Source organism: Hoylesella nanceiensis DSM 19126 = JCM 15639, from assembly GCF_000379965.1.
In the GTDB taxonomy this organism is placed as follows: domain Bacteria; phylum Bacteroidota; class Bacteroidia; order Bacteroidales; family Bacteroidaceae; genus Prevotella; species Prevotella nanceiensis.
The window spans coordinates 57,672-115,342 of the sequence record NZ_KB904331.1 but is presented as its reverse complement, the minus strand read 5'-3'; the positions used below and the strand labels follow the sequence as shown (position 1 = coordinate 115,342).

The window sequence follows — 57,671 nt, the reverse complement described above, 5'->3', positions numbered from 1 at the left end:
CTGTATATAAAGACAGTACACTACAGTTTGTTCCACTTCAAGAAGCCGTCACTCCACAAGGTAATTTATTAAATAAACCATCTTTTTTTCTGCCTAAGCCTACTCTTTGATTAAGCGAGCAAGTGCCGGGTTGCTTTTTATCCGTTCTATTTCTGAAGCCACAAGAGTTAATACCTCTTGCTTGACCCGCTTATAGTTGGCTTCGATAGTCTCTTTGAGATTGTCGGAGTCATTTTCATTTGTAAAATCTGCAATTGTAGGGATTGGTTGGTAGGCTTTCATCTCAGCAGAAATCTTTGCACTATTCACTACTATCTCTGCATGGAAAATCTTTTGATCGATTCGCTCATCAAAGTTGTCGGATACGGCACCCACAAACATACCCTGTGTTAGGTTGCTGATTTTGGATGCTGGGATAAGACTGTCCATCTGTGTGGAGATAGAGGTGGACTTGTCGTTTCGATTGATGGTCATCGATTGTCGTTGTTGCAAGACCTTGCCGAACCGCTCAGAGAGCGTCTTGGCCGTTTCGCCAACGACTTGCCCGGCAAAGACATTGCCCACAGTGTTCTGTATCACTTTACTTTCTTTGTCCCCATAATCGCGAGTGAGCTGTGAGAAGTCCTGAAAGCCCAAACATACTGCAACCTTGTTGCTTCGGGCTGTGGCAATAAGGTTATCCAGTCCACGAAAATATATGGTCGGCAACTCGTCGATTATCACCGAAGATTTGAGCTGTTTCTTTTTGTTGATGAGTTTCACAATACGGCTGTTATATAGTCCAAGAGCAGCTGAGTAGATATTCTGGCGATCGGGATTGTTACCTACAACAAGTACTTTCGGCTCATTAGGGTTATTGATGTCAAGTGAGAAATCATCGCCTGTCATCACCCAATAAAGAGCAGGTGAAATCATTCGTGAAAGTGGTATTTTGGCACTGGCTATCTGCCCCTGCAACTGGTCCTGTGCTCCGCCTTCCCAAGCATCCATAAAGGGTGAAAGGTAGTTGGCAAGCTCATCGTAGGAGGTGAGTATCGGGAATATTTGTGCGTAGGGACGGTTGAGAAATTCGATGGCATGAGGGAAGGTGCAATACTTTCCGTTCTCATAGATTTTCAGAAACCATATAATAGCTGCCAATAGGATAATCGGTGACTCGACAAAGAAATCTCCCTGCTTCTGTATCCATGAGCGGTTAAGGTTGAGCATGATGGTATAGGCACTCTCGTAGGCATCCGATATATCTGTCATAAAGGCAGGATTGATAGGATTGCACCGATGCGACTTTCTCGGATCATCGAAATTTATCACGAAAAACTGCGGTTTTACCTTGTAGGCATCCAAGTGATTAAGTAGGTGATTATAAGCAATCTCGGAAAGGTCGGGAAACTTATAATCGTAGATATACATCGCAAAGCCTTTCTCTATCTGCTGCTTGATGTAGTTGTTCACAATGGCGTAGGACTTACCCGAACCAGGTGTACCGAGCACCATTGAGGCACGGAACGGATTGACTACGTTAATCCAACCATTGTTCCACTTCTTCTTATAGTAGAAGCGTGTAGGAAGATTGACGGAGTATTCATTTTCCATCAACCGTGTTTCCTGCATGAAACTCTCGTTTTCTGTGTTGAATACATCGTCCATCAGGTTGTTTTTGAGTAGTCGGCTCATCCATACGCCACCCATCAGCAGACAGATATAGCCAACGGATAGCGTAAATATATAGAGGGAAGCTACTCCGATCTTGCCGATGGGCAATACCAGTAGCCACCAGTTGAGAAAGAAAAAGACAAAGCCTGAGAAAAGCACCGTCCAAATCCTTTTCCATGTGATTTTCTCTTCTTTCACTCCTTTTGTCCCCAAGCAAGAAAGGGCAAGGAATACCACACAAAAGAGTTTTGTCCAGAGGATGGACGAGAACAAGCCTGTGGTACGTTGGAAGTTTATTAGTATCTTGTTGATGATACCGAGCGTGAAGTGCCACTCGTGAAACGCTTCGTAGCTGAACCAATAACAGTTGATAAGGAGAAATATCACTGATATACCCCGCATAAAGTCCATGACCTTACCCAATGCTCTTAAATCATCTTCTTGTGCCATAATTATATTGTTTTAAAGCCTCCCCCAACCCCTCCGAAGGGAGGGGAGATAGAAATGCTCGTTTATTTAATGTTTTCTTCGTCTAATATTTACCTTACTTTGTTTTCGGAGCTTACGCTGCCATGCAGCTTCTTTCCAATCATCGTTGCCCGTAGATAGGAAAGAGCCATCTGCCATATCCTCGATAAGTTCATCGACAAGGTTGTCGCTTTCCTCCGTATTTAGCTGCGAAGGGTGAACGGTTGCAGATTGATCCAAACGGGCAGACAGACTGCCATACTGCGTTTCATCTAAGAACGGATTATGTGTTGGATTGGAGAAATAACCATTGAATACGTTAGCGGCATATCCCTTACCCAATCGGGAGCCATTAAGCGCAATGCCCTCCTTGTCGTCAATGAACGTGATGCCATAGATGTGCCCGCTTTCGTTCTTTCGGATAAACACACGCAAGCCTTGTTCCTCCAATCGTTGCCGAAGTTCTTCCTCTGTCTTTGGAGAGGTACGCATAGCTTGTAACACTTTGTTCCTGACGGTTGGTATCAGTGGTTTGATGGCTTGTTTCGACTTCTGCATCCTGTTCTGTACGGCTGTATAGCCCACACCACGTCCAATGTCCGAGGCGTGGATAGGGCTACTTACCTTGTCTCCCTTATTATCTGTTGGGACATAGACAAGTCCTTCATATTTCTTTCCCCGAAACTCTGTCTTAACTTCCTCCACTGCAAGATTGTATATGGAGAGGATGGCATTCAATTCTCCAAGTGAGCAGAACTCATAATACTTTAGGACAGAGAGAAGCATTTCGGCTACTTGTTCCTTGATATTCCCTTTGGTGGTATCAATTTTAGATACTTCCTTCATTTCCCTATCAGTTACTTTTGAACTTGGAATAAGGCTATATTTCCTTTCCAAGGCATCGGTAATCTGCTTGCTCCTTCGCTTTTCAAACTTGTCGTTGATTTTCTTTCCCTTACCATCTATCCGAAGCGATACGATGTGTATATGCTCACGGGTAATGTCGTTGTGTTTGAAGACGATATAGGGCTGTTTGCCATAACCGAGTGTCTCCATATACTCCTTGGCAATCTGCGTGAGTGTTTCATCGGAGAGCTTCTCGTCCGGGTGCGGATTGAGGGAGCAATGGAATACCGTTTTCTTCGTCCTGCATTTCTTGGGTATCAATGCCTCCATGTCGGCAAGCACTTCCTCCATCGTATAACGTCCCTCCCTGTCCTGATACAACTCAGCGGCAAGAAGAATACTCGCTTGCCCTTTCTCTACCTTTTTGAAGTTATAGCCGAGTGCTCCTCCGAGGTTTTCCGTACTTGAAATCTTTGCTATCATCTTTTGCGATAGTCAATGGTAAGATTGATAGCTTGCTCCTGCAAGGCAATGATTTGAGCCGACAATTTCTCCAACTTCTCAAGCAGAATCTGTGCGGTTTTTACGCTGTGGTAGCTGTTGATGGCCCGCACGGTCTGGTTATACAGCACGCCAATCTTCTGGATTTGTGCCGTCAATTCTGAGAGCTTCCGGTAATATTCCACTGCGGATTTATCCACCGTAATCACCTTGAAACTCTCTCCAAGAATACGTCCACGCACGAAATCCGACTTTGTTTTTGCCCCCGAACGCTGAAACAATTCTATCGCCCGTTGCTGGTCTTTGGGGTTAGGCAACCGTACATGCCAGTTGTCCCAACGTGGCTTTTCTACTTGTTTTCGTTCTGAACCATGTTCCTTGTCCTTATCCATATCCTTTCTGTTTTCTTAATTACGACTTTGGAGTAATTCATCTCCCCTTCGGGGCAAGGATCTTTGTGGTACAAACGTCGGTTTGTGTTACAAAGACACACCTTGCCAATATCAAGAGTTGATACGATTGAAGTATCCACCCTTTTGGGGTGTCTGCTTCGGGACGTTACCTCCATGTATTATTCTCGCCTGCAAAGTTACGGCAGATTTTCAAATATCTCATTATCAATGATATTCACTCTTTTTCCTTTCATTTCCTTGTACTTCTATCGCATAGAAATATCTATCGAAAAAGCTTTTATTTTGCAGATAAAACGAACGGAATATCGTTCGATAGAACTATTTAAATAACGATATGACGAACTCTATTTCAATCGTTCAAGATATCGTCAGATAGAACTATCGAGATGTCGACAAATCGACAAATAAAACGATAGATACTTCGGTATTTCGACAGATAAAAGAATTAATAATTCGCTCTGACGATTACTCTAACGAGCTACCAATCAAATTATAGTTCAAACGATAAAAATATCTATAGTATGGAACAGATACAAACATCGCCCATATTTCTGGGCTTCTCCTCTCAAAAGGGAGGTGTTGGCAAAAGTACTTTGGCTGAGATTGTCAGCAGCATTCTTTACTACGAAAGAAATATCCATCTTTTTGTAGTAGACTGTGACTTGTCTCAGGACTCATTCTATAAACTCCGTGAAAGGGAAAAGGCTTGCATTGAAAGTGATCCACAGCTTTCCAAGCAGATGAAGCAACATTTCTCCTCTTTGAAGCGTACAGCCTATCGCATTCTCAAGGCAGACCCTAAGGAGGCAATAGAAAAAGCTAACGAGTATATCCGTAAACATCCGTCTGAGAATTTTGATTTAGTCATCTTCGACTTTCCTGGTCATGCTGGTACAAGTGACCTTTTGCAGCTATCGCTGGAGATGGACTATATCCTTTCACCTTTAGAGCCTGATGTTCAGTCGATGGTTGCCTGTCTTACCTATATCAAGGCAGTAAACGACTTGGGTGTATCTATGTCAAGTGTCCGTATCAAGGAAGTCATTCTGCTATGGAACAAGGTTGACCGAAGAGTTAAGAACACGCTCATAGAATACTATAGTAGGTATATCAAGAACGAAGATTACACGCTACTTAATCAGCATGTCTATGCTGCTCACCGCTTCGGCCATGAACTGGAGCAATATGGATTCCGTGGAGTATTCCGTTCCACTTACCTACCTCCCAATAAGGCTTTACGAATCGGGACCGGCATTGAAGAGCTGATAGAGGAATTGCTTACCCATATTCAACTTAAATAAGACAGCACTATGGCAAAGATACAGGAACAGCGGCAGAAATTGGAAGCCAAGCTCAAGGAAATGGCAGAAGACGGGGTGATGAAGACACCACCTAAGGAAACGGTGGCTTTTGACCCACCTGAAGAGGAAGAGGATATGAAAATAGTAGTCAGTACCAACCAAAAGGAAAATCAGCATCCGGTAAAGGAGCTTATGCCTACCTCGGACGATAAGCAGGACAAGACCTTGTGTAAAAGCCACGAGAAAGGAAATGATACACCTCGGACTTCTTTAGAGGACTACCGAACACGCTATTTACAATCCGTCCGCCTTCGAGAGCGAACCAATTTTACAATGAGTGCTGATACACTCCAAGTGCTAAGAAACATTTTACAGGATTTGGGTGAGCGGGTATCGATGGCTTGTTATATTGACAATATTCTCCGTGAACACCTTAAAGAACATAAGGAACTGCTCAATAATGCCACTGCAAAGCATCGACGCAAGGTGGCAATAGACTTTTGAACATAGAATAAATGACAAACAAACATCACCATTATGCAAACAATACTATTCAACATTCTTCTGATTTTGACAGTGATATGGTTACTCGTTGGGATACTCTTTCTTTGGCAACAGTTAAACATTGTGCGCCAAAAAGTGGAAGAAGAAAGTAAAAAGAAAAACAAGCAGGAACAAAAGCAGAGTGTTTCTTCTGTTACGCAAGACCAGATTGAGCAGGCACGGAAAATACTTGTTGGTAAAAGTAAGTCATATAGGGAACGCTATGACGAAATCTCAAAAGAGATTACGACAAATTCTCAAAAAATCCCTGATGTTCCCGATACTTCATCAAAAGAAAAACCAGCTGATAATCCTAATACCTTTGCAGGGAAAAACTCATCTGTGTCCGAAGAAATAAAAGAAGCGGAAAGTACAGAAGAAGATAATGAAATGCAGATTGACTACACAATGGACGAGCCTGACGAAGCCACTATAATTCGTGAGGAACTGCAAATCGCTGATGCAGTGATGCCCGAAGTCTCACCGTCCGCCATTCTTACAAGGGACTTGTCCCGTATAAACGGTTGGCACAGGAATGACGATGCACTCGATGAGGAAAGCGAAACCGAAGTGCAGGATACGCTGCAAAGCATACGGGGCACACAGCTCATGGACTATATCAAAGAGGCAACGCTTAAGCAGGAGAAAGACCATCAAAAGCTACTTGCTGCCATTCGCAAGGCGGAAGAAGCGGAATTGGAGGAAAATAATATAAACTCTTCTTCAAACTTTGAAACGAACTTAAACGTAGAGAGCAGCAATAGCGATACATCGGAAGATGACGAGCGTCCACTTTCATACTATTTGTAAAACTTAGTGTTTTTGTTCATATTGTACGGTGTTCGAGGGGTGGCTCAAAAGTAAAACAATCAACCAATATCAGTCATACAATAAAACCGAGCCACCCCTTACCAACTCTACCCAAAAGAAAACAATTCATTTAACAACTTAAAATAAAAAGAACAATGAACAACAAAAAGAAAATCACAATGCTACTCCTGACGGCTACCACCATAGGAGCATACGCACAAGGCAATGGTATTGCCGGTATCAATGAAGCTACAAAAATGGTAACCTCCTACTTCGATCCCGGCACGAAACTCATTTATGCCGTAGGGGCGGTAGTGGGGTTGATAGGAGGAATAAAAGTGTATAACAAGTTCTCAAGTGGTGACCCCGATACGAGTAAGACCGCAGCCTCTTGGTTCGGTGCGTGTATCTTCCTCATCGTGGCTGCCACTATCTTGAGAAGTTTCTTCTTGTAAGGCGATGGCTGCATTTGAAATCAACAAAGGTGTAGGTAGGACGGTAGAGTTCAAGGGCTTGAAGGCGCAGTACCTCTTCCTCTTTGCAGGAGGGCTGCTGGCTGTCTTCATTCTTGTGGTCATCCTCTATCTCTGTGGAGTCAGCCAAATTACCTGTCTTGTCATAGGTGTAGTGGGTGCCAGCCTTGTGGTATGGCAAACGTTCACCATGAATAGAAAGTATGGGCAATATGGGCTGATGAAAAAAGGAGCAGTGCGTATGCACCCACGCTACCTTGTGAACCGCCGTACGGTCTGCCACCTTATCCGTAATCTTCAACCAAAGAAAGCAAAAAAATGAGAAATAAAAGCAAGATAACCACCTTGGAGTCGAAGTTTCCACTGCTCTCCGTAGAGCAGGGCTGCATGGTGAGCAAAGATGCTGACATCACTGTGGCTTTCCGTGTGGAACTGCCCGAACTCTTTACCGTCACCTCTACAGAATACGAAGCAATGCACTCTGCCTGGCATAAGGCAATCAAGGTGCTACCCAATTATAGCATCGTACACAAGCAGGACTGGTTCATTAAGGAAGACTATCAAGGAAAGCTCTCCGATGGCGGATTGAGTTTCCTTGCCCGTTCCTCTGAACGGCACTTCAACGAGCGTCCGTATCTCCACCACTCGGTCTATCTCTTCCTTACCAAGACGAACAAGCAGCGTATGGCGCAGCAAAGTAATTTCTCTTCGCTCTGCCGTGGACATCTGCTACCAAAAGAGATTACCAACAAGGATGAAGTGATGAAGTTTATGGAAGCAGTGGACCAGTTCGAGCGTATCATCAACGATACCGAGCAGCTAAGGATTGTCCGCATGACTGAAGAAGAGTTGGTTGGCACAAATGAAAAAGGCGGACTCTTGGACCGTTATTTCTCCCTCTCGGAAGAAGGACACGCGTCTTTGGAGGACATCCGTCTGGGCGCAGACCTTGTACGTGTGGGCGATAATATGCTTTGTCTGCATACACTCTCCGATACGGACGACCTGCCTACAACAGTAAGCACGGACAGCCGATACGAGCGATTATCAACCGACCGAAGCGACTGCCGCCTTTCTTTTGCCTCTCCCGTGGGGCTGATGTTACCCTGCAACCATATCTATAACCAGTACCTCTTCATCGAGGACAGCGATGCCAACTTGGAACGCTTCGAGAAGCAGGCTAGGAATATGCACTCGCTAGCACGCTACAGCCGTAGCAACCAAATCAACGAGGAATGGATACAGGAGTATCTCAATATTGCCCATTCACAGGGACTAACCTCCATCCGTGCCCACTTCAACGTACTGGCATGGAGTAGCGATAAAGAAGAACTTCGCCAAATCAAGAATGACGTAGGCTCTGCACTTGCTCTTATGGAATGCCACCCTCGCCACAACACCATTGATGCGGCAACGCTCTACTGGGCAGGCATTCCCGGTAATGCGGCAGACTTTCCCGCAGAAGAGTCATTCTATACTTTCATCGAGCCTGCCCTCTGTTTCTTTACGGCAGAGACGAACTACAAGGATTCGCTCTCTCCCTTCGGTATCAAGATGGCAGACCGCCTTTCAGGAAAACCCGTCCACTTAGACATATCGGATTTGCCGATGAAAAAAGGAGTCATCACCAACCGCAACAAGTTCATCTTGGGTCCTTCGGGTAGCGGCAAGTCTTTCTTTACCAACCACATGGTACGTCAGTATTATGAGCAGGGAGCGCACGTCCTCTTGGTCGATACGGGTAACTCATATCAAGGCTTGTGCGAACTTATCCACCGCAAGACCAAGGGTGAGGACGGTGTGTATTTCACCTATACCAATGAAAGTCCGATATCCTTCAACCCTTTCTATACAGATGATTACTTCTTCGACGTGGAGAAAAGGGAGAGTATCTGCACGCTGCTGCTCACGCTTTGGAAGAGTGCAGATGAGCATATCACTAAGACCGAGGCAGGCGAACTTGGTTCTGCCGTCAACACCTATATCGAGCTGATATGTGCTGACCACAGCGTTACACCCTGTTTTAATACCTTCTATGAGTATCTGCGGGACGTGTACCGAAAGGATATGGAAAAGAGAGACATTAAGGTAACGCTCTCGGACTTTAATATCAACAACCTCTTAACTACATTGAAGCAATATTATCGTGGTGGTCGATATGATTTCCTGTTGAACTCGGACAAGAACATCGATCTACTCTCCAAACGCTTTATCGTTTTTGAAATCGACCAAGTGAAGGACAACAAAGACCTCTTTCCTGTGGTAACGATTATCATCATGGAAGCCTTCATCAACAAGATGCGCCGATTAAAGGGTATCCGTAAGATGATACTTATTGAGGAAGCGTGGAAGGCGATTGCTTCGGCAAACATGGCAGACTACATCAAGTATCTCTATAAGACGGTGAGAAAGTATTTCGGGGAAGCCATTGTCGTAACGCAGGAGGTGGACGACATCATCCAGTCACCCATCGTCAAGGAGAGCATTATTAATAACTCTGACTGCAAGATACTGCTTGACCAGCGCAAGTACATGACCAAGTTCGACGGCATACAGGCGATGCTCGGTCTTTCGGAAAAGGAAAAGAGCCAGATACTCTCCATCAACCAGAACAACGACCCCAACCGACTCTACAAGGAAGTGTGGATAGGGCTGGGCGGTATGCAGAGTGCCGTCTATGCTACGGAAGTGAGCATGGAGGAATACCTGACCTACACCACAGAGGAAACCGAGAAGGTGGAGGTAATGAACAGGGCGGTACAGCTCGGTGGTGATATCGAAACAGCTATCCGTCAGCTTGCCATAGAGAAAAGAAACAATAAAAAGAAATAAGTACAAACCATCAAAACTATAGTAACAATGAAAAAGTACATTTTCATGGCTCTCTTAGGATTGAGCCTTTCTGTTCCCAAAGCCCACGCACAGTGGGTAGTGAGCGACCCGACCAACTTTGCGGGCAACATTGCCAACACGGTCAAGGAAATTGCCACCGCCTCAAAAACGGTGAAGAATACTCTTGATGGATTCAAGGAGGTGGAGAAACTCTACAACGACACCAAGAAGTATTACGATGCACTCAAGAAGGTGAACAACTTGATTGGTGATGCCTATAAGGTCAAAGAGTGCATCCTTATGGTGGGCGACATCTCGGAGATTTACGTCACCTCGTATAAGAAGATGCTTTCGGACAAGAATTTCCGCCCTTCAGAACTCGCGGCGATGGCTTCGGGCTATGCCAAGCTTCTGAAGCAGAGCGGTGAGAGTCTTAAGGAACTAAAGTCCATTGTTAAGAGTAATGTCTTCTCGATGAACGACCACGAACGAATGCAGGCAATCGACCGTATCTATACTACGCTTCGGGAAAATCGCTCGCTCGTATCCTACTATACAAGGAAAAATATCTCTGTGAGCTATGTGCGTGCAAGGGAGAAGAATAACCTTGCCTCTGTTAAGGCACTCTATGGTAATACGGCAAGCAGGTATTGGTAAATCCACAGACAAAAAAAGAACTTGAAAGAACTTTCATAAAAAACTTTTGCTTATGGATTTTGCTAGTTTACATGAGCTGCTACGCTCAACCTATGACGAGATGATGCCACTCTGTGCCCAGATGACGGGTATTGCCAAAGGCATTGCAGGCTTGGGTGCACTCTTTTATATTGCTCTTCGGGTATGGGCTTCCATTGCCCGTGCCGAGGCGATAGATGTCTTTCCCTTGTTACGCCCCTTCGTGCTGGGCTTCTGCATCATGTTCTTCCCGACAGTCGTACTGGGTACGATGAATGCCGTCCTCTCGCCCGTAGTGCAGGGAACGGAGATGATGGTACACCAGCAGGAGGGGAACCTTGCAGAGCTTACTGCCAAGCGAGACAAGTTGCAAGAGGAAGCCTACCTTAGGAATCCTGAAACAGCCTACCTTGTCTCCAACGAGAAATTCGATGAGAAGATTGAGGAAATGGGTATCATCGGACCTGAAGATGCTGTGACGATAGCGGGTATGTATGCCGAGCGTGCAGCCTATCAGACCAAGCAGTGGATCATGAAGATGGTACACGACCTCTTAGAACTTCTGTTCCATGCTGCAGGACTTATCATCGACACACTACGTACCTTCATACTCATCGTCCTTGCCATTCTCGGTCCGATAGTCTTCGGCATTGCCGTATGGGATGGTCTTGCTGGCTCACTTACGGCATGGTTCTCACGCTATATATCGGTCTACCTGTGGCTGCCTGTCAGCTCTATTCTTACGGCACTGCTTACAAAAATACAAGTGCTGATGATAGAGAAGGATATTGAAGCGCTCAGTGACCCTAACTACCTGCCTGATTCGGGGACGTGGTACTACATCGTCTTCTTCCTTATCGGTATTGTAGGCTACTTCTGTGTACCTACCGTGGCAGGCTGGATTATCGAAGCTGGAGGTGGTATCGGCTCATACGGTCGTAATGTCAACCAGACAGCACAGCATGGTGTGCAAGGAGCATATACTGGTGGCAAGGCTACTATGGCTGGCGCAGGTGCTGCTGTGGGAAATGTCGGTGGACGTATCAAGGGTGCACTGCTCAAAGGAAAATAGAAATCGAACAACTATGCTTAATTAATCAACAGATATAAAAGAAAAATGGAATTCAAATCACTTGGTAATATCGAGACTTCATTCAGACAGATAAGACTCTACGCCTTTGTCTTTGCTATCGTCTGCGTGGCGGTAAGCGGTTATGCTGTCTATGCCTCATACAGCTTCGCTAAGGAGCAGAGGGAGAAAATCTATGTGCTTGACCAGGGAAAGTCGCTCATGCTTGCCCTCAGTCAGGATGCAAGCCGTAATCGTCCCGTAGAGGCAAGAGAACATGTGCGTCGTTTCCATGAGCTGTTCTTCACCATTGCGCCCGACAAGGATGCCATCGAAAAGAACATGGAACGTGCCTTTGTGCTGTGTGACAAGTCGGCTTTCAACTATTACAAAGACTTGGCAGAGAAGGGCTATTATAACCGTGCCATATCGGGTAATGTCAATCAGCGCATAGAGGTGGACTCTATCCACTGCAACTTTAATACTTACCCTTATGCGGTAACGACCTATGCACGGGAGTTTATCGTCCGTCAGAGCAATGTTACAGAGCGTAGTCTTGTTACGACCTGCACGCTGCAGAACTCTGTCCGTTCGGACAATAACCCACAAGGCTTCCTGATGGAGAACTTCCTCGTCAAGGAGAACAGGGATATACAGACCTATAAACGATAAGGCTATGGCAAGAAAAAGAAACTTTTTACTCTCACGTCAATATCTGCGCTTTCACCTGTGGCTTCGCCATCGGTGTGAACGGCTCACGATAAGGCAGAGAAAGGAAATCGTCTATGGGCTGAGTTTCATCTATCTGCTCTGCTCGCTTTGGATGATAGCGCAGTTTTTCCTTCCTCCAAAGAAGGAGAAACTACCCATCCCCATGGGAAAGCTGACGGACAGTCCGATACGGACGGACAGCACGTTACAAGAGTTACACGGCAATTTTTACCTACAACATCATCAAACAATCAAAGAAAATGGATAATAAACAGAAAGAACAAATGAAGAAAGGCTTGGTCTTCGGAGGATTAGGACTACTGTTTGCCCTTTCGATGTGGTTTATCTTCGCACCTTCGGGCAAGGATAAGACTGCAGCGGAGCAGGGACTCAATGACAGCATCCCGCAGGCAACGACGGAAAAGCTCACCGAAAACAAGCTCAAAGCCTATGAATTAGGCGACAAGGCACACGAGGAAGAACAGACCCACGAGGAGATGGGCAGACTATCGGACTATTTTGCACAGAACACTGCTCCATCAGAGGAGCAGCGTGCAGAAACAGATGCTTCTACGACAAAGATAGAAAGTTCTATGCATCGTTATGAGGAGAATAACCGCCTCTTGAACTCCTTTTACGCTCCCGACCCACACGAGCAGGAGCGTGAAGCCTTGCGCTCGGAGATAGATAATCTAAAGAAAGAACTATCTCAAAAGGATAGTAAGGAGGACAATGAAGAGAAACGGCAGCTTGCACTGATGGAAAAGAGCTATCAGATGGCAGCGAAGTATCTCCCTAAAGCATCAACCCCACCAACCTTCAATAATGGTCTGACGGTAGGAAAGGAGAAGACGGAAGGGGCAGCAGGTGGCTCTGAAGCCGCTAAGGGCAAGACCATGCAGAATGAAAAGCCTGCAATGGAAGTTCTGCCGGAGCGTAGGCTGATAGTATCTTCACTTGACCAACCTATGAGCGATGTGTACTTTATGGAGGAATATGGCAAGAAGGCTCGTAATATGGGTTTTCATTCGCTTGCAAGCACGGCTGTACCTACAATGCGCAATACACTGAAAGTAGTAGTGGACAGAACGAGCACGCTCAAGGAGGGCGACAATGTTGTGCTTCGTCTGCTGGAAAGTGCCAAGGTACAGGGACTGCACATTCCACGGCAGAGCCGACTCATAGCCGTTGCCAAGATAGAAGGTAATCGTATGCACCTACTTATCAAAAGCATTGAGGTGGACGGGCATATCATAGCCGTCAAGCTCTCGGCATACGACACAGACGGACAGGAGGGTGTGTATATACCAGGATCGGAGGACATCAATGCGCTTAAGGAAGTTGGAGCGAACATCGGCGGTTCAATGGGTACATCTTTTACCTTCGCTTCCTCTGCCAAGGACCAGATTATCTCCGAGGCAGCCCGTGGGGTGATGCAGGGTGCAAGTCAGCTGATTCAGAAGAAACTGCGTACTATCAAGGTAACGCTCAAGGGTGGCTATCGACTTTTCTTGGTTCAGTCCAAATAAAACAATCGAAAATGATAAGTAAAAAATAACATCAAATCAAAAGGAACAATGAAGAAAATTATTTTATCAATGGCTATGCTTGCCATCGTGGGAGCAACAGCCACAGCACAGGAAAACAATGATGGTCTGACACCAAGCCGTCCGCTTACTTCGGGAGAGCTCTTTCAAGGTATGAGCCGTGCCATTCCAACGGGGCGTGTCGTACTGCCGTATGGTCTGGACGTTACCTTTGACAAGACCGTGCATCTTATCTTCCCTTCTGCTATTCGTTATGTAGACTTAGGTTCGCAGAATATCATCGCAGGGAAGGCGGAGGATGTAGAGAACGTACTACGTGTAAAGGCTTCGGTGAAGGACTTTGAGACGGAGACTAACATGAGTGTCATCTGTGAGGACGGCTCTTTCTATGCTTTCAACGTAAAGTATGCTGATGAGCCGGAGAAGTTAAGTATCGAGATGAAAGACTTTCTCTCCACGACGGAAGGTAGACTGCCAAGCAACCGCTCTGATATTTACTTTAAGGAACTTGGCAACGAGTCGCCCGTATTAGTAAAGCTGATGATGCAGACTATCTATCAGAACGACAAGCGTACCATCAAACATATCGGTGCACAGCAGTTCGGCATGAAGTTCCTGCTCCGTGGTTTGTATGCCCATAACGGCTTGCTGTATTTCCACACTCGTATGGAAAACGGCACGAATATGCCGTACTCGGTGGATTTTATCACCTTTAAGGTTGTGGATAAGAAGATGGCAAAGCGCACCGCCATACAAGAGCAGGTGTTGCAGCCACTTCGTGCTTATCATCAGGTGATGCAGGTGCGTGGCATGGGTAGTGAACACTGTGCGTTTGCGCTCGAGCAGTTCTCTCTGGCGGAAGACAAGCAGCTTGAAGTGACGCTCTATGAGAGAAATGGCGGTCGTACGCTGACCTTCTATGTAATGGCAGAAGACCTGCAATTGGCAAAGAAGATTGATAACCTCAAACTGAAATGGTAGACATTATGAAAAAGAAAATCATTTTATCGGTTTGTGCAGCGGTGGCAATGGCTTTTAGCTTGCCATCGCAGGCACAGCGACTGATACCCAAGCAAAGGGGAGTAGAGGTCGTAGGGAGTGTTCCGCTTATTAAGGGTGAAAAATTCCTTGCAGCTGACAATTTCGGCATGGGAGCATCACTCGCTCGATATTTGGGACATGAGAACTATACCTTTGTTATGGCAGAGTATGAACAGCAGAATATGCTGTACAGAAGTTATAACGTAAAACTCAAGGATGCTCTCTTGCACTTGGGCTATATGCACCCGATTGTCTCCGACAATGGCAAGAATGTATTTCTCTATGGTGGCATATCCGCCTTGGGTGGCTACGAGCAACTGAATGAGGACAACAAACTGCTGCCCGATGGGGCGACGCTGCTCGACCGCTCCCGCTTTGTCTATGGTGGTGCCGTGCATGGTTCGGTGGAAGTGTTCCTCACGGACAGGATTCTCTTTCTTGTAAAGATGCAGGAACGTTTCCTATTTGGAACGGACGTGCATCGTTTCCGTCCGGCTGTTTCAGCAGGACTAAGGTTTAACTTTTAAGTAGAAGAAAAGATGAAGAAGATATTGAATACGATTTGGGTAATGGGTGTACTGACCCTTGCCGTGTTTTGCCTATCTGCTTGTGATAGGGATTTGGATGTTCAGCAGTCTTATCCGTTTACGGTGGAGACAATGCCGGTTCAGAAGGACATCATAAGGGGGCAGACGGCTGAGATACGCTGCACGCTCAAACGAGGTGGTGAGTTTGCCGACACTCGCTATACGATACGTTACTTCCAGTCTGACGGCAAGGGCTTGCTAAGGATGGACAATGGCACGGTCTTCAAGCCGAACGACGGTTATCCGCTAACAAAAGATGTGTTCCGCTTATACTACACCTCGCTGTCATCTGACCGCCAGACGATTGATGTATATGTGGAGGATAATTTCGGTAAGGTTCAGCAGCTGACCTTTAGTTTTAACAACGAGCGGGAAGAGGGCAAGGATAAGCCTACATCTTCTCGTCGCTAAGACCATAATTGATGCGAACGATAAATTCTTTCATTTTACTTTGTGTATTCTGCCTGTTCTGTCAGCCGACCCTTGCTCAGCGCAGGGTGTGGCTGGCAGACTTGCCACCTTTTGAGCGTGCGGTAGTCGTAGTAAAATACTTTGAGGGCATGCACGGCTGGAAGAATTATCCGTATGTTGGATATGGGCATCAGCTACAACCAGGCGAAAACTTCACGGCAGATATGACGGAACGGCAGGCAGACTCCCTGCTCCGTGCCGATCTTTGGAAATGCTTTGAACACTTTAAAGGCTATGGGAAGGATGCTCTGCTGCTCAGCCTCCTAGCCTATAATGTGGGTGTGGGGAGATTGCTTGGTTATGGAAAGCACCCCAAAAGTAGGCTGCTGCAAAAGATAGAAGCAGGAGACAGAAACTTCTACTGGGAGTATGTTTCTTTCTGCCGATATAAGGGAAAAGTTTTGCGAGGGTTAGTTAAACGGCGAAAGGTTGAGTTTGCCCTGTTTTATATACCTTTAGCTTATGATTGATATTTTGTTGAGGAATAATAGAAAATTATTTTCTTTTATCGTATCTTTCCTCTAAAGAAAAACGCATTTTCTTTATTCCCACTGGCTTATAAATCAAAGTTTTTCAGTAACTTTGGTTAGAAAAGCGACAACCCTTTGTAGAAGGGTGTTCCGCACAATAGGCTGGTGTTCGGGTAACGATTTGGAAACCGTTCTGTTTGCTATGCTTTGCCTTGTTTTGCTTAGAGAGGTTTGTTCTTTGCTGCAAAAGTACATAAAAACTCTAATTCCCAAAAATTCCCATCATCATTTGTTGGTGTTTTAACGCAATATAAGAAAAAAGGGTGATAAAAATTTGGAAGCAACATGAATATTGATTATATTCGTAAGCGAATACAAACTAAAACAATTTATTATGAAGAGTTATCTAAAATTTTTACCGGTAGTACTCTTTATTCTGAGTGGGTGTAGTGACAAAATGGATGAAGTAGATACCGTTATAGATAACGGTCATAAATCTTATATCTCTTTGTCTGAACAAGAGTACAATAGTATTGCCTATCCTGATAAGAAAGACTTATCGGATGAGGAGGTTGAAAGCATTGCGAAATCATACATCGGAAGTATTAAGGGATCTAATACAAGGTCTGCCTTAAATTCTTTATCAAATGTGCAAAAAGAAAAAATTAGTTTATCCTTGACTACAAAACAGCACGAAAAAGGTGAAGAAATATACTTTACAAAATTAAAATGGATTGACCATCAAGCCAAGAAGCCTATTAGTATGATTGTAAGTTCAGATTGCCGTTTCCCTTATGTTATTGCCTTTTCTGAGGAAGGAGATTTCTTTTCACCAAACGAAACAGCAGATTTGATGATAAAAAATGCAATGAACATAGCCTTGCAAGAGATTGCCGTAATTAAGCAATGCGAAGATTCTCTTCGTGAAAAAACAAAAGCTTATGTCAATATGCAAATTAGGAAGAAGGGGATGAAACATGTAGAATACCTTGTAAACAATACTCCTGTAACACATAGTTCTGCCACAGACAATCCCTCTGGGCAATTACATAAAATAGTTGAGCCTATGCTAAAAACAAAATGGAATCAGACAAGTCCTTATAATCTTTATGTGCCTAAATGTCCCCCAGAATATGATTTTGACTATGGTTATGACGGACGCCATCCTGCAGGGTGTACAATTATTGCTTGGGCACAAGTCTTGGCGTATTTACAACCGAATATCAATGACATTACAACTCCTGAAGGACAGAAATTTTATTGGGGTAATTTAGGAAGTTATTCTCCGAATTTTTGGGGATACCATGAGCTTACTGAGGAAGATAAAAGGTTAGCCTCTTTAATAAAGAATCTTGCAGATGGAAGCGGCACAAAATTTACAAGTGAAGGAGGTTCTGTTTCTGTAGATGCAGTTGCAAATTATGTAAAAAAATGGAATGTCCATATTGATGGAAAAAACTCTTGTACTTTCCAAAACATGGCAAACTCTTTAAATTCAAGAAGACCAGTTATATGTAGAGGAACTGCAAGAGCCATCAGAGGCACAAGAGCAACAGGAGCATTTACCAATGGTTCACATGCTTGGGTTGTTGATGGTTATCAAATTCGCGTTCGTCCCTCTAATGTGGCTCCTTCACCAAAACAACCTCGCAGGATCTTAAAGAGGTACAATGTTTATTGCCATGCTAATATGGGATGGGGAGGAAGTTTTGATGGTTGGTATTTATATCGTTATGACGGAAGTATTGACTTCGATTGTGGAGGAGATTTGTACGATATAAATTTGGCATGTTATCCAAATGCTCGTTTAAACTAACATCTTTTGGCAATCTCGCTATTCAAACGAGATTGCCTTTTCTTTAAATACTTAGGTCGCCTGCTCGTTCAAAGACAAAGAAAAGAAGCCACGCAATTTTCGGTTTGCGTGGCTCTTGGTTTCATTCAGAATACTATTTCTGCACTTTTGTTATCCTGTCTATCCGTTTGTTAGGGTGTCTGTCAAATGCCCAATTTATCTCATCATCGGGCAGGGTGCTGTGAATGCTTCCACCCATAACCAACCCACAATTTTGCAGGACTTTTTGCCGTGCGTCTTCTTTGCTCTCCGCAACCACATCAAACACTCCTTCGAAGATGTATTGCGTCCGAACTCTGTAAACTTTCTTCTTCATAATCTTAAAATTCAACCTTTAATAATCTGTATTCCTTTGGCTCTCCATTGGATATTCTGCGGTGTGTGAGCCAAAAGTGATGTGCGCCATAGCCGTATGCAAAGAACTTATCAAGTTCTGTTTCTTCGGCTATTTTGTTGATAGCTGACCTTAACTCCTCTTTGTTGTCGGATAAGGTTATCGCATTAATCACCCTAATGAGAATATGCGGTATTTGGCTTTCACTTTGTCCGCTGATTTTCAATTCATCCGCATAGTTATAGATGATGTTTTCAATCTCTGTTTTCATATCTCTGATAATTTAATGTTCATACTTTATGCTGTTGCTTTCATTCTTCGGCTTATAAGACCTCGATTGGCATTCACAAGGTTTACTATCTGCTCGTGGTATTCTGTATTCTTGTTGCAAACTCCACGACTTTGTACCACTTCCAAAGTTCGTAAAGACATTTCAATGGTTTCTATTCGCTTGCCATCAATGGTAGCCGAAAGGATAAGAGAGTCCTCTTTAAGGTAATATGCATTAGAAAAAACACAATGGTGCATTGATACACCTTCTTCTAAATGCTCCTGCACGCTCTCTAATACGTGGACTTGGATTGTGCCGTCCGTGAAACAGATACCGAAAAATTTAGATTTAAGTTCCTTGAAACGCTTTTCATCTTCCATAGCCTTCTTTTGCTTCTGTTCTATCTCCTCCCTTTCACGCACTCTGAGAAGTTCCTCGTGTCTGCGGTCGTGTTCGCCTTTAAGGTCTGTGGGGCATAAATATTTTGGATTATGAATATCCTTACCTAATCTTTTAAGTGTATCTACATAATCATTCCAAAGAGAAATGTCTGCTATCTCATAGCCGTTACGGACTGCAATCTTGTAGGACTGCCATAGTTCTTCAAAAGTTCTCTTGTTGCCAAGAAAGTAACGTAAATGCTCTGTGCTACCTGCCTTTAGCAATGTTTCCACTCGGCTGTCTGTAAGTAATGCAGGAATAAACTTAGTAGGCACGATGCCATAGAAATTATCCTTAAAACCATTTCTGCGAAGTATGTCTGTAACCTTGAACTTCGGATATATGGGTGAGTAGGCAATATGCTGATAGGCTTCATTATCGTTGCGTATCGCCATAGGACTATAATAGGAAAAGGTATCAACATAGTGTCCCAATACCCTCTGTATGGCAACCACAGCTTTTCGTCCCTGCATATTCCACCAATATTGCCCAATCTCAATTATAGAAGTCTGTGCTTTGTACCCTTTCTCCATACCCACAATAAGTAGGAACATACGTAATACTTGAAACTCTCCACAAGTGGTAAGTATGGTGAAATACTGCTTCTGCTGCAACTTGCGCTCGTATGTTTCCTTGACCTGCAACTTTGCCCTGCAATGAGGGCAAGTGCAAGTTTCTCTATGTTTGTTCATTACCCAACTATGCCCACAATCCATACAAGTGGTGCGACCTTTTGGCAAGCGGTAGGCGAAGTGGTCTATGCTCTCACGAAATGCCCACTTGCTTTGTTGCTTGGTTATCTGGCGAAGATGCTTGCTTTGTTCCAAAACTGCCTTTTCAAATTTGTTTCTCGGTTTCATAGGCTTAAAAATCAAATAGTGATGGTTGTACTTGGGTTGCTACATTCTCGGTCTTTTTCACTCGTGCGTTACGGCTCTGTAACTTGGCAAGTTCCTCACGCTGATATTGCTTAATGGCTTCCTGCCTTGCTTCGGCTTTTTCTTCCTCTGTGAGTTCTACAATGTGATTGACGGCAACTTGGCAAGAAATAGCCTTACCTACTTCTATATCGTCCTCATCGTAGTAGTGGACTGCCATTGAGAAAATTTCATCATCATCAAAGCCGTTGCAACCGCTTTTCTGTACTTTATTAAGAATGTAGGTGATGCACTCCTCGATATTCTTGTTCGGTTTCATCAAGTTAGGGGCAAATAATGGGTCTGTCATAGCACGCTGATTAAGATACTCGGCTATTGTCCGTGTGAAATGTTCTGTTCCTTTCATTGTCGTATATGTTTTGATGTTGTTAATACTTGGGAATTTCTACTATTTGATTGATGCGCCCATATAGATAGGCTCTTAGGCTTGTTCTGTCGGGTGCGTAATACTCTGTCCATTGTCCGTACTGATTGACAAGGTATTTCTTCAGCACGTCAAAGAAGTCAAAGCGATAGCCTTGTAGGGGAACGGCTGTACGGAAATAGGTGTTAGAGTTCACTGCTTCACATAGCCAATTCTTTTCCTCACGGCTCATACACTCGCCACGATTGAGTTTCATACGCAGGAGATATACTTTGCTATTACAAAGGCTCTCCAAAGGGAGTACGTCCCATTGTACAAACTTAATTGCCAACACTTGCTCACTCTTTTCAGCCGTAGGGTTAATGCGGTAATGAGAGGAGGAGCTATATCCTTTTCTGTTCATCGAAGATGTTGTATTTACTTTTTGCTTATCCATAGCGACATTTTTTTTATGCGTCCAAAGATCGGAGTATGCTGATTCCTTTTTGTAGCAAAAAGAGGTAGCGGGGCGGGCTTGCACAAGATTTTGGCGGAAAATACAACCCGTAGGTGTGGAGATTTTCCAGACAAACCAAGCGGCTTAGGACCTTGGGAAAGCCACAAGCCCCGTACTACCTTTGCGGATAAAAAGGGAACAGCATCCGTCTTTCCTTGTCATCGCATATCGTGGAGCATTGGAAAAGAAGCAAAAGTGCAACGCCCGTAGTGGAAAATAGAAAAGGTGGCTATCTCAAAATGCGAGATAACCACCTGATGAAATAGCATGAAAGTTTTTACAGAGCTGTGCTTCTCAAAGCACGCATAGCAAGATGGCACAGAGAATTGCCAGCCAGAAGAGAATGCTCAGCAGCGTAAATGTCACTTTTAGAATTACCCTGACTATAAAGCGTAGTATCAGAAAACCTGCAATGACTGACACGACAGTTACGACCTGTGACGTTATAATCTTTGAGATAAGCCAAACAGCACCGATAACGATAGAAAGCAGGATAGCGAGTTCGATGAAGCGTGTCCAAGAGAAGCGGCGGACTTGCTTGGGAGGATTCGGCTGCTGTTTGATATTATCAGTTTTGTTCGATGCGTCTGCCTTGATGAAGGCAGGTGTGTGAATGTCTTGATTCATGATTATTGTATTCATATCGGAGCTTTTAATAGTTTCAAGAGCAATAACAAGATGCTCTGGCTACACAAAGACAAGTGTTTGTACAAACTCTTGGCGTGTGGAGTGGAGCATTTATCTTGGCTCTTGACACTACAAAAGTTCCCGATGGTGCTACATCAAGTCATGTTCTCACTATCGACGGTTGGCAGACCATTGACCTCAATGATCAGAACGATTGTCCCTGTCAGTTCAGTGTAGAGTTTCTCATACTCTGGAGTTGCGCCAAAGTCGTCTGTTAGTTCATACTTGTCGAAAACGCTTTGCACAGCTTTATTCTTCAGAAGCATTGGTGTTAATCTTTCTGGAAGAGGAGAAGGGAGTTCTTTCTCGAACTCATTCTCTAAGACAGATATAAGCGTGTCATACTTGGAAAAGTGCAAACCTTGGTATAAGACTTCACTTGCCATTGTCTCTGCCTCTGGGTGAGAAAAACCTTGTGCTATAGCATCGCAGTAAGCTGTCAATGCTTCGTCTGCGCGAGCAGTTATAAACGTATTTTCATTCACTCTCTCTGGATAATGCTCTCCGAGATATGCTTCCAACTTCAAACGGAAATAAGAAAGCTCTTTCTTTGTTGTTTTCATATTTTTATTGATTAGATTGTACTATTTTTTTTAGTGTAATACTGTTTAGTTACTTTAGTTGCTGGCGAATTTATAAAATTGAACTTATCTAATTTTTTGGATACCATAAGCATATCATTCTCTATTTTCTTGTTTGTTATGCGAGCATAAAGTTGTGTAGTGGTAATACTTGAATGTCCTAACATCTTTGATACAGACTCAACAGGAACACCTTTGGTAAGCATCATTGTTGCAAAAGTATGTCGAGCCATGTGAAAAGTAAGGTTCTTATTGATACCACAAACATCTGCAATTTCCTTCAGATAAGAGTTCATTCGTTGATTACTGAGAATGGGTATAAGTCTACCATTTTTAGCACAGCCTGCATATTTCTCTATAATCATTTTTGGAATATCAAGAAGAAGGATATGACTTAACGTATCGGTTTTCTTTCTTGCCGTAACTATCCACTGCTTTCCATCCATTGTAATTATATTTTCATCTGTAAGGTTGGCTACATCAACATAAGCTAAACCTGTAAAACATGAAAACAAAAATATGTCTCGAACATTGATCAGTCGTTGCGTAGCAAATTCTTTATGCATAATAGTATCAATCTCTTCATCTGTAAGAAATCCTCGATCCACACGCTTGGTCTTAAAGTGGATGTTGAGAAAAGGATCATGATTGAACACACCAGCCTTACGTCCAAATATGATGACTGTTTTGAATGTTTTTAAGGTTTTAATAGCTGTGTTAAAACTTTGTCCCACTATTGTTCGAAGATAAACATCAAAATCATGAATAACGATAGGTGTAAGTTCAATGGCATTAAGATCTGTTCGGGCATATTTTATTTCAAGAAAGTGAGTAAAGTGGCGCTTACATATATCAAACTTGCGATAGTTTGCCTTACTTACACCACAGCCTATTTGTGCATACATATCATTATTGTATTTGGTAAACAATGAGAGTACGGTTTCCATGGCCTCCCGCTTGCCCAAATATTCAGACTTAATCCGTTCTAAACTTAACTCTTCAGAAAATTCCAAGCGCTGGAATATTATCTGAAGGTCAGTGCTAATGCTCGTCAACTGGGCATTGGTAGCCAAGGTCTCCTTAGTTCTTCCTCGTACTTTACCCAATGTATTGTCCCACATTTCTGGGTCAACGCTAACCCCCGTTGTTCCGAGAGCTACTCTTTCTCCATTAAGATGAATACGCATCATAACTGACGCTTTTCCTTCCTTGTTTAAATAATTGCTTCGCAAATAGAAGCTTGTTCTAAAAATACTCTTCATAGTTATAGGTTTTTGATGCAGAAGTAAAGGTGTGTTTCTGTTCCTGTTTTGGTGAGTAACACATTTTTTTATATCTGCAAAGTTCGACATAATTCTTTGAATAACAATGAAGTATGCGGTATCTATGTGTACTCTGTATGGTATCACTGGCTACAATTTTAGAAAGATGATTTTTTCTGTAGCCATATTGTAGCCAGTTGGGAGTATTTTGAGCAACTTAGTGATATCTGAATGTACTCCTCAATAGGGATATAAATAAACAGATAATCGCCGTAACTCATTGAGATTACAGCGATTATCTGATTTAGTCAAATTCCTAAAAACTCTTGTTTAGAGTACTTCAAGTGGAGCTGGTGGGTTTCGAACCCACGTCCAAACAGGGAAATACTGTGCTTTCTACACGTTTATTTCGGCCTTCATTTGTCAGGTTATAACAAGACCCGAACCACCAATTATAACCTTAGTCTTTAAAGTTTCATCTAAAAATCAAGACCTTTTTAGACTATTTCCGATTTTTCTGCACCACTGAATCCATTGATTCGGAACCACATCTTTGGAGTGATGTCTCGTTCCACTACCTGGTAATGGAATAAAGCTAGTAATCTACTATACTTCGATTAAGCAGCGAGAGCGTAGTTATTTTCGCCAATTAATTTTTTGATAACTGATATTTAAGAGCCAGCTAACGAAGCTCTACGTGCTTACACACCATCTCATCCCGCTGTCAAATCCAGTCAGCCCCGTTATAAAAGGGTGTCGATGTGTGTTTTATATGTATTCTTTTACGAAGTAAATATGGCTATTTTTAGTCCTTTTCCTAATATAAAGCCACGTTTTTTCGCTGATAATACGATGCAAAGATATAAAATAAAAATAGAAAAACACAATAAAGCATTGCTTTTATCGCATTTTTCTATCTTATAATTCACGTTTTAAAATAACATAAATCTATCTTTTGATGTTTCTTTTTACATCGAAAAGCAATTTAAAATGTTATCTTATTGGAAAGATAAAAATATCTCTTTGAATACTTTTATGCTTTGATATCGTTTAGACTTTCGTCTCTTTCAAATATCTTTTTCACGAAAGAACAAACAGGAACAACCTTTATTTGCTCTGCTCTTGCATATTGAACAAGGGCATTTATCAATTCTTTTCCAAATCCTTTTCCTTTATGTTCTTCTCCAACTCGAGTGTGTTCTGCCACTAAATTATGGTTTTCGTCAAACACATAGGTTAACTCCCCTGCATAAACATCATTCTCATAAAGAGCGAAACGACCTTCGTTTGCTTGCTTTTCGTTTTCTATTCTAATCATATTGCGAATTTATTTGTTATGTTATTTCTATTATATAAATGTATGTTGAACTGTTGATTGGGGCGCAAACACCTATTATTAGGGTGCCGACTCAGTTATTTCTGAATACGAGGGGATATCTTTCAAAAAATGATAAGAATGATTCTCGTAGTCCATCTTACAACAAAAATGCTGTAATCCATTGCTCACAATGAGATAATCCACATGTAGTAGCATGTTATAAGCGCTAATTTGGTCGAACACTTTTTGTGTTATTGTAACCGAAGGAGCTTTGTATTCGATGATAACTTGTGGCTTTAGTGATTTATTATATAGAATACTGTCTGCTCGAAGTTGCTTGTTTCCACATGAAAGACCCACCTCATTGGCTAAAAGTGGGGCAGGAAAACCTTTCTCTTCGATAAGAAAATGCACGAAATGTTGGCGCACCCACTCTTCAGGAGTTAGCGAAACATATTTCTTTCGTAACGAATCCAGTATCAAAGGATGCTCTTTTGTGCCCGACAATTTTATGTTGTATGATGGTAAATTTAATGGAATCATTTTATTAACTTTGCAAGATAGTGCAAAGATACTGCTATTTTAGTGTAGTAAGAAACTTTTTATCATTGCTTTTTTGCATAAAGATGGATTGCTAAAAATAGAGTAGTGGTATTCAGATTGATGCACTATTTAGTTTTATATATATAATAATGTATGACTGAAAAGAAAAGTTCTATTACTTTCGAAGACATCATGCGCCGTATAGAACAACGGCAATATGCACCTGTTTACATATTGATGGGAGACGAATCGTATTACATCGATCAGATAGCAGATGCCATAGCAAACTCTGTTTTGAAGCCAGAAGAGCAAGATTTTAATCAAACTATTCTCTTTGGAGCAGATGTAACAGCAGCTCAAGTGGTAGATATTGCAAAGGGATATCCTATGATGTCGAGCCATAGAGTGGTGATTGTGAAAGAAGCGCAGAATGTAAAATCACTCGATGCACTCGAAAAGTATCTTGTAAATCCAATGCCAACAACAATTTTAGTGTGGTGTCATAAAAATGGATTAATAGACAAACGTAAGAAAGTTGTAGCGAAAGCAGAATCGGTTGGAATTGTCTTTGAAAGTAAGAAAAAACGAGATTATGAATTAAATACCTTCATTAACAAATATTTAAAAGGTAAACATGTGCAGATAGATGCCAAATCTTCGGATATGATTGTAGAGCATGTGGGAGCAGATTTAAGTAGGTTAGTGTCTGAATTAGATAAAATCATTTTGTCGTTAGATGATAAAAATAGAATCATAACACCAGAGATGGTGGAGCAGAAGATAGGTATAAGTAAAGAATTTAATACGTTTGAACTTCGAAGTGCCATTATAAATAAAGATGTATATAAGGCAAATCTCATTATCAACTATTTTGAAAAGAATCCTAAGTCAGGCTCTATATATGCCTTTCTACCGCTGTTGTTCAGTTATTTTCAAAATCTAATGATTGCCTATTATGCGCCAAATAGGAGTAATGAAGCTGATGTTGCGAGATTTTTAGAATTGAAATCGAGCTGGGCTGCCAAAGATTATATACTTGGAATGAGGAACTATTCGGGTGTAAAGGCAATGCAAATTATAGAGAAGATTAGAGAGGTTGATGCTAAAAGCAAAGGTTTAGATAACCCAAATACATCTGCAGATGAGCTAATGAAGGAGCTTTTGTTCTTCATTTTACACTAAAATAGGGTAGTTTTTACCTATTTTTATTCTAGAATCGAATTTTTACTGTACAGAAAAAACATACTACAAAGTGGCATAAACAAAGGGTTTTTGCCACTTTTTTTATGCTCATATTTTTCGTATTTCTCAGCAACTTTATCCTTGTTCGTGAATACTAAAGAAATGAAGAAAATGACTTCATTTTTCACTACTCAATTTATCGTTAAGCTTTGTTTTATGTTTTACTTTGTAAAGTTTGAAATGTAAATATATAATTTATTTTACTTTGTAATTTAAAATGATGTTGCACTAATATGGATATGTAAATATTTATATATTAAAAACAGGATACGAATTTGCAAATTAAGACCCTTTACAATTGCAAATGTAAATATATTCGGAGTGTGATATAAAACAATAAGTTGCTGAAAACCAGTGTTTTATTATTTGTTTATTATATCTTTTAATTTGGTTTAGTATACAATTTTGCCTGTAGAGCATAGAGAATGCTATATTTACAGATGTATATATGTTTGTAACTATTTAATAACCAATATCTATATAGTTTGAATTAAAGTAAATGAGGGGTTTCTATTATCTTTTGAAATGTATGACATTTAAATGTGAATATATAAATATAAAAACATGAAGGATCAACGTAAAGATTTAAATATGTATTTGTAAAGTTTTTTATTTGCATATTTATTTTAGATTTGTTGCATATCTCCTTTTTTTGATTTACCTTTGTAATGTAAATAGAAAAAGCGATTTTCGCAGTATAATTGTAGTAAAAGAGCAAAAATGAAAGATAGAATTCGCCAACTAATGTTACATCAGCACATGTCTCAACAGACCTTTGCTGACATCTTAGGATTGTCTCCTGCATCATTAAGTAGCATCTTTAATGATCGCACAAAACCAACATTAAATCATGTAGATGCCATCAAGAAGAAATTTCCTTCTATAAATTTAGATTGGTTGATGTATGGAAATGGCCCGATGTTTTTAGATGATAGTTCGCAAAATGATGATATGTTTGCTAATGAAGGCGAACATTTTGAAACAGCAAATTCAGATGCTTCTACTGCTAAAGCAGCGACTCCTACTCTAGATTTCGATAATTCCCCATCTTATTCAGGCGTTAATTATAACACACCTAAAGAGCGTGTAGTCATAAAAGAAGTGGAAAAACCACAGCGACAGATTACCGAAATACGTATATTTTTTGATGATCAGACTTGGGAAACCTTTGTTCCTAAGAAGTAAAAGATAAGGAAATATGAGATTCTAAGACTATTATTTGTTTTAGAATCTTATTTTTTTGTGATTTTGGGAGCATTTTTGCTCCCTTTTTTGTTGTAAGTTATCAACAATGTAAATGTTTACTTATGTTAATTTATTTTGAATTTGATATTCTATTGTTGATAACTTTTGTCCTAAAAAACTGCCTTTTAGGTGAGAAATGTCCTTTTATTTAGATGTGATTTTCATCAGAATGAAGCGAAAAAGTATTGAGTTTGCAGAGTAAAAGCATTGCTATTAGCAGTAAAAAGCATAGCTATTGCATTCAAATATCACTGCTTTTGCATTGTGAAATTATGGAGGTGCGGTGCCAGTTATACCTCTTATTAGATGTAAAATTGGGAGAAAATGATGTGGAAAATAACGATTTTCAGCTTAGTAAGAGTGATATTGTGGCTCGAAAACAATGGAATATGCGTGACTTTGCATCGTTAAAAGCCTCGAGGAAGAGCAAAATAGGAGCATGAAAGGGATAGAAAAGGATTTGTTTTATGGCTTAAATCGGCTTAATTCTTATCTTATTAGCTGCTTTCGAGGGACGAAAAGTAGGAAAAGAGAACGTGAGAATAGATCATATGTAATAGTAAAAGTCCCTGGAATATATGAAAATTGCTTTGAAAAGAGGTTTATTTTGCTTCTATTATACTTCTCCTTAATATGAAAATAAATGTCTCTTTAAGAGATTTTGATAAGTTATAGAGGGCGATTGGCTTAGTTATATGACTACAGGTTGCTTTGAATTGAAATGCTTTTAGGGACTTGTTGAGTGACTGTTGGGGTGAAAATACTACGTTAGAAGCGTTCTTTGTGTGCTTGGTGGTATTGCAAAGGTAAGGATAGTACTCACCTTTTAAGGCACATAAGACGTATAGTTTAGCGTATATTAGAATGGATTTAAAAGAGGAGTTGAGTGTGAATGTATTGCAAAAGAAAAGAGTGCAATCGATATAATCAATTGCACTCTTATATAATCTTATTCTTTTTAGCTGCTCAATTCTCACTCTAAATCAGCTTTAACTCTGCTTTTACAGCTTGTTTAAGCTGTTATAGCATCATTCTTAAACCGCTTTTGGGTATGGAATAGAATGGCTTTATAGAGCAAGTAAATCGTGTTTGCAGGTGAGTTGTTATCGCTCGATCTTATTATCTTTAGGGAATACCACCCAAGGTGTAAAGGTTTTAGCCTCTTCAAAGTCCATGAGTGCGTATGAAATGATGATAATAGTGTCGCCAATTTGCACCTTTCTAGCTGCTGCTCCGTTTAAACATATGCAGCCAGAACCACGTTCTCCGGCTATAATATAGGTTTCAAAGCGTTCTCCGTTGTTGTTATCTACAATCTGAACCTTCTCTCCTGCAATCATATTTGCAGCGTCTAAAAGGTCCTCATCGATAGTTATACTTCCTATATAGTTAAGATTTGCATCGGTAACTTTAACTCGATGTAGCTTCGATTTTAAAACTTGAATCATCATGTTTTTATCTCTTTTTCTTGCTTTTTGCCTCTTGCAACGTTGTGATAGTTGCTTTGTAGGGGTTATTTATATTTGATGTGGTCGATTAAGCGAATAGGAGTTGCGCCACAATATACGGTGATGCAGCCCACAATATAAGGCGAATCGTTCCACGAATGTACAGTTTCTAAGGTGTTTCCGTCTACAATTTCGAAGTATTCCACCTCCAATTGGTCTATGGCATTAATCGAATTGATCACTTCTTGTTGAAGTTCGCCTACCGATAAGCTGTCTTTCTTTGTTACGCTTTCCTTTAAAATGCGGTAGATATTGGCTGCAATTGCTCGCTCTTCGCTTGTTAATAGGGCGTTACGAGAGCTCATTGCCAATCCACTTTCCTCTCTAATGATAGGACATTCGATAATGTTGATATCTAAATTTAAATACTTTACGAGTTGTTTTATAACACAAATCTGTTGCCAATCCTTCTCCCCAAAGTATGCATTGTGTGGTTTTGTGATATAAAATAGGCGAGAAACGACCTGACAAACGCCGTTAAAGTGTCCTGGACGTTTAGCTCCTTCCATTACAGTTGATGTTGGTGGGAACTCGAAGTGGCGGTTATCAGGAGTTGGATACATCTCTTTTGGGGTGGGAGCGAATACAATATCGGCTCCAACTTCATTCAAAATCTTACAATCTTCCTCAAAAGTTCGAGGATAACGCTCAAGGTCTTTGGGGTCGTTAAACTGTGTGGGATTAAGAAATACCGATACAATTGTGATGTCATTGTCGGCTACACACTGCTTAACCAATGATGCATGACCTTGGTGTAGTGCTCCCATGGTAGGCACAAGTCCTATCTTTTTGTTGGCTTTTCTTAAGTAGAAAAGCTCGTTTTGTAGGTCTACAATATTGTCGAAAATCTTCATTTTGTTTTCTTCTTGAATGACAAATCAAGTGAATTATCGGGTGCAAAATAACAACTTTTTTCTTTAATATCGAAAAATAACAATAAAAATATAAGCTAAAAGTCTTATATATTAATAATAATGTGGTTACTTGAACTTTAGTTCAACAAAAAAATAGTATCTTTGCAAATAACAAATTAAAATCAAAATGGCAAAGAAAATATTATTCATCAACCAAGAGATTACACCTTATGTCCCTGAAACTCCCTTATCATTGAAAGGTATTGAGGTTCCAAAAACAATTCAAGAGAATGGTTTTGAGATTCGTACTTTTATGCCAAAGTGGGGTATTATTAATGAACGTAGAGGTCAATTACATGAAGTTATTCGTCTTTCGGGGATGAATCTTATTATAGATGACACCGACCATCCATTGATAATTAAGGTTGCTTCAGTGCCTCAAGCACGTGTACAAGTGTACTTTATCGATAATGATGATTTCTTTATGAAGCGTCAAATGGCAGTAGATGAAGAAGGAAACGAATACAATGACAATGGCGAACGTGCTATATTCTTTGCTCGTGGCGTGTTAGAAACAGTGAAAAAGCTACGTTGGACACCAGATATTATTCATTGTCAAGGTTGGATGTCGTCAATTATTCCACTCTATATCAAGACAGCTTATCACGATGAACCATCGTTTGCAAACACTAAAGTCGTTACTTCTTTGTTCAATGATAGACTACAATCAGATTTTAAAGATAACTTTAAAGACTGCTTAGAGTTTAGAGATGCCAACAAGAAAGTGCTTAAACCATACAACGATAAGTTTGATTTTAATGAGCTAACAAAGCTTGCTATTGATTTTAGTGATGGTATTATTGAGGCCGTTCCTAATGAAAATAAAGATATGTTAGCCTATGCTTCAGAGAAAGGTAAATTCGTTTTGAACCATTCGGAAGCAGACCTTGCTACAGAATATAGCAATTTCTATAATCAAATTCTTGGCGAAACAGAATAATACCGTGTGTTAATTAGTGAGAACGGGCAGTGCAACTACCGTAAATATCGGTAGGAGTGATGCTTTGTGAGATGACAGAATATCAATCGAAAGATATTGAAAAGAAAGAGAACTATGCGTTTAAAATATTTATTTATTTGCTGTTTAGGCATGCTTTTAGCAGCTTCGTGCAGCGAGAATACATCAAATCTTGGTGGTAGCCTTATTGATGATACAGATAAGCTGACAATTAATTCAGACTCTTTTGAGGTGAGTACAAAATCTGTTTTGTCTGGTGCTGTACTATCAAGAGATGCAAATAACCATTTAGGAAAGGTGTTAGATGCAGAAACAGGGACATATATCACAAGTAATTTTATGACCCAATTCTATTGCCCTAACGACTTTTCGCTTCCTAAAACAGATAGTATTGTAAGCAAAGATGCTAGTGGCGTTTATGCAGATTCATGCAGAATAACTCTTTATTACGATTCTTTTTATGGCGATTCATTAACAAAGATGAAGGTTACAGCATTCATCATGGATCAGCCAATGCTTGAAAATAGAGAGTATAAGTCGGACTTTAATCCTGAAGTATCGCCTTATATCACCAGCAACAGCACAAAATATGAGAAAGTATATTCACTTGTTGATATGAATATACCTGCAACAGTGCGCTCTAAAAAGACCTATTATAAAGGTATTACCATTGATTTAAATAGTAAATATTACGATAAGAACCACGTTGAATATAAGAACTTTGGTACTTATTTGATGAAGCAATACTATTCAAATCCTAACTATTTCGCTAATCCTTTGCAGTTCATTAAAAACGTTCTACCAGGTATTTACTTCAAATCAACATCTGGTGTGGGTGCAATGGCAAATATTAGTGCAGTAGATATCAGTGTATTCTTCCGCTTAAAGAAGAATGGACAAGATACAAAGGGAGGCGTTTCGTTCTCTGGAACAGAAGAAGTTCTTTCTACAACTTATGTTCAAAACGACCAAACAAAGTTGAACTCGCTTGTAAACGAGACACAACACACTTACTTAAAGACTCCTGCAGGCATCTACACTCAAATGGAATTGCCAATTGAAAAGATTATGCAAGGACACGATAACGACACTATCAGCTCTGCTAAGATAATGCTTCACCGCATCAATAACACCACAGCATCGCAATATGCTTTCAATGTTCCAACAACAGTGATGTTGATTCCTGTAGACGAAGCAGCTGCTTTCTTCTCTCAAAGAAAGCTTGCAGACAATAAAACAAGTTATCTTGCAGAATATAGTAAGACATACAACACTTACACCTTTAACAACATTAGTAAGTTAGTTCATGCGATGTATAAGGAGAAGAAGAATGGAACAGCAAGCGCAAACTGGAACAAAGTGCTCTTAATTCCTGTGAAAGCAACATACACTTCTGATGCTTCAAGTGGCTTAACAATCCTTTCTTCGGTTGAACCTGATATGTCTTTAACAAGTACTAAGCTTGTTGGAGGACCTAATAACACCAATGGAAAGGTTCTAATAAACGTTATCTATAGTAAGTTTAATCGCTAAATGGCAGATAATTTCCTAGAGAAACAAAGAGCAAACTACGAGCAAAGAAAGGCTCAGTGGCTTAAAAAAAAGAGATTAGTAAGGACGGTTATTCGTACAATTGATAAGCCTGAAGACGAGAGTCTGTAGCTTATTCAATCGAATAAGTTCTTGAATTAAAATATAATAGGGTGATACTTCTTTCTGAGGTATCACTCTTTTTGTTTGATATAGCCACAGAACGAAAGGGAATGTATGCTTTTAGGAGATAAGAGGGGTAAATGATCACGAGGCTATTTCTTCCTTTATATGAACAAGAATTTACCCTATTTAAAATGAAATAGTCTTAGCTTGTTTTCTAATTGATTGTATCGTGAGAAATGTGCTTATCTTATTTGTAATATGATGATAGAATAGGAAAGAGGCAAAAGCAATTTTTTTGTGAGCTAAAAGCAATGTATTTACGATATAATAGTAATGTTATTAGATTGTGAAAGCATTGCAATTCTATTTAAATTGCAGCAGACTTGAATTGGAAGGCGATTAAGGTGTTGTAAGGTAGTAAATCCTTTCCTCTTGTATTTGTTGTTTACTGGTAGAAAAGAGGGGTGTAGAAACGAAAAAAGGATGCGCATATTGCACATCCTTTTTATATTTATGAAGTTCTGAAATGAATCAGAATGATTCTTTAAGCTTCAGCTTCTTGTTCTTTGCTCCAATCTTCTTGAGTCTTGCGAACGTAGCTCTTATAACGCAACTTAGCCATTTCTTCAGCAGCGTTAAACAACTCTTGTGCTTCGTTTGGATAAGCCTTCTTCACAGATAGGTAACGAACCTCACCTAATAGGAAGTCTTGGAACTTGCTCCAATCTGGTGCTTTAGAGTCAAGAGTGAATGGGTTCTTGCCCTCTTCTGCCAACAATGGGTTGTATCTCCATAAGTGCCAGTAACCGCATTCAACAGCTCTTCCTTCTTCAGCTTGGCTCTTACCCATTCCACCTTTAGCCTTAAGACCGTGTGCAATACATGGAGCATAAGCGATAATGAGTGAAGGTCCAGGATAAGCTTCAGCTTCTCTAATAGCTTTAAGAGTTTGGTTTTGGTCTGCACCCATAGCAATTTGAGCTACATATACATAACCGTATGTTGTTGCCATCAAGCCTAAGTCTTTCTTTCTGATGCGCTTTCCTTGTGCAGCGAACTGTGCAAGAGCACCAAGAGGAGTAGATTTAGAGCTTTGTCCACCTGTATTTGAATATACTTCGGTGTCAAGTACAAGAATGTTAACATCTTCTCCAGAAGCAATAACGTGATCTAGACCACCGTAACCGATGTCATAAGAAGCACCGTCACCACCAATAATCCATTGAGAACGTTTCACTAAGAAGTGATCTAAAGTCTTCAACTCTTCACATGTTGGGCAACCTTTTTCTGCACCAGCGTGAATTAGAGGCTTAAGTTTAGCTGTTGCTGCCTTAGAAGCATCTGCATTGTCTTTAGAATCAAGCCATTCTTGTGCTGCTTCTTTCATTTCTTGTGGTGTAGTATCTTCGCTAATCAATTGTTCAAGCAACATAGCAATGCGCTCTCTCATCTTCTTATTAGCAAGATTCATACCCATACCGAATTCGCAGAAGTCCTCAAATAGAGAGTTCGCGAATGCAGGTCCTTGTCCATCCTCATTTGTTGTATAAGGAGTTGAAGGGATAGATGCAGAGTAAATAGATGAACAACCAGTTGCGTTAGCAATCATTTCACGGTCTCCGTAGAGCTGAGAAATAAGTTTAACGTATGGAGTTTCACCACAACCAGAACATGCTCCAGAGAATTCGAACAATGTTTTAGCGAACTGAGAGTTCTTCACATTGCTTTGAGTGTCAACAAGGTGTTGTTTTGATTTAACTTCCTTAATAAGGTAGTTCCAGTTCTCGATTTGCTTTTCATCATGTGTGAATGGAACCATATCGAGTGCTTTACCATTCTTATTACCTGGACAAACGTCTGCACAGTTACCACAACCAACACAGTCTAGCACACTAACTTGGATACGGAAGTGCATTCCAGCCATAGTCTTAGGCACCTTCATGTCTAGAGTTGTATCGTTGAATTGAGCGTGTTCAGCTTCATCTAGAACGAATGGACGAATACATCCGTGAGGACAAACGTATGCACACTTGTTACATTGAATACAATTGTCAGCTGTCCACTCAGGGTTAAATGCTTCAACACCACGTTTTTCGAATGCAGCAGTACCATTCTTTAAGGTACCATCAACCATTCCGTGTTTGATAAAGTCTGATACTTTGAGGCGTTCTCCATCTTGTGCGTTGATAGGACGAACGATTTCTTTGATGAATGCAGGTGCATCATCTTCTACAGAAGGATCATCTTGGAGATTAGCCCATAATGGATCGATCTCTAAAGTGTGGTATTCATTTCCACGATCTACAGCTGCATAGTTCTTATCAACAACGTCTTGTCCCTTATTACCGTATGACTTTTCGATGAACTTCTTCATTTGTTCAACAGCCAAGTCGATAGGAATAACCTTTGTTATTCTGAAGAATGCACTTTGAAGAATAGTGTTTGTGCGGTTTCCTAGACCAATTTCTTGCGCTATCTTTGTTGCATTCATGTAGTAAACAGTGATGTTGTTTTGTGCAAAGTAGCGTTTGATTCTGTTAGGAATGAAGTCTATTAGCTCTTGACCTTCAAAGATTGTGTTAAGAAGGAATAGACCATTCTTTTGTAAACCACGAATAACATCGTACATGTTCAAGTATGCTTGAACGTGACATGCAACGAAGTTAGGAGTTTTTACTTGATAAGTTGAATGGATAGGAGAGTCTCCAAAGCGCAAGTGTGAGCAGGTGAAACCTCCTGATTTCTTTGAGTCGTAAGAGAAATAAGCTTGACAATACTTGTTTGTATTATCACCAATGATCTTAACTGAGTTCTTATTAGCACCTACAGTACCATCAGCTCCAAGTCCATAGAACTTCGCTTCGAACACACCTTCACCACCTAAAGGAAGTTCTTCCACTTCAGGAAGAGATGTAAATGTAACGTCATCAACGATACCTACAGTGAAATGGTCTTTTGGTTCGTTAAGTTCTAGGTTGTCATAAACTGAAATAATGTGAGAAGGAGTGATGTCTGCAGATCCAAGACCATAGCGACCACCAACGATAAGAGGTTTCTTCTCTTGATCGTAGAATGCACTCTTCACGTCAAGGTATAATGGTTCACCTTCAGCTCCTGGCTCTTTTGTACGGTCAAGAACAGCAATTCTCTTCACAGTTTCAGGTACTGCAGCAAGCAAGTGCTTAACAGAGAATGGACGATATAAGTGAACAGCGATCATACCCACTTTCTTTCCTTGCTTAACAAGGTAGTCAATTGCCTCACGAGCAGCTTCTGTTGCAGAACCCATTAATATAATAATGTTCTCAGCATCCTTAGCTCCATAGTAAGAGAATAGGTGATATTCACGACCAGTAATTTCTGAAATCTTGCCTAAGTAATCTTCAACTACCTCAGGAATGTTCTCGTAATATTGGTTACAAGCTTCTCTGTGAGTGAAGAATGTCTCAGGGTTTTCAGCTGTACCTCTTGTTGAAGGGCGTTCAGGAGTTAAGGCACGATCACGGAATCTCTTAATATCTGCAGGGTCAACAAGCTTTGCAATTTCCTCTTGATCAATCACTTCAACCTTTTGATATTCGTGAGATGTACGGAAACCGTCGAAGAAGTTAACGAAAGGAATGCTTGTCTTAAGTGTTGCTAAGTGAGGAACAGCAGTAAGGTCCATAACCTCTTGCACTGAACCAGAGCAGAACATTGCGAATCCTGTTTGTCTACATGCCATAACGTCAGAGTGGTCTCCGAAGATACTTAGTGCATGAGTAGCGATTGCACGTGCTGAAACATCGAACACACAGGGAAGCATTTCTCCTGCGATTTTATACATATTGGGGATCATCAACAACAAACCTTGCGATGCAGTGAATGTAGTTGTTAAGGCACCAGCTTGTAAAGAACCGTGCATTGCACCAGCTGCTCCACCTTCAGATTGCATTTCTTGAACTGCAACTGTTTGTCCAAAAAGGTTCTTGCGACCCTTTGCTGCCCATTCATCAACATGAGCTGCCATTGGAGAAGATGGTGTGATAGGGTAGATAGCGGCAACTTCTGAGAACATGTATGATACATGTGCTGCTGCTTCGTTACCATCACAAGTGATAAACTTTTTTTCTTTTGCCATTTTCTTATAGATAAAATATTAATTAATGTTTTGTATTTTAATATAGAAAGCCAAACAACCAAAGTGGTATTTGGTTACCCTTTCCGTCTTTTGAGTTATATTGCGCATAGATAGTATCGGCGTTATGTCTTATTTTTGCCTCACTTAATGCGTCGCATATTCTAAACTTTGTTTTTCCATCAACAAGGTAATAATGTTCTTTATTGCCTTGATTCACCAAGTGATCTTTCCACAAAGCATTCACAAAGAATGTTTCCATAACAGATGATTGCTCAACTTGTATAGGGTAAATGGAATAGATTAGATTGGTGTTTTGCATCATAATCTTTGCGGGTTTCTTGGGAAATGAAGCCCCAAAGGGATACATCATATTGATAAGTCGTGCATCTTCGAGATACTTGATATAGTTCATCACCGTTGCACGGCTAGTCTTTATTCCTTCAGCTAAATTACTAATGTTGGGTGCTTTGTGGTTATCTACAGCCAACTCGTAGAATAGTTTCTTAATTTTAGCGAGATATTTCAGCTCAATTTGTTTGATTAAGAGAATGTCAACCTCTGTCATCATGTTCATAGTCTTCAACAAATTCTCCGAGAAATTGCGATTCTCTAAGAAGAAAGGGTAGAAACCATGATGTAGATAGTCTTGGAAAAAGTCTAATGGGTTTAGCTTTTGTGTTATCTCTTTTGTTATTTCTTCGCTCTTTTCTAAAATATCTGTGAGAGAATAATGCTTAAACTGATTTTCTGTTTGTAGATTAAGATATTCTCTAAATGAGAAACCTCGAAGGTCATAGCTTTTCACTATGCCGTTAAGTTCGGGATTTTCCTCTTTCAATCTCATTACACTTGAGCCCGTGAAAACAATCTTTAGTTGTGGAAAGAGGTCGTAACAGGCTCTTATTTCACTGCTCCAATTAGGATGTTTAAACACCTGGTCGATCAATAACACTTTACCTCCTTGATTGATAAAGTAGCTTGCAAACTCAGCAATACCATGTCCTTGGAAGTATAAGTTGTTCATGTTTACATATAAGCATTGCCTATCTGTAGCTCCAAAGTGTTCTTTTGCATATTGTAATAGGAAGGTTGTTTTACCAACTCCACGTGTGCCTTTAATCCCAATCAATCGGTCTTCCCAATTGATTTGATCCATTAACACTCTTCTTACGGGTGCTTCGAGGTGTTCAACCAAATAAGTATGGGTGCGAAAAAATGCTTCCATTTATCTTGTTCCTAATTAAAAATATCTCTGCAAAGATAACATTTATTTCTAAATTTGCAAACTACACATTGCAAAATAATTGGTGATTTGTGATTATTTTTCGTTTTATTAAATTCAAATCTATGTTTTTATTCTCTTCTCGAAATAGGTTTTTCAGTGTTTTTTGTATTACCTTTGCAGTAGAGAGATATGGGTATTACAGTTTAATAAGACTGTAATATGCTGATAAAGAGATACTTATTTTTATAGAAAGATATATACTTACGATAATAAAATGACGCTTCACATATTTAATCCCGAGCATGATATTGCTTTAGCAATAAACAAAAGTATTTTCACTGCGCCTCATTCTGCCCGTGAATTGCGTGCCGATTTAGGCTTCTTGCCTGCACTTTACGCCCCAAAAGGCGACTGGGTGTTGGTGGAGAATGTTGAAGCTGCCAACGAATCGTTAAGACATTTAAATGCCTTTAGTAAAGAAGTAGAGCTTTTGTCGCCTGCACAATTGGCAGAAAAGGATTTAAGCAACATCGATTTACGCATACAACCATGGGGTTGGGACCGTGCCATTACCACCTATTTATTAGGCATTAACCCACAGTTAGAGCAGTTTTTGCCCTCTAACGAAGCCTTAGAAACCATTCGAAATATCAGTAATCGCTCTTTTGCAGCATGCTCTTTACTGCCCCATTTGGTGAGTTTAAGCGACGATTTGATAGGAGATAGCATGTATTTCACCGATAGTCATGAGAAAGTGATGCAGTTTTTCAACCACAACCCTGCGCTTTATGTTATCAAAGCACCCTGGAGTAGTAGTGGAAGAGGCGTTAGATACATTGATAATACAGTAGATGAGTCGAACAAAGGCTGGATGAAAAACATCTTAGAGCAGCAAGGTGGATTGATAATTGAGCCTTATTACAATCGTGTTCTCGACTTTGGTATGGAGTTTTATGCCTCAGAACAGGGCGAAATAGAATATAAAGGTTTGTCTATTTTCTCAACAGAAAATAGAGCTTATTCAGGCAATTTGTTGGCTAATGAAGCCATAAAAGAAGACATTGTCAATCAGTTTGTTAAGCAAGAATTACTCCAATTGGTTCAAACCAATATCTGTTCGCAATTGGCTTCCGCTTTTAAAGGAAAATATGTAGGTAATTTTGGTGTTGATATGATGGTGGTAACCACTGATGATGCCACAACATTTAAGTTGCATCCTTGTGTTGAATTGAATTTAAGAACAACCATGGGACATGTTGCTTTGGCATTATCTCCAACTGATTTTGCGCCTAAAAAGATGATGAAAATCGACTATTTAGATAAATATCATTTAGCAATTAACTTGGTAGGAGATGATTTGTTAGACACCAACTTAGTTCGATAGAAACCATAAAAAGAGCCACTATAACACAAATATAGTGGCTCTTTTCAATCCATATCTTTTTACTTCGATTCTGATTTTTTGCTAAATAGAATCTATATTATAATAAGGTGTTGCTCACTTGAGCTACATCTAAGGCCCAATTATAGTCGTAAACCATATCGGCTTCGTCCTTATTCGTTGTGATTTCAATTCCTTGTGCCTTCGCTTTTAACTGCAACAATTCACCAATGGTAGGCTTGTTGCGAAGCTGTTGCAACAAAAGTTCAACCGAACCATTGTTCAACCACTGAACAGTAGGACCGCTTAAAGGCAGTTCCAACCATGTAATTTCTCGTTTATCCATATCTAACACGCCAAAAGCTAAGCCCTTTGACAAGTTGTTCGAAGCAATAGTCACCATGTGTTGCACCGTAGATGGGTCGAAAGCAACGCCTGTTTCTTCGCTAATCGTCATTTTGTTTGCACTATTCATCCAACCAACTCGCATATTAGGCGATAAAGAACCATCAGTGTAAGCATTACAGGTGAAAGTGACATAAGCCACCTCTCGTTTAGAAAGTTTATCGAGATCTAACTCGATATATTCGGCAGTACCAATCTTTTCGGGTATAGTTCGAATGTCTCCAGAATGTAAACAGCCCTCAGGAGATAAGTTATAAAAGCTACAAACATCTGTTGTTCCGTCTTTTAAGCTAAGGTTACAGCTTAAATCCATATCCAAATGCTGAGCAGGAAGACCCACACCCCAGTTTAAAAACAAACGCACTTGGTTGCCTTGCACGTTGAAACGGGTTCCCATTAGGGCGCAACCTGCATTTTGAATGGTGCTGGTTCGGTTTCCAACACTTATAGGAATGGTCATCAATTCGGGATCAATGAATACCTTTTGAATTGCATCTTCTCTTTCTTCGCTCTTGTATTTTTCTTCCAAAGCGTTGATATACAATTCTTTTATGGCGTCGATATACTCTTGATAGGCGCTGGATTCAGACTTCGTTAGCAACGGATTAGAATGCACAGTGTATGTACTTCCCGTTATGGTGCGTATCAATCGCTCTTGATTAGGAATGAAATAGGTTTCTGCCGCACTATAAAGCGAGGTGAGAAGTCGTAGAGAAATTTCGCCACTCACTTCTTTAAAAGCCGATAAGGTGGGTGCTATTCCAATTCGAAGCATGGTAGAAAACAATGCACGGGCAAACATTCCAGGGCGTTGTTTCAATAGTTCTAACTCCTTTTGGTGGTCGTTTTGTTGCTTAGCAGCATTAACCTTGCCCAACCAAGTGGTGTAATTCTTGTTATAGAACACGTCGAGTAGCTGAGCCAAAGCGTCAAAACCCTTTCTTTTTGAGTATTCAGGTAGACGCAAAGCACGTATCATTCTCACCCACATACCACGTTGTGGGTTCATTATTTCGGCTGCTTTTTCTGCCGACATGGGTAGGTTGTTGAGCCATGTAGCAGCCCATTTGCACCATGTTCGGTTGTATTTTAGCTTTAAAAGTTCTTTTTCTTTCTCTGTAAAAGGATCTTTTTGTTCCTCTTCGTCGTATGCAAAGAAACGATGCTTTGATGCCTTTTTGAGGAGTGTTTTGGGCTGAATTATTTGCGATTGGTTGGTTTTGAGGAACCAAAGAAAGCGCAATAAGTCGGTAGGACTACTAATATAGCTTCCTATTCGGTCGAAATGCTGTTGCTCTGCCCATGCCTTCATCACCTCAAGGCGTGTCTCTTTCATTTCGATAAGGGTGTCTTCCGAAACATCGAAGTGAGTAAGTAGGAGCGTGAGGGTGTTAATTTGAGTTCTATTGAGTGGTGTTTTAGAACTTAAAAGCTCATTCAATTTACGCTCTAAATCGCTTAAATGAAATAGATGGAGTTCCTTTTTCTCACTTCCTTGGTTTACAAAAATATCGTTATGGTGCTCTAATGGCGTTCCACAAAACGGACAACCATTATATCGTTCGATGTTAAATGTGCCTGTAGGTATGAAGTGTCCGCAACCTAAAAGTGTTCCTTTGATGTCTGATGTCGTAGGAAAGCAATTCACAAAGAGGGTGATAAGGTGATCTATGGTGCTTTCATTGGTGGGCACTTGCCAATTCTTTACAAGCGGAGTCCAATTAAAATCCACGCCTAAAGCCTCTTTAATCACTTCAGTTTGTTGGTTCAACTCCTCAACAGAACAACGATATAGCGCATGTAAAAGGGCTTCTGAAACGCTATAACCATAGTCGCTCAAAAGCTTTATAAATGCAAGTGCTTCTTTGGTGGGTGCAACTTGAGTGTCGTTTTCGTGTTGGTTGGTTTCGATATAGAGTGCCTGATAGCGAAACGCCACTTGTTTTAATGCTGTTTCTTTCATCGTTCTTCCTTTCTTTGTTGATGGTTGTTCAACCTTTTTCGCTTGTTCTTTGCAAGTTGTTGATTTTCAATTGATTATCTATTCGTTGCAACTTGCGTTCTAATAACATTGCTTTTGAAGGGTAAAAGCAGTGCTATTGGGGTGCAAAAGCATAGCTGTTGGGTCTTAAAAGCATTGATATTGGTTTCCTATCATTGCATTAGAGCAATAAAAAAAGATAGCAACGAAAATTGTGTAACTAAGTTATTACCCATTAAAGGTTGATAAAGAAGTAAGTTGCACTTGTCCGTTGATATCTTTTATGATGCGAAAATAATGATAATTCTTTATTTATCGCTTTTTTCTTTGAGTCTATTTAATATCTTTTTATTGTTCCATTGCTATTCGATGTGGTTTTTATCGAATTTTAAACAATGCTCGCTTTAAAACATAGGAGCTACCAGTTGTGCTATGCTTTCTAAGCCTTTGGCGTCGTGTTCATCGAAACTTGCTAAGTCTTTACTATCTACATCGATCACAGCCACCACCTCATTGTCTTTGAATATGGGTACTACAATCTCTGAACGAGATAGAGACGAGCAGGCAATATGCCCTTTAAACTGCTCAACATCGTCGACAATGATGGTCTTTTGGCTATCCCATGAGGTGCCACAAACGCCTTTCCCCTTCGCAATAGTATAGCAAGCTACGCTACCTTGGAATGGTCCTAACTGCAAAGAATGGTCCTTTACAATATAAAATCCCACCCAAAAATAATAGTCAAAGGCTTCTTTCAGTAGGGCAGTTACATTGCATAGTGCTCCAACAACATTGGTTTGTTTCTCAATAAGTGCTTTTATTTGAGGGATAAGTTGAGCGTATTGTTCTGTTTTTGTCATTTTCGTTTGTTCTAATTTATTTCTACTAACAAAGTTAATCATATTCTGCTGATGTGCCAAACCAAACAGAATGTATCTCCAAATTCTTGCTTTTTCTGCTGTTTTTCGGTCTATATATATAAATAGGTGAAAGCAATAGGAATCTAGGTACATTGCCAATCGATTCCTTTTCTAAAGGTTTTTCTACAAATATGCCTCTTTTTTTATGTCTAAAAGCATTATTTCTGTCTTTTTGGCATGCAATTTGTTTAATACGAAAGTAGTCGTTTTACACCATACAAACAAAGGGTGTGCGACAATAATGATAAATAATAAGGAATAAAAAAACAATATAATTATGCAAAAAGGAAATATTGGGGTTACAACAGAGAACATCTTTCCCGTCATAAAAAAGTTTCTCTATTCTGATCATGAGATATTTTTACGTGAGCTAGTGTCGAATGCTGTAGACGCAACTCAAAAGCTTAAGACTTTAAAAGAACGTGGAGATTTTAAAGGAGAGCTAGGAAATTTGGCTGTAAAGGTGCAGTTAGACAAAGAAAATGGCACTTTAACCATCAGCGATAATGGTATTGGTATGACTGAAGAAGAGATTGATAAATACATCAATCAAATTGCTTTTTCGGGCGTAACTGACTTCCTTGACAAGTATAAAGATAACGCAAACGCTATAATTGGACACTTTGGACTTGGTTTCTATAGTGCTTTTATGGTGAGTAAGAAGGTTGAAATCATTACAAAAAGCTACAAAGACGATGCGAAAGCCGTTAAATGGAGCTGTGATGGAAGTCCTGCTTACGAGATTGAAGATACAGAAAAAGCTGAAAGAGGTACTGATATTGTGCTTTATATCGACGACGATGCGAAGGAATTCTTAGAGACTTCGAAGATCGAAAGCTTGCTCAATAAGTACTGTAAGTTTATGGCTGTGCCTGTAGTTTTCGGTAAAAAGACTGAATGGAAGGACGGAAAACAACAAGAAACAGATGAAGATAATGTGATCAACTCTGTGGAACCACTATGGACAAAGGCTCCTTCTTCATTGAAAGACGAAGATTATAAGAGCTTTTATCACACTCTTTACCCAATGAGTGACGAGCCTTTATTCTGGATTCACTTAAATGTTGACTATCCATTTAACCTCACTGGTATTCTATATTTCCCCAAGATCAAGTCGAATATCGAGCTACAACGCAATAAAATACAGCTCTATTCAAACCAAGTATTCGTAACAGATCAAGTTGATGGTATTGTTCCTGAATTCTTAACTCTGCTTCATGGTGTGATAGATAGTCCAGATATTCCTCTAAATGTGAGCCGAAGCTATTTACAAAGCGATGCTAATGTGAAGAAAATATCTACATATATCACTAAGAAAGTGGCTGATCGTTTGGCTGGAATCTTCAAAGAAGACCGCAAAGGATATGAGGAAAAGTGGAACGATATGAAGATATTTATCGAGTATGGAATGCTTTCTCAAGAAGATTTCTACGACAAAGCGAAAGACTTTAGCTTGTTTACTGATGTGGAAGGCAAGAACTTTACATACGAAGAATATCGCACTCTTATCAAAGATAATCAAACTGATAAAGACGGAACGCTTATCTATCTTTATGCAACCAACAAGGAAGATCAATACACTTACATCGAGGCTGCAAAGCAAAAGGGATACAGTGTGTTGCTATTCGATGGTCAGTTAGATGTTCCTATGATTAACCTTTTAGAGCAAAAGCTAGAGAAATGTCGCTTTACTCGTGTAGATGCGGACATTGCAGACAAGCTTATTGCTAAGGAAAATCAAAAAGAATCAGACGTAGTGGGTAGTGATAAAGACTGTCTTACATACGTATTTAAATCACAAATGCCTGCTATCGACAAAACTGAGTTTGTTGTTGATGTGCAAGCTTTGGGCGAAGAAGGTGCTCCTTTGATGATAACTCAAAACGAGTTTATGCGCAGAATGAAGGATATGAGCCAGTTCCAACCAGGTATGGGCTTCTATTCTCAATTCCCAGACAGCTATACTTTGGTGCTTAATACTGATCATCCGCTTATTAAAGATGTGTTGAAGAGCACCCAAGAGGCTACTGCTAGCGAGTTGAAACCTGTGCTAAGTGAGATTAAGGGACAAGAAGCTCGCTTGCAAGTGTTGCAACAACAGCAAGATAAAAAGAAGCCTGAGGAAGTTACTTCGGAAGAAAAAGCTGACTTGGAAGCTACAAGAAAGGCTATTTCGGATGAGCAAAAGAAACGTGATGACATTGTTGCTGCTTGCGCAAAGGATAACAATGTGGTGCATCAACTTATCGACTTAGCACTTCTTCAAAATGGAATGTTGAAGGGAGCAGCGTTAGATAGCTTCTTAAAACGTTCGATTGAGATGATTAAAAAATAATGGGTTAAATTATAAGTAGTAAAATTTTAGTTGGAAAACGATGGGGTAGATAAGGTAATTTTCTATCTTGTCGTTTTTCTTTTTTGCCTCATTCTAAGGGAAGAAGAGATCTGTTGACCGCTTAATATTTCCTTTTATTAGTGCAATTAACGCTCTCTTTGAACTCATTTTCTCTCTATTGAATAAGAGAGAAAATGCTCTTTGGTCTTTCAAACTTTGACATTGGAAAGTGATTGCATTGTTGTTTATAGGCAAAAGCAATGCTATTGCATCCCAAAAGCATTGAAATTAGAGTATAAAAGCACTGTTTTTATAATCTATTGTTATTCAATGCGATAGGAGAGTAATGCTAAAATGTCTCCCAATAGATAAAAGAATAAAATAAAAAAAGTTGGAAAAAATAATGAATTTTATTTGGTAGAATGATTCAAAATGCCTACCTTTGCACTCGCAATCAAGCAAAAAGGCTCCGTAGCTCAACTGAATAGAGCATCTGACTACGGATCAGAAGGTTGCAGGTTTGAATCCTGCCGGAGTCACAAAAAAAGAGGTTATCAATCGATAACCTCTTTTTTTATTCCTCTATATTCTCGTTGTCGTCTTCTTTTACCTCACCTTCATTCTCTTCATTTCTAAGTATTGGAAGAGAAATATGGTATCGAATAGCGAGCCATCTGATAGCGCATACTACGAAGAATGTGGTGATTGACGCCCAAACAGCATTGATATGGGCTATTGTTAAGATCCAATATGCCAAGCCACCAACGATACTTGCCATGGCATATATTTCCTTTTTAAATATGACAGGTACATTATTTAATAGTACATCACGTATTACTCCGCCCGCAGCACCAGTCATACAGCCCATTATTATGGCTACCCAAAAGGGATGACCACATGCTAATGTCTTTTGTAAACCAACGATTGTGAAGAGTGCTAAGCCCAAAGTGTCGAATATCATCCATGCATTATCGAGGCGTTTCATATATCTTGCGAAAACGATAACCACAAGTTGTGCAAAGATAGTACAGGTGATATACGATGCAGATGTCATCCAGAAGGGAGTTAATCCCAGCATAACATCACGCAAAGTACCGCCTCCAATGGCCACCGCAAAGCCACAAACAAAGCCGCCAAACCAATCGAATTTCTTTGCAGCTGCTTGTCGAATACCTGATATGGCAAATGCAAATGTACCAATAAACTCAATCACTACCTGGAGAGTATCCATCATTGTGGTGTTGTGATTAAATAAGTCTAATGCATTAAGCATGATGAATTGTGATTTAAGGATTAACTACATTGGTTGGATTTCCATTGATAAAGGCTTTCGCATTGCTTAAAGCTATGTCTAAAAGGCGACCTAATGCCTCGGTACTTGCCCATGCAACGTGAGGTGTTATATAGGCATTTTCGCATTTAAATAATGGATTATCAGCTGCAGGAGGCTCCTTACACATCACATCTGTGGCGTAAGCTGCAATCAATTTAGAATGTAAAGCCTCGGCAATATCATGCTCATTAACAAGCGGTCCACGACTAGTATTCACCAAAATGGCATTGGGTTTCATCATACTTAGTGTGTCTTTGTTAATCATTTCTCTTGTAGTGTCGGTCAAAGGGCAATGAAGTGACACGATGTCACTTGTCGATAATAAATTGTTTAAAGATGCTTTTTCGATGCTAGTAGGTAGCTCTTCGGCCTTTTTACTTGTGAAAGCTTTTACCTTTAAGCCAAAAGCTAGAGCTATTTCTGCCACTCGTTTGCCTATATTTCCTAAACCAATAATACCTAATGTCTTTCCTGTTAGCTCTTGAATAGGGGTATCGATATAGCAAAAATCACTTTGTTGGCTCCATCTTCCCTTTCTGTTTTCGCAAGCATAATAGTCTACTTTGTTCGTAATATTTAAGATATGGGCAAACACTGTCTGTGCAACACTATCGGTACTGTAATTCGGAATGTTGGTAACTGCAATGCCTAAGCGTTTCGCTGCATCAACATCTACAATGTTAAAGCCTGTTGCAAGTACACCAATATATTTGAGTTTAGGAAGTTGAAGCAAGGTTTCTTCTTTCATTGGAACCTTATTAAGCAATATCATTTCAGCGTCTTTAGCTCTTTCAATGATATCTTCTTTACTGGTTCTAGGATACACTTTGAAGTCACCAAGTTGCTCAAAGTCGTTCCAAGTGATATCTCCATTGTTGATAGCATAGCCATCTAACACTACGATTTTCATGTTTTATTAATTTAAAGTGTAATTATTTGTGGTCTAATTGAATGTTCGTTTCAATGCTGTTGATTGCCTATTTAAACCTATCTCCCCAGCATTTAACCATTTGTTGATATAGCTTTTCTTCATTAGAAGAATGTTGTGCCTGCCATAAACGTATGCCAAGAAGGGCATCGGGCATGTATTGTTGCTCAACAAAGTTATTCGGATAGTCGTGACTATACTTGTAACCGTCACCATATCCCACCTCTTTCATAAGTGTAGTAGGCGCATTTCGCAAGTGAAGAGGTACAGGTTGATTGCCAGTTTCATTGACAATCTCGAGTGCTTTGTTAATGGCTAGATAGGCAGAGTTGCTCTTTGGCGATGTGGCAAGATAGATAGTGGCTTCTGCAAGCGGTATTCTTCCCTCGGGCCAACCAATCTTTTGCACCGCATCAAAGGCTGCATTAGCCAATAAAACAGCATTGGGATTAGCCAAACCAATATCTTCAGAGGCACTAATAACAAGTCGTCTTGCAATGAATTTAGGATCTTCTCCAGCCGAAATCATACGTGCAAGCCAATAAATAGCAGCATCGGGGTCGCTTCCTCTTATGCTTTTTATGAATGCAGAGATGATGTCATAGTGCATTTCTCCACCTTTATCGTATGCTAAAGGGTTTTGTTGTAGGCACTGTTTAACAAAGTCATTGGTGATAATCACTTTATCATCACCTTCAAAAGCGTCTACAACCAATTCGAGAACATTGAGCAGTTTTCGGGCATCTCCACCGCTAAAATGTAGTAAAGCATCTGTTTCTCGCAGTTCAATATTGCGTTGTTGCAACTCAACATCTTCAGTAATAGCTCTTTGAAGCAATGTTTCGAGATCGTTTTTGCTTAGTGGTTGCAGGATATAAGTTTGACATCTCGACAAAAGAGGCCGTATAACTTCGAACGAAGGGTTCTCGGTTGTGGCACCAATAAGCGTCACTACGCCCTTTTCTACAGCGCCTAAAAGAGAGTCTTGTTGTGATTTACTGAACCGATGAATCTCATCTATGAACAGAATAGGGGCACTATTGCTAAAGAAACGCTCTTTTGTTGCTTTGTCAATCACCTCTCTTACTTCCTTTACTCCGCTGGTAACGGCACTCAAAGTGTAGAAAGGTACATCAATAGTGTGCGATATAATGGTTGCAAGAGTTGTTTTTCCAACTCCTGGAGGTCCCCATAATATAAATGAAGGAATACCATGTTTTGACTCAATAATGCGTCGCAAAGGTGCTCCTTTACCTATTATATGTTGCTGACCTACATACTCTTCTAGGCTATTTGGACGTAAACGTTCTGCCAATGGTTTTGTCATAATGCAAAGATATGAAAAAAAAAAGATTTCAATTCTTTAGGAATAATGTTTTTTGAAGAGAGTTATTTTTTTGCTCTAAAACTTGTTTTTTATGAATTTAGTATTTACTTTTGCACGCACTTAAAAGCAATCGATGATTTAAAGTCGATATTTTAGTGCCAGAAAATCTAGTATCGTGACTTAAAAAGAACACGAACCAAACTGAATAACAAAGAAAGTGAACAATAAAGTATGAAACAACAAAAGGCTTTAACAATTAAAACCCTTACCAAGAGCAATGCTTGGGAATTACAAGAGAACGACATTTTTAGATTATGGGATGCAGCAGAGAAAGATGTTGACTTATCAGATAACGTACGACATTATACTGATATCATCAAAAGTGCATTCGAAATCGAAGAGATAAAGATTGATCGTCCAGAGGTAATTGCTAAGTATGAAGAACGTGGATTTAAAGTTGGAGAAGTCAAAATCGATGATTCTGTGAAAGTAAAGTGGGCGATTAAGAAGCGTCCTATTATGCGAGTAACTGATTTGACTTATGAAAATATACGCCACATCAGTGCTGCAAAGCTCATAGAAGTACTCGAACGTAACTTTGGAGGAGGCTGGAATTCGTTGTCACAAAGCATTCAAGACATCATAACTTCAGGCTTTGACGTTAGCACAACCACACTTCCTAAAGACCGTTTGCATAAAGCTGGCGGTATGTATGAAACCAAAGTGAACAATGGTTTCGAAGTTCTTGAGATTGAAAAGGGCTCTTGGGTTGAAGCAATTTTTGCTAAAGAAAAACCTAAAGTTGAAAAGATTAAAACACGATTAGAGAAAGAAGACCTTCCTTCTGATGACGAAGAAGAAGATGGTGAAATTGATCTTCCAAGCAATTATGATGAAGAAGACGAAGATTCTTTCGATGAAGAAGACCTTACAGAAGAAAGTTATCGCACTACATTTGATGCCGATCCAGAAGAATTAGAGATGGAAGGTGAAGCTATTTCAGATGAAGATGACGCTTATTAATAAAGAAATTATAATGAGATAGTTGTTTTATTACAACTCTTTCGATGTGCAATCCACAAAAGACAATCTTGTTTTTTGTGGATTGTTCTTTTTATCTTATCTAAGAAACGCCTTCTTTTCGTCTTATAAAAGTGTTGTAATTACACCTTAAAAGTATTGACTTTACATCATAATAGCATTGAGTTTGTTTTCTAATTGCATTGTTTTTGTTTTCCTCTCTTTATTTTGTTGAAGATCAAGAGTATATCAGCTTGTTACTCTTCTCGTTTCAATTCATTCTAAGAAAAAGAGGATTTAAAAATGGTTCGTTTATCTCTTTTGATATAAGAAACAACCTATTTATATATAAAAGAGATGAGATGGAAAAACGAAAGCGATGTATTGATAAATCGAAGAATAGTTTGTATCTTTGTAAAAGAATAGGGTAACCCGATTATAAACAATAAGAATAAGAAAGATATGAAAGCAATTGTGTTAGGAGCAACGGGCGCAGTGGGATTAGATTTGGTTGAAATGCTTTTGAAAGATGATGCGTTCAGCGAAGTAGAGGTATTTGTTCGCCGTGCAATGCCTATGGAAAATGCTAAGTTAGCGACTCACATTGTGAACTTTAAACAGCCAAATGAATGGCAAGACATGATAAAGGGAGATGTCGTATTTTCTTGTATGGGAACAAGTTTGAAGGCTGCAGGCTCAAAAGAAAGACAATACGAAATTGATTATACTTATCAACTTGAGTTTGCGCAAGCGGCTCATTCAAACGGTGTTGCTGCTTATATTCTCGTGTCTTCGGCTATGGCTAGTGCGAAATCAAAATTCTTTTATACCAGAATGAAAGGCGAGTTAGAAGATGCTATTCATCAACTCCACTTTCAACAAGAGGTGATTATGCGTCCACCTTCATTGATTCGCAAGAATACTACCAAAACAAATGAGAAGATTACAGTGGCAGTTCTGAAGGTATTAAATGCTTTAGGACTATTTAAAAAGCAACGTCCTATGCCCACAGAAGTGGTTGCAAAGGCTATGATTGTAGCTGCAAAGCAAGGTGTTTCGAGTATTTTTGAGACCACTGATATTTGGAACTTGGCCAAGTAAACATAGAATGAGGATATAAAAAGATAAGGGAAATCAATAAAACTCCTACTGAAATAGCATCTAATTGCACTGGGGGAGCGACAGAAAAGTATATAAAATAAAAAAGAGAAGTTTGTTAAAACTTCTCTTTTTAAGTAGTTGCGGAGACACGACTCGAACGTATGACCTCCAGGTTATGAGCCTGGCGAGCTACCAACTGCTCCACTCCGCGATGTTAATTAAACAATTGTTTTTCTTAATTGCGAGTGCAAAGGTAATGCTTTTTTTTATAACTTGCAAATTTTGAGGAAAGAAATTGTCGAAAAAAATAATATTAGCTGTTCTCTAAAAATAAATCAAGAATCTTATAAATTATAGTTCGTAAATCTTTTGCAGGTATAAAATAAAAAACGTAATTTCGCATATATATTTTAAGAAACTAAGTTTAACACACAAAGAATTCTATCTTATGAAGAAGTATAACTTTAATGCTGGTCCCTCTATGCTTCCACGTGAAGTGATCGAAAACACAGCAAAACAAATTCTAAACTTCAACGACAGTGGTTTATCTTTAATGGAAATCAGCCATCGAGCGAAAGACTTTCAACCCGTTATCGATGAAAGTGTTGCTTTAATTAAAGAGCTATTGGATGTTCCGCAAGGCTACTCTGTCATCTTCTTAGGTGGTGGTGCTTCTTTACAATTTACACAAGTACCTTGTAATTTGCTACACACTAAGGCCGCATATCTTAACACTGGCGTGTGGGCTAAGAAGGCAATGAAGGAAGCTAAACTATATGGTGAGGTCTTAGAGTTGGCTTCTTCGGAAGATAAAAACTATACTTATTTACCAAAAGACTGGACTTGTCCTGCTGATGTGGATTATCTTCACGTCACAACTAATAATACTATATATGGTACAGAAACACGAGTTGATTACGATGTACCTGTACTTATGGTAGGAGATATGAGCTCAGACATCTTCAGTCGTGAAGTAGATGTGGCTAAATATCAATGTATTTATGCTGGAGCACAAAAGAATTTGGCTATGGCAGGCGTTACTGTTGTCATCATAAAAGACGATGTTTTGAACAAAATGACACGCCCAGTGCCTACAATGCTCAACTATTTCACTCACGTAGACAAAGGTTCTATGTTCAATACACCACCAGTTGTGCCTATATATTCAGCCTTAGAGAATCTTCGTTGGATAAAGAAAAACGGAGGAGTGAAGGCTATGGACAAGCTAGCTAAGCAAAGAGCAGAACTGCTTTACGGTGAAATTGATCGCAATAAGCTATTCCGTGGCACTGTAGAAGAGGCTGATCGCTCATTAATGAATATTTGTTTTGTGATGCAAGATGAATATGCTGAGCTTGAAAAAGAATTCTTCGATTTTGCAACAAGCAAAGGAATGGTGGGCATAAAAGGACACCGTTCGGTTGGAGGATTTAGAGCAAGTTGCTACAATGCACAAACAATTGAAGGCGTAGAAGCACTTGTTAGCTGTATGAAAGAATTCGAGGCTAATCATTAATATAAATAAAAGGTAATGAAAAAGGTAGATAATTAAGGTCTATCTTCTTATTACCTTTTATTTTTTTTGTAACAGATTTATGGATAAAATCAATATAAAGAATCTTATTATAGGATTCGGAAAGGCAGGTAAAACCTTAGCTGCCGACTTAGCAAAGCATGGCGAAGAGGTGATATTAGTTGAAAAAAGTAGTTCTATGTATGGTGGAACTTGCATCAACATAGGATGTATTCCTTCTAAAAAGTTATTGGTAGAGGCTGAAAAAAGACCTGCAGATGCTAATCAAAGCGTTTATTTCGAACAAGCAATGGAACGTAAAAATGCTTTGATTTCGGCTTTGCGTGCTGCCAATTATAAGAAACTTGACGACTTAGAAGGGGTAAGAATTATCAATGCAACCGCATCGTTTATAAATAAAAACACCGTATTATTAAAGGGTGAAGATAAGGAATTTGAAGTCACTGCACAACGAATTTTCATCAATACAGGTACCACTTCAATCTCATTAAACATCAAAGGAGGAGATGGAAAGCACGTTTATAACAGTACACAGTTATTATCTTTAAACACACTTCCTAAGCGTCTTGTTATCATTGGTGGTGGTTATATCTCGTTAGAGTTTGCTTGTATGTTCCAAGCTTTCGGCAGTAAGGTAACCATTTTGGAAGCAAGTGACACCTTTTTAGCACGTGAAGACAGAGATGTAGCAGACGAAATGTTACGTATTCTCAATACTCGTGGAATCGAAGTGAAACTTAATGCAAAAACAACTGAATTGCAAGAGAATGGTAGTTATATAACTGTTTTCACCTCACAAGGCAACTTTGATGCCGAAGCAGTATTGGTTGCAATAGGTAGAAAGCCTGCAACTGACGAGTTAGAGCTACACAATGCAGAGATTAAAACAGACGAAAGAGGATACATAATAACCAATGATTATCTGCAAGTTAGTGATCATATATGGGCAATGGGCGATGTTGCTAAGACCCCACAGTTCACTTATATGTCGCTAGATGATTATAGAATCGTACGTGATCAGCTATTTGGTGACTCTAAAAGAAATAGACTTGATCGTAAAAATATTGCGACATCAGTCTTCACTTATCCCACTCTTGCACAGGTAGGATTAACCGAACAGCAGGCAAAAGCAGCAGAGCTACAATTTGAAGTTAAAAAGATTGCAGCCAATTCAATACCTAAGGCAAAGATATTAGGACAAACCGATGGATTGCTAAAGGCTATTATTGAAAAGGAAAGTAATCGCATTTTAGGTGTAACTCTCTTCTGTGCAGAGGCTCACGAGCTCATTAATATCTGCAAGTTAGCTATCGATAACAATATAACTGCAGATCAATTAAAGAATCAAATATATACACATCCAACCATGGCAGAGGCTTTAAACGATTTGTTTGCATAAACAAAAGCTTAAACCCGCTGTTAGATATTAATATAAAAGAAAAGATATGAAAGTACTAATTGCAACCGAAAAGCCTTTTGCAAAAGAGGCATTAGAAGCTATTAAGAAAGAAATAGTAGACGGAGGACATTCTGTTGAGGTATTAGAAAAGTACACAGAGAAGTCTGAACTCTTATCAGCTGTAGCTCAAGCAAACGCAGTTATCATTCGTTCTGACATCGTAAATAAAGATGTTTTAGATGCAGCTAAAGAATTAAAGATTGTTGTTCGTGCTGGAGCAGGATATGATAATGTAGACATTCAAAGTGCTAAAGAACACCAAGTGGTGGTTGAAAACACTCCAGGACAAAACTCAAATGCTGTTGCAGAGCTTGTATTTGGCTTATTAGTATATGCAGTTCGCAACTTTTATAATGGCAAATCAGGTTCAGAACTCAAAGGCAAGAAACTCGGTTTGTTGGCTTATGGCAATGTAAGTAGAAACGTTTCACGCATTGCAAAGGGCTTTGGTATGGACGTATATGCTTATGATGCATATTGCACCGCAGAACAAATAGAAAGCGATGGCGTAAAAGCAGTAAGCTCACCAAGCGCATTATTCGAGCAATGTGATGTTATTTCGCTTCACATTCCTGCAACACCTGAAACCACAAAGAGCATCAATTACGAATTAGTTAACAAGCTTCCTAAAGGCGGTATCTTAGTGAATACAGCTCGTAAAGAGGTTATTAACGAAGAAGAACTATTGAAGTTGATGGCAGAGCGTCAAGATATTAAGTTCATAACAGACATCAAGCCAAGTGCAGATGAGCAGTTTGCGCAATTCGAGGGACGCTATTTCTCAACTCCAAAGAAGATGGGAGCGCAGACAAGTGAAGCCAATACCAATGCAGGAATCGCTGCTGCTAAGCAAATAAATGCCTTCTTTAACGAAGGATGCACAAAGTATCAAGTGAATAAGTAAAAGCAGATGCAGTCGTTATAATATAGCGACTGCATTGCTACCAAACAATCATTATAGAACAAAATCACAATGGCAACAATAAAACCATTTAAAGGAATACGCCCTCCTAAAGAGCTAATTGAACAAATAGAGTCACGTCCTTACGACGTATTGAATTCAGAAGAGGCGAGAGAAGAGGCTAAAGGCAACGAAAAGAGCTTATATCACATTATCAAACCAGAAATTGATTTCGAGGTAGGTACAAGCGAATACGACCCAAGAGTGTATGAGCAAGCTGCTAAAAACTTCAAGAATTTCCAAGAAAAAGGCTGGTTGGTGCAAGACGAAAAAGACCACTATTATATCTATGCACAGACCATGAACAACAAAACTCAATATGGTTTAGTTGTCGGAGCCTATGTAAATGATTACTTAGACGGCACCATTAAGAAGCACGAACTTACTCGAAAGGATAAAGAAGAGGATCGAATGAAGCACGTAAGAGTATGTGATGCGAATATCGAACCAGTGTTCTTTGCTTATCCCGACAATGTAGCTCTCGACCAATTGATTATGCGTTATGCTGCAACTGCGCCCGAATACGATTTTATTGCGCCAATAGATGGCTTTAGACATCAATTCTGGATTATCGAGAATGCAGAGGATATCAACCTCATTACCGCAGAGTTTGAAAAGATGCCAGCGCTTTATATTGCTGATGGACATCATCGTTCGGCTGCTGCAGCCTTAGTTGGTGCAGAGAAAGCGAAGCAAAATCCAAATCATAAAGGCGACGAAGAGTATAACTATTTCATGGCTGTTTGTTTCCAAGCATCGCAGTTAACCATTTTAGATTACAATAGAGTAGTGACCGATTTGAATGGACTTACAGAACAAGAGTTCCTTACTCAGCTTGAAAAAGACTTCGTTGTAGAAGATAAAGGAACAGATATCTATCGTCCAAATGCCCTACATAACTTCTCACTTTATTTAAATAAGCATTGGTATAGTTTAACAGCTAAGGACGGAACCTTCGATAATAGCGACCCAATTGGCGTGTTAGACGTAGATATTTCAAGTAGATTGATTTTTGATAGCATTTTAGGTATCAAAGATTTCCGTACCGATAAGCGTATTGATTTTGTGGGTGGACTACGTGGTTTAGAAGAACTTAAACGCCGAGTAGATAGCGGTGAGATGCAAATGGCATTGGCACTCTATCCTGTTTCTATGCAACAAATTATGGATATTGCTAACACTGGCAACATTATGCCACCAAAAGCAACATGGTTCGAACCTAAACTTCGTTCGGGATTAGTTATCCATAAGTTGTCGTAAACAATTGTTCATGAGCGATACATATTTAACAATACAAGATAAAAGCGAGGGGATTTACACTGAAAAGCGTAGTAAATTCCTCGCTTTTGCACATCCTGTAGAGACGATCGACGAAATAAAAGACCTTCTAACCGATTATAAAAAGAAGTATTACGACGCAAGGCACGTTTGTTATGCCTATATGTTAGGACCTGAAAGGACAGATTTCAGGGCGAATGATGATGGAGAACCCAGTAGTACTGCAGGCAAACCCATTCTTGGACAGATAAATTCTCGTGAGCTAACCAATATACTTGTGGTGGTTATTCGCTACTTTGGAGGAGTGAAACTCGGCACAAGTGGGTTGATAGTAGCCTATCGTGAGGCGGCTGCAGAAGCCCTTTCGGCTGCTACGGTGATAGAAAAGACGATTGAAGAAACTGTTACTTTCACCTTTCCTTATGTGATGATGAACAGCGTTATGAGGGTGGTTAAAGAGCTAAATCCACGTATTGTTGAGCAAAAATACGACGAAACGTGCATTATCACCCTTGCTATTAAGCGTTCTATGGCTCCAATGTTAGAGGAACGTCTCAATAAATTGGCTTTTGAGTAGATCGATTATCACCAGTAAAAATATGATCGTAAGAAAATAAGAGAGAGTAGCTTGGCTAACTCTCTTTTTCTTTTTATGGCAAATTGAAGGGGTAAATACTTTCTATTTGAATGATAAAGCCTTATGAGTTGAGTAAAATACTGTGGAATTAGATGATTGTTTCATTTTTTTTGTTCGGCTCATTCAATCAGATCTCCACCAATTTCGTTAAACATATAGCATGTAGTGTCGTGGTCGTTCACCATTCCTATGGCTTGAATAAACGAATAAACAAGTACTGAACCAAGAAACTTAAAGCCCCTTTTCTTTAGGTCTTTGGCAATGATATCCGATAGTTCACTTTGTTTTTGCATCATTCCGTTAGGGCGATTGTTATAGATTATAGTTTTGCCTTTTGTGAAACTCCAAATATAGTTATCGAAAGTTTCAAATTTATTGCGTATCTTGATGAAAGCCTGAGCGTTACTAATCATTGCCTCAATCTTTCTTTTAGACTTAATGATGCCAGGATATTGCATAATTCTTTCAACGTCGCTGTTGGTAAATTGAGCAATTTTCATATAGTCGAAGTTGGCAAAGCAAGTCCTAAAAATCTCTCTCTTTATCAGCATTAGCTTCCAACTTAATCCGCACGACATCGCTTCGAGCATTAAATACTCATAGAGTTGCTGATCGTTGTGACAAGCTATTCCCCATTCTTCGTTGTGATATTTCTCCATCATCGTGTCGCCTTTGCACCAGCGACATATCTCTTTCTCTTTC

Annotated in this window: 54 protein-coding genes, 2 tRNA genes and 1 other RNA gene (2 of these 57 cut by a window edge); 32 read left to right on the top strand and 25 right to left on the bottom strand. The window is 39.9% G+C overall.

Translation table 11 applies throughout. The features are described from left to right. A protein-coding gene (locus A3GM_RS0106585; protein ID WP_018362594.1) for a RagB/SusD family nutrient uptake outer membrane protein crosses the window boundary here: on the top strand, positions 1–110 show its final stretch. 493 nt of this gene lie to the left of the window's left edge; only the last 110 of its 603 coding nucleotides appear in the window; the start codon falls outside the window, past its left edge; it ends in the stop codon at positions 108–110. Here A3GM_RS0106585 and mobC read toward each other — a convergent pair. From mobC to A3GM_RS0106570, 3 genes are all read right to left on the bottom strand, one after another. Then, entirely contained in the window at positions 100–2,103 is a 2,004-nt protein-coding gene (gene mobC / locus A3GM_RS0106580; RefSeq protein WP_018362593.1) for a conjugal transfer protein MobC, read from the bottom strand. The genes A3GM_RS0106585 and mobC overlap by 11 nt on opposite strands. Positions 2,104–2,169: 66 nt before the next feature. Beyond that, the gene (mobB, locus tag A3GM_RS0106575; RefSeq protein WP_018362592.1) at positions 2,170–3,450 is read right to left on the bottom strand and encodes a conjugal transfer protein MobB; all 1,281 of its coding nucleotides are present in this window, start codon (positions 3,448–3,450) and stop codon (positions 2,170–2,172) included. Further along, positions 3,447–3,860, bottom strand: a complete 414-nt coding sequence (locus A3GM_RS0106570) for a plasmid mobilization protein (protein WP_018362591.1) — start codon at positions 3,858–3,860, stop codon at positions 3,447–3,449. The genes mobB and A3GM_RS0106570 overlap by 4 nt, the downstream gene beginning before the upstream one ends. A 542-nt stretch (positions 3,861–4,402) precedes the next feature. Between A3GM_RS0106570 and A3GM_RS0106565 the strand changes: the two genes are divergently transcribed. From A3GM_RS0106565 to A3GM_RS0106490, 16 genes are all read left to right on the top strand, one after another. Continuing rightward, complete coding sequence (locus tag A3GM_RS0106565) at positions 4,403–5,182, top strand: ParA family protein (protein WP_018362590.1); 780 nt, start codon at positions 4,403–4,405, stop codon at positions 5,180–5,182. A gap of 9 nt (positions 5,183–5,191) precedes the next feature. Further along, on the top strand, positions 5,192–5,686 hold the full coding sequence (locus A3GM_RS0106560) for a DUF3408 domain-containing protein (protein WP_018362589.1): 495 nt from the start codon (positions 5,192–5,194) through the stop codon (positions 5,684–5,686). Between the two features lie 33 nt (positions 5,687–5,719). Then, positions 5,720–6,535, top strand: a complete 816-nt coding sequence (locus A3GM_RS0106555) for a hypothetical protein (protein ID WP_018362588.1) — start codon at positions 5,720–5,722, stop codon at positions 6,533–6,535. Positions 6,536–6,690: 155 nt separating this feature from the next. Continuing rightward, positions 6,691–6,990, top strand: coding sequence for a DUF4134 domain-containing protein (locus A3GM_RS0106550; RefSeq protein ID WP_009229094.1), 300 nt, complete (start codon positions 6,691–6,693; stop codon positions 6,988–6,990). Positions 6,991–6,994: 4 nt separating this feature from the next. Beyond that, entirely contained in the window at positions 6,995–7,330 is a 336-nt protein-coding gene (locus A3GM_RS0106545) for a DUF4133 domain-containing protein (RefSeq protein ID WP_006046155.1), read from the top strand. Continuing rightward, complete coding sequence (locus tag A3GM_RS0106540) at positions 7,327–9,840, top strand: TraG family conjugative transposon ATPase (protein WP_018362587.1); 2,514 nt, start codon at positions 7,327–7,329, stop codon at positions 9,838–9,840. The genes A3GM_RS0106545 and A3GM_RS0106540 overlap by 4 nt, the downstream gene beginning before the upstream one ends. 27 nt (positions 9,841–9,867) lie before the next feature. Further along, complete coding sequence (locus A3GM_RS0106535) at positions 9,868–10,497, top strand: DUF4141 domain-containing protein (protein ID WP_018362586.1); 630 nt, start codon at positions 9,868–9,870, stop codon at positions 10,495–10,497. Between the two features lie 52 nt (positions 10,498–10,549). Continuing rightward, the gene (traJ, locus tag A3GM_RS0106530) at positions 10,550–11,587 is read left to right on the top strand and encodes a conjugative transposon protein TraJ (protein WP_018362585.1); all 1,038 of its coding nucleotides are present in this window, start codon (positions 10,550–10,552) and stop codon (positions 11,585–11,587) included. A gap of 45 nt (positions 11,588–11,632) precedes the next feature. Further along, on the top strand, positions 11,633–12,256 hold the full coding sequence (gene traK / locus A3GM_RS0106525) for a conjugative transposon protein TraK (protein WP_004353758.1): 624 nt from the start codon (positions 11,633–11,635) through the stop codon (positions 12,254–12,256). A gap of 4 nt (positions 12,257–12,260) precedes the next feature. After that, positions 12,261–12,563 carry a hypothetical protein gene (locus A3GM_RS0106520; protein ID WP_018362584.1) on the top strand — a complete coding sequence of 101 codons (303 nt, stop codon included), beginning with the start codon at positions 12,261–12,263 and terminating at the stop codon, positions 12,561–12,563. Further along, complete coding sequence (traM, locus tag A3GM_RS0106515) at positions 12,556–13,824, top strand: conjugative transposon protein TraM (RefSeq protein WP_018362583.1); 1,269 nt, start codon at positions 12,556–12,558, stop codon at positions 13,822–13,824. Before A3GM_RS0106520 ends, traM begins: the two co-directional genes overlap by 8 nt. A 48-nt stretch (positions 13,825–13,872) precedes the next feature. After that, positions 13,873–14,823, top strand: coding sequence for a conjugative transposon protein TraN (gene traN, locus A3GM_RS0106510; protein WP_018362582.1), 951 nt, complete (start codon positions 13,873–13,875; stop codon positions 14,821–14,823). Further along, positions 14,817–15,410 (top strand): conjugal transfer protein TraO, encoded by a 594-nt coding sequence (locus A3GM_RS0106505; RefSeq protein ID WP_018362581.1) that lies wholly within the window; start codon positions 14,817–14,819, stop codon positions 15,408–15,410. Before traN ends, A3GM_RS0106505 begins: the two co-directional genes overlap by 7 nt. A 12-nt stretch (positions 15,411–15,422) precedes the next feature. Continuing rightward, entirely contained in the window at positions 15,423–15,881 is a 459-nt protein-coding gene (locus A3GM_RS0106500; RefSeq protein WP_018362580.1) for a DUF3872 domain-containing protein, read from the top strand. 11 nt (positions 15,882–15,892) lie between these two features. Next, the gene (locus A3GM_RS0106495) at positions 15,893–16,411 is read left to right on the top strand and encodes a glycoside hydrolase family protein (protein WP_025830119.1); all 519 of its coding nucleotides are present in this window, start codon (positions 15,893–15,895) and stop codon (positions 16,409–16,411) included. 457 nt (positions 16,412–16,868) lie between these two features. Continuing rightward, the gene (locus A3GM_RS0106490; protein WP_240430787.1) at positions 16,869–18,227 is read left to right on the top strand and encodes a C10 family peptidase; all 1,359 of its coding nucleotides are present in this window, start codon (positions 16,869–16,871) and stop codon (positions 18,225–18,227) included. A 133-nt stretch (positions 18,228–18,360) separates the two neighbouring features. Here A3GM_RS0106490 and A3GM_RS0106485 read toward each other — a convergent pair whose 3' ends face one another. From A3GM_RS0106485 to A3GM_RS0106440, 11 genes are all read right to left on the bottom strand, one after another. After that, positions 18,361–18,582 carry a hypothetical protein gene (locus A3GM_RS0106485; RefSeq protein ID WP_018362577.1) on the bottom strand — a complete coding sequence of 74 codons (222 nt, stop codon included), beginning with the start codon at positions 18,580–18,582 and terminating at the stop codon, positions 18,361–18,363. A 4-nt stretch (positions 18,583–18,586) separates the two neighbouring features. Further along, positions 18,587–18,871 carry a hypothetical protein gene (locus tag A3GM_RS0106480; RefSeq protein WP_018362576.1) on the bottom strand — a complete coding sequence of 95 codons (285 nt, stop codon included), beginning with the start codon at positions 18,869–18,871 and terminating at the stop codon, positions 18,587–18,589. Between the two features lie 26 nt (positions 18,872–18,897). Further along, positions 18,898–20,172: a PcfJ domain-containing protein gene (locus tag A3GM_RS0106475; RefSeq protein ID WP_026216141.1), complete on the bottom strand. Its 1,275-nt coding sequence runs from the start codon at positions 20,170–20,172 to the stop codon at positions 18,898–18,900. Between the two features lie 4 nt (positions 20,173–20,176). Next, on the bottom strand, positions 20,177–20,596 hold the full coding sequence (locus tag A3GM_RS0106470; RefSeq protein WP_018362574.1) for a PcfK-like family protein: 420 nt from the start codon (positions 20,594–20,596) through the stop codon (positions 20,177–20,179). Between the two features lie 22 nt (positions 20,597–20,618). Then, on the bottom strand, positions 20,619–21,050 hold the full coding sequence (locus A3GM_RS0106465) for a hypothetical protein (protein ID WP_018362573.1): 432 nt from the start codon (positions 21,048–21,050) through the stop codon (positions 20,619–20,621). 354 nt (positions 21,051–21,404) lie between these two features. Next, positions 21,405–21,752: a hypothetical protein gene (locus tag A3GM_RS0106460; protein ID WP_018362572.1), complete on the bottom strand. Its 348-nt coding sequence runs from the start codon at positions 21,750–21,752 to the stop codon at positions 21,405–21,407. Between the two features lie 140 nt (positions 21,753–21,892). Further along, positions 21,893–22,360, bottom strand: coding sequence for a DUF1896 domain-containing protein (locus A3GM_RS0106455; protein ID WP_018362571.1), 468 nt, complete (start codon positions 22,358–22,360; stop codon positions 21,893–21,895). An 11-nt stretch (positions 22,361–22,371) separates the two neighbouring features. After that, on the bottom strand, positions 22,372–23,640 hold the full coding sequence (locus A3GM_RS0106450) for a site-specific integrase (protein WP_018362570.1): 1,269 nt from the start codon (positions 23,638–23,640) through the stop codon (positions 22,372–22,374). Positions 23,641–23,982: 342 nt separating this feature from the next. Beyond that, positions 23,983–24,382, bottom strand: a transfer-messenger RNA (tmRNA) gene (ssrA, locus tag A3GM_RS11405). 291 nt (positions 24,383–24,673) lie between these two features. Continuing rightward, on the bottom strand, positions 24,674–24,958 hold the full coding sequence (locus A3GM_RS0106445) for a GNAT family N-acetyltransferase (protein ID WP_018362569.1): 285 nt from the start codon (positions 24,956–24,958) through the stop codon (positions 24,674–24,676). Positions 24,959–25,036: 78 nt separating this feature from the next. Continuing rightward, entirely contained in the window at positions 25,037–25,501 is a 465-nt protein-coding gene (locus tag A3GM_RS0106440; RefSeq protein WP_025830115.1) for a type I restriction enzyme HsdR N-terminal domain-containing protein, read from the bottom strand. A 153-nt stretch (positions 25,502–25,654) separates the two neighbouring features. On the opposite strand from A3GM_RS0106440, the gene holA reads away from it, so the two are divergent. Together holA and A3GM_RS0106430 are read left to right on the top strand one after the other, a co-directional pair. Continuing rightward, on the top strand, positions 25,655–26,683 hold the full coding sequence (gene holA, locus A3GM_RS0106435) for a DNA polymerase III subunit delta (protein WP_018362567.1): 1,029 nt from the start codon (positions 25,655–25,657) through the stop codon (positions 26,681–26,683). A 780-nt stretch (positions 26,684–27,463) separates the two neighbouring features. After that, positions 27,464–27,928 carry a helix-turn-helix domain-containing protein gene (locus A3GM_RS0106430; RefSeq protein WP_018362565.1) on the top strand — a complete coding sequence of 155 codons (465 nt, stop codon included), beginning with the start codon at positions 27,464–27,466 and terminating at the stop codon, positions 27,926–27,928. A 1,163-nt stretch (positions 27,929–29,091) separates the two neighbouring features. Here A3GM_RS0106430 and panD read toward each other — a convergent pair. Beyond that, entirely contained in the window at positions 29,092–29,439 is a 348-nt protein-coding gene (panD, locus tag A3GM_RS0106420; protein WP_018362563.1) for an aspartate 1-decarboxylase, read from the bottom strand. Between the two features lie 62 nt (positions 29,440–29,501). Continuing rightward, positions 29,502–30,350 carry a pantoate--beta-alanine ligase gene (panC, locus tag A3GM_RS0106415; RefSeq protein WP_018362562.1) on the bottom strand — a complete coding sequence of 283 codons (849 nt, stop codon included), beginning with the start codon at positions 30,348–30,350 and terminating at the stop codon, positions 29,502–29,504. A 187-nt stretch (positions 30,351–30,537) separates the two neighbouring features. On the opposite strand from panC, the gene A3GM_RS0106410 reads away from it, so the two are divergent. The 3 genes from A3GM_RS0106410 to A3GM_RS11765 all read left to right on the top strand — a co-directional run bounded on the left by A3GM_RS0106410 (position 30,538) and on the right by A3GM_RS11765 (position 33,030). Further along, positions 30,538–31,350, top strand: a complete 813-nt coding sequence (locus tag A3GM_RS0106410) for a glycogen/starch synthase (protein WP_018362561.1) — start codon at positions 30,538–30,540, stop codon at positions 31,348–31,350. Between the two features lie 114 nt (positions 31,351–31,464). Continuing rightward, a complete protein-coding gene (locus A3GM_RS0106405; RefSeq protein WP_018362560.1) occupies positions 31,465–32,901 on the top strand; it encodes a DUF4270 domain-containing protein in 1,437 nt (478 codons plus the stop codon). Further along, positions 32,902–33,030 (top strand): hypothetical protein, encoded by a 129-nt coding sequence (locus A3GM_RS11765; RefSeq protein WP_018362559.1) that lies wholly within the window; start codon positions 32,902–32,904, stop codon positions 33,028–33,030. Between the two features lie 538 nt (positions 33,031–33,568). Here the strand turns inward: A3GM_RS11765 and nifJ are convergent. After that, positions 33,569–37,144 carry a pyruvate:ferredoxin (flavodoxin) oxidoreductase gene (gene nifJ, locus A3GM_RS0106395; RefSeq protein WP_018362558.1) on the bottom strand — a complete coding sequence of 1,192 codons (3,576 nt, stop codon included), beginning with the start codon at positions 37,142–37,144 and terminating at the stop codon, positions 33,569–33,571. Positions 37,145–37,181: 37 nt separating this feature from the next. Continuing rightward, positions 37,182–38,369, bottom strand: coding sequence for an ATP-binding protein (locus A3GM_RS0106390; RefSeq protein ID WP_018362557.1), 1,188 nt, complete (start codon positions 38,367–38,369; stop codon positions 37,182–37,184). A gap of 274 nt (positions 38,370–38,643) precedes the next feature. Here A3GM_RS0106390 and A3GM_RS0106380 point away from each other — a divergent pair, with 274 nt between their 5' ends. After that, positions 38,644–39,753, top strand: coding sequence for a hypothetical protein (locus A3GM_RS0106380; RefSeq protein WP_018362556.1), 1,110 nt, complete (start codon positions 38,644–38,646; stop codon positions 39,751–39,753). Positions 39,754–39,850: 97 nt separating this feature from the next. Here A3GM_RS0106380 and A3GM_RS0106375 read toward each other — a convergent pair whose 3' ends face one another. Beyond that, positions 39,851–42,118 (bottom strand): TerD family protein, encoded by a 2,268-nt coding sequence (locus A3GM_RS0106375; protein WP_018362555.1) that lies wholly within the window; start codon positions 42,116–42,118, stop codon positions 39,851–39,853. A 422-nt stretch (positions 42,119–42,540) separates the two neighbouring features. Continuing rightward, complete coding sequence (locus A3GM_RS0106365; protein WP_018362554.1) at positions 42,541–42,996, bottom strand: GAF domain-containing protein; 456 nt, start codon at positions 42,994–42,996, stop codon at positions 42,541–42,543. Positions 42,997–43,333: 337 nt separating this feature from the next. Between A3GM_RS0106365 and htpG the strand changes: the two genes are divergently transcribed. Together htpG and A3GM_RS0106355 are read left to right on the top strand one after the other, a co-directional pair. After that, entirely contained in the window at positions 43,334–45,391 is a 2,058-nt protein-coding gene (gene htpG / locus A3GM_RS0106360; protein WP_018362553.1) for a molecular chaperone HtpG, read from the top strand. Between the two features lie 465 nt (positions 45,392–45,856). Continuing rightward, a tRNA-Arg gene (locus A3GM_RS0106355) sits at positions 45,857–45,930 on the top strand. Positions 45,931–45,965: 35 nt separating this feature from the next. Here A3GM_RS0106355 and A3GM_RS0106350 read toward each other — a convergent pair. The 3 genes from A3GM_RS0106350 to A3GM_RS0106340 all read right to left on the bottom strand — a co-directional run bounded on the left by A3GM_RS0106350 (position 45,966) and on the right by A3GM_RS0106340 (position 48,979). Further along, the gene (locus A3GM_RS0106350; RefSeq protein ID WP_018362551.1) at positions 45,966–46,664 is read right to left on the bottom strand and encodes a trimeric intracellular cation channel family protein; all 699 of its coding nucleotides are present in this window, start codon (positions 46,662–46,664) and stop codon (positions 45,966–45,968) included. A gap of 13 nt (positions 46,665–46,677) precedes the next feature. Continuing rightward, the gene (locus A3GM_RS0106345) at positions 46,678–47,634 is read right to left on the bottom strand and encodes a D-2-hydroxyacid dehydrogenase (RefSeq protein WP_018362550.1); all 957 of its coding nucleotides are present in this window, start codon (positions 47,632–47,634) and stop codon (positions 46,678–46,680) included. A 67-nt stretch (positions 47,635–47,701) separates the two neighbouring features. Beyond that, entirely contained in the window at positions 47,702–48,979 is a 1,278-nt protein-coding gene (locus A3GM_RS0106340; RefSeq protein WP_018362549.1) for a replication-associated recombination protein A, read from the bottom strand. A gap of 231 nt (positions 48,980–49,210) precedes the next feature. On the opposite strand from A3GM_RS0106340, the gene A3GM_RS0106335 reads away from it, so the two are divergent. Beyond that, entirely contained in the window at positions 49,211–50,002 is a 792-nt protein-coding gene (locus tag A3GM_RS0106335) for a hypothetical protein (protein WP_018362548.1), read from the top strand. A gap of 459 nt (positions 50,003–50,461) precedes the next feature. Then, positions 50,462–51,100 carry an NAD(P)H-binding protein gene (locus tag A3GM_RS0106330; RefSeq protein WP_018362547.1) on the top strand — a complete coding sequence of 213 codons (639 nt, stop codon included), beginning with the start codon at positions 50,462–50,464 and terminating at the stop codon, positions 51,098–51,100. A gap of 138 nt (positions 51,101–51,238) precedes the next feature. Here the strand turns inward: A3GM_RS0106330 and A3GM_RS0106325 are convergent. After that, positions 51,239–51,311: transfer RNA gene (locus A3GM_RS0106325), tRNA-Met, on the bottom strand. A gap of 237 nt (positions 51,312–51,548) precedes the next feature. Here A3GM_RS0106325 and serC point away from each other — a divergent pair. From serC to A3GM_RS0106300, 5 genes are all read left to right on the top strand, one after another. Beyond that, complete coding sequence (gene serC / locus A3GM_RS0106320) at positions 51,549–52,616, top strand: 3-phosphoserine/phosphohydroxythreonine transaminase (RefSeq protein WP_018362546.1); 1,068 nt, start codon at positions 51,549–51,551, stop codon at positions 52,614–52,616. Between the two features lie 79 nt (positions 52,617–52,695). After that, the gene (locus tag A3GM_RS0106315) at positions 52,696–54,033 is read left to right on the top strand and encodes an FAD-dependent oxidoreductase (RefSeq protein WP_018362545.1); all 1,338 of its coding nucleotides are present in this window, start codon (positions 52,696–52,698) and stop codon (positions 54,031–54,033) included. 46 nt (positions 54,034–54,079) lie between these two features. Further along, on the top strand, positions 54,080–54,997 hold the full coding sequence (locus tag A3GM_RS0106310; protein WP_018362544.1) for an NAD(P)-dependent oxidoreductase: 918 nt from the start codon (positions 54,080–54,082) through the stop codon (positions 54,995–54,997). A gap of 69 nt (positions 54,998–55,066) precedes the next feature. Continuing rightward, positions 55,067–56,314, top strand: a complete 1,248-nt coding sequence (locus tag A3GM_RS0106305) for a DUF1015 domain-containing protein (protein ID WP_018362543.1) — start codon at positions 55,067–55,069, stop codon at positions 56,312–56,314. 10 nt (positions 56,315–56,324) lie between these two features. Continuing rightward, on the top strand, positions 56,325–56,909 hold the full coding sequence (locus tag A3GM_RS0106300) for an IMPACT family protein (RefSeq protein ID WP_018362542.1): 585 nt from the start codon (positions 56,325–56,327) through the stop codon (positions 56,907–56,909). Between the two features lie 179 nt (positions 56,910–57,088). Here A3GM_RS0106300 and A3GM_RS0106295 read toward each other — a convergent pair whose 3' ends face one another. Next, on the bottom strand, positions 57,089–57,671 hold the 3' portion of the coding sequence (locus tag A3GM_RS0106295) for a DNA-3-methyladenine glycosylase I (RefSeq protein ID WP_018362541.1). Its footprint extends 2 nt past the window's final position; 583 of the gene's 585 nt are visible here — the last part of the coding sequence; only part of the start codon is in view: it crosses the right edge, with 1 base visible at position 57,671; the stop codon is at positions 57,089–57,091.

What these genes read in the sequence shown, in the direction of transcription:
- mobC (WP_018362593.1), bottom strand. Translation starts at nt 2,103, where the DNA reads ATGGCACAAGAAGATGATTTAAGAGCATTGGGTAAGGTCATGGACTTT.
- mobB (WP_018362592.1), bottom strand. Translation starts at nt 3,450, where the DNA reads ATGATAGCAAAGATTTCAAGTACGGAAAACCTCGGAGGAGCACTCGGC.
- A3GM_RS0106570 (WP_018362591.1), bottom strand. Translation starts at nt 3,860, where the DNA reads ATGGATAAGGACAAGGAACATGGTTCAGAACGAAAACAAGTAGAAAAG.
- A3GM_RS0106565 (WP_018362590.1), top strand. Translation starts at nt 4,403, where the DNA reads ATGGAACAGATACAAACATCGCCCATATTTCTGGGCTTCTCCTCTCAA.
- A3GM_RS0106560 (WP_018362589.1), top strand. Translation starts at nt 5,192, where the DNA reads ATGGCAAAGATACAGGAACAGCGGCAGAAATTGGAAGCCAAGCTCAAG.
- A3GM_RS0106555 (WP_018362588.1), top strand. Translation starts at nt 5,720, where the DNA reads ATGCAAACAATACTATTCAACATTCTTCTGATTTTGACAGTGATATGG.
- A3GM_RS0106550 (WP_009229094.1), top strand. Translation starts at nt 6,691, where the DNA reads ATGAACAACAAAAAGAAAATCACAATGCTACTCCTGACGGCTACCACC.
- A3GM_RS0106545 (WP_006046155.1), top strand. Translation starts at nt 6,995, where the DNA reads ATGGCTGCATTTGAAATCAACAAAGGTGTAGGTAGGACGGTAGAGTTC.
- A3GM_RS0106540 (WP_018362587.1), top strand. Translation starts at nt 7,327, where the DNA reads ATGAGAAATAAAAGCAAGATAACCACCTTGGAGTCGAAGTTTCCACTG.
- A3GM_RS0106535 (WP_018362586.1), top strand. Translation starts at nt 9,868, where the DNA reads ATGAAAAAGTACATTTTCATGGCTCTCTTAGGATTGAGCCTTTCTGTT.
- traJ (WP_018362585.1), top strand. Translation starts at nt 10,550, where the DNA reads ATGGATTTTGCTAGTTTACATGAGCTGCTACGCTCAACCTATGACGAG.
- traK (WP_004353758.1), top strand. Translation starts at nt 11,633, where the DNA reads ATGGAATTCAAATCACTTGGTAATATCGAGACTTCATTCAGACAGATA.
- A3GM_RS0106520 (WP_018362584.1), top strand. Translation starts at nt 12,261, where the DNA reads ATGGCAAGAAAAAGAAACTTTTTACTCTCACGTCAATATCTGCGCTTT.
- traM (WP_018362583.1), top strand. Translation starts at nt 12,556, where the DNA reads ATGGATAATAAACAGAAAGAACAAATGAAGAAAGGCTTGGTCTTCGGA.
- traN (WP_018362582.1), top strand. Translation starts at nt 13,873, where the DNA reads ATGAAGAAAATTATTTTATCAATGGCTATGCTTGCCATCGTGGGAGCA.
- A3GM_RS0106505 (WP_018362581.1), top strand. Translation starts at nt 14,817, where the DNA reads ATGGTAGACATTATGAAAAAGAAAATCATTTTATCGGTTTGTGCAGCG.
- A3GM_RS0106500 (WP_018362580.1), top strand. Translation starts at nt 15,423, where the DNA reads ATGAAGAAGATATTGAATACGATTTGGGTAATGGGTGTACTGACCCTT.
- A3GM_RS0106495 (WP_025830119.1), top strand. Translation starts at nt 15,893, where the DNA reads ATGCGAACGATAAATTCTTTCATTTTACTTTGTGTATTCTGCCTGTTC.
- A3GM_RS0106490 (WP_240430787.1), top strand. Translation starts at nt 16,869, where the DNA reads ATGGATGAAGTAGATACCGTTATAGATAACGGTCATAAATCTTATATC.
- A3GM_RS0106485 (WP_018362577.1), bottom strand. Translation starts at nt 18,582, where the DNA reads ATGAAGAAGAAAGTTTACAGAGTTCGGACGCAATACATCTTCGAAGGA.
- A3GM_RS0106480 (WP_018362576.1), bottom strand. Translation starts at nt 18,871, where the DNA reads ATGAAAACAGAGATTGAAAACATCATCTATAACTATGCGGATGAATTG.
- A3GM_RS0106475 (WP_026216141.1), bottom strand. Translation starts at nt 20,172, where the DNA reads ATGAAACCGAGAAACAAATTTGAAAAGGCAGTTTTGGAACAAAGCAAG.
- A3GM_RS0106470 (WP_018362574.1), bottom strand. Translation starts at nt 20,596, where the DNA reads ATGAAAGGAACAGAACATTTCACACGGACAATAGCCGAGTATCTTAAT.
- A3GM_RS0106465 (WP_018362573.1), bottom strand. Translation starts at nt 21,050, where the DNA reads ATGGATAAGCAAAAAGTAAATACAACATCTTCGATGAACAGAAAAGGA.
- A3GM_RS0106460 (WP_018362572.1), bottom strand. Translation starts at nt 21,752, where the DNA reads ATGAATACAATAATCATGAATCAAGACATTCACACACCTGCCTTCATC.
- A3GM_RS0106455 (WP_018362571.1), bottom strand. Translation starts at nt 22,360, where the DNA reads ATGAAAACAACAAAGAAAGAGCTTTCTTATTTCCGTTTGAAGTTGGAA.
- A3GM_RS0106450 (WP_018362570.1), bottom strand. Translation starts at nt 23,640, where the DNA reads ATGAAGAGTATTTTTAGAACAAGCTTCTATTTGCGAAGCAATTATTTA.
- A3GM_RS0106445 (WP_018362569.1), bottom strand. Translation starts at nt 24,958, where the DNA reads ATGATTAGAATAGAAAACGAAAAGCAAGCAAACGAAGGTCGTTTCGCT.
- A3GM_RS0106440 (WP_025830115.1), bottom strand. Translation starts at nt 25,501, where the DNA reads ATGATTCCATTAAATTTACCATCATACAACATAAAATTGTCGGGCACA.
- holA (WP_018362567.1), top strand. Translation starts at nt 25,655, where the DNA reads ATGACTGAAAAGAAAAGTTCTATTACTTTCGAAGACATCATGCGCCGT.
- A3GM_RS0106430 (WP_018362565.1), top strand. Translation starts at nt 27,464, where the DNA reads ATGAAAGATAGAATTCGCCAACTAATGTTACATCAGCACATGTCTCAA.
- panD (WP_018362563.1), bottom strand. Translation starts at nt 29,439, where the DNA reads ATGATGATTCAAGTTTTAAAATCGAAGCTACATCGAGTTAAAGTTACC.
- panC (WP_018362562.1), bottom strand. Translation starts at nt 30,350, where the DNA reads ATGAAGATTTTCGACAATATTGTAGACCTACAAAACGAGCTTTTCTAC.
- A3GM_RS0106410 (WP_018362561.1), top strand. Translation starts at nt 30,538, where the DNA reads ATGGCAAAGAAAATATTATTCATCAACCAAGAGATTACACCTTATGTC.
- A3GM_RS0106405 (WP_018362560.1), top strand. Translation starts at nt 31,465, where the DNA reads ATGCGTTTAAAATATTTATTTATTTGCTGTTTAGGCATGCTTTTAGCA.
- A3GM_RS11765 (WP_018362559.1), top strand. Translation starts at nt 32,902, where the DNA reads ATGGCAGATAATTTCCTAGAGAAACAAAGAGCAAACTACGAGCAAAGA.
- nifJ (WP_018362558.1), bottom strand. Translation starts at nt 37,144, where the DNA reads ATGGCAAAAGAAAAAAAGTTTATCACTTGTGATGGTAACGAAGCAGCA.
- A3GM_RS0106390 (WP_018362557.1), bottom strand. Translation starts at nt 38,369, where the DNA reads ATGGAAGCATTTTTTCGCACCCATACTTATTTGGTTGAACACCTCGAA.
- A3GM_RS0106380 (WP_018362556.1), top strand. Translation starts at nt 38,644, where the DNA reads ATGACGCTTCACATATTTAATCCCGAGCATGATATTGCTTTAGCAATA.
- A3GM_RS0106375 (WP_018362555.1), bottom strand. Translation starts at nt 42,118, where the DNA reads ATGAAAGAAACAGCATTAAAACAAGTGGCGTTTCGCTATCAGGCACTC.
- A3GM_RS0106365 (WP_018362554.1), bottom strand. Translation starts at nt 42,996, where the DNA reads ATGACAAAAACAGAACAATACGCTCAACTTATCCCTCAAATAAAAGCA.
- htpG (WP_018362553.1), top strand. Translation starts at nt 43,334, where the DNA reads ATGCAAAAAGGAAATATTGGGGTTACAACAGAGAACATCTTTCCCGTC.
- A3GM_RS0106350 (WP_018362551.1), bottom strand. Translation starts at nt 46,664, where the DNA reads ATGCTTAATGCATTAGACTTATTTAATCACAACACCACAATGATGGAT.
- A3GM_RS0106345 (WP_018362550.1), bottom strand. Translation starts at nt 47,634, where the DNA reads ATGAAAATCGTAGTGTTAGATGGCTATGCTATCAACAATGGAGATATC.
- A3GM_RS0106340 (WP_018362549.1), bottom strand. Translation starts at nt 48,979, where the DNA reads ATGACAAAACCATTGGCAGAACGTTTACGTCCAAATAGCCTAGAAGAG.
- A3GM_RS0106335 (WP_018362548.1), top strand. Translation starts at nt 49,211, where the DNA reads ATGAAACAACAAAAGGCTTTAACAATTAAAACCCTTACCAAGAGCAAT.
- A3GM_RS0106330 (WP_018362547.1), top strand. Translation starts at nt 50,462, where the DNA reads ATGAAAGCAATTGTGTTAGGAGCAACGGGCGCAGTGGGATTAGATTTG.
- serC (WP_018362546.1), top strand. Translation starts at nt 51,549, where the DNA reads ATGAAGAAGTATAACTTTAATGCTGGTCCCTCTATGCTTCCACGTGAA.
- A3GM_RS0106315 (WP_018362545.1), top strand. Translation starts at nt 52,696, where the DNA reads ATGGATAAAATCAATATAAAGAATCTTATTATAGGATTCGGAAAGGCA.
- A3GM_RS0106310 (WP_018362544.1), top strand. Translation starts at nt 54,080, where the DNA reads ATGAAAGTACTAATTGCAACCGAAAAGCCTTTTGCAAAAGAGGCATTA.
- A3GM_RS0106305 (WP_018362543.1), top strand. Translation starts at nt 55,067, where the DNA reads ATGGCAACAATAAAACCATTTAAAGGAATACGCCCTCCTAAAGAGCTA.
- A3GM_RS0106300 (WP_018362542.1), top strand. Translation starts at nt 56,325, where the DNA reads ATGAGCGATACATATTTAACAATACAAGATAAAAGCGAGGGGATTTAC.